Genomic DNA, 57,172 nt, shown 5'->3' with positions numbered 1-57,172 from the left:
GTGGCCGAGCATGAGCTGAAAATCTCCGCGAGTATCGGTATCGCCATGTTCCCGGGCAACGGTAATAACCCCCAGGAGCTGTTGATGAACGCCGACGCGGCGATGTATCACGCCAAGGGCATGGGCAAGAACGGCTACAGCTTCTTCGATGCGTCAATGAACACCAATGCGCGCAAGCAACTGCAATTGTTGCAGGACCTGCGCAATGCCCTTGAACTCGGCGAGTTTCGCTTGTATTACCAACCCAAGTTCGATGCGGTGAGCGGTATTGCCGTGGGGGCCGAGGCGTTGTTGCGCTGGGAGCATCCGCAACAGGGCTTGTTGCTGCCGGCAGCTTTTATCGCGCTGGCGGAGAAAACCGGGCTGATCATTGCCATCGGTGAATGGGTACTCGACGAAGCCTGCCGCCAGATGAGCCTGTGGTACGCACAGGGTTATCAGAGCTGGCGCATCGCCGTGAATCTTTCGGCGCTGCAGTTCTGTCATGCCGGGTTGGTCAACAGTGTTGCGGCTGCTCTGGAGCGCCACCAATTACCCGCCAACAGCCTCACGCTGGAGATCACCGAGACCACTGCCATGAGCGATGCCGATGCGAGCATGACGGTATTGCAGCAGCTCTCGGACATGGGCGTGGACCTGTCCATCGATGACTTTGGCACCGGTTACTCCAGCCTGATGTACCTCAAGCGCCTGCCGGCCAACGAGTTGAAGATCGACCGCGGCTTTGTACGCGACCTGGAGCACGACAGCGACGACGCCGCCATCGTCTCGGCCATTGTCGCCCTCGGCCAGGCCCTGGACTTGCGGATCGTTGCCGAAGGCGTGGAAACAGATGCGCAGCAAAATTTCCTTACCCGCCTGGGGTGTGATTCCTTGCAAGGCTATTTGTTGGGGCATCCATTGCCGGCCGACAATTTCATGGCAAACATCCTCGCCGGCGAAGATGCGCCAGCGCCTGACAAAAGCCATCAGTGACGGGTATTCTTGGATCCAACCCTAACCATCAGGTTGAATCAGGAGACCGTAGCCATGGACAAAGTCGTCATCATCACCGGAGGCAGCCGCGGGATTGGCGCCGAGACGGCCTTGCTGGCTGCTCGCGAAGGTTATCGCATCTGCATTAACTATCAGTCGGACGAGAAGGCTGCCCATGCCGTGCTTGAACAAGTGCGCGGCCTCGGCGCCCAGGCCATTGCGGTGCGCGCTGATGTCAGCATCGAAGATGAAGTGATAGCGCTGTTCAATCGCGTGGATGCCGAATTGGGGCGTGTCACGGCGCTGGTCAACAACGCCGGTACTGTGGGGCAAAAGTCGCGGGTCGACGAGATGTCCGAGTTTCGTATCCTGAAGATCATGAAGACCAACGTGCTGGGCCCGATCCTGTGCGCCAAGCACGCGGTGCTGCGTATGTCGCCTCGGCATGGCGGGCAGGGTGGCAGTATCGTCAACGTGTCCTCGGTGGCGGCGCGGCTGGGGTCGCCAGGTGAGTATGTGGACTACGCTGCGTCCAAGGGCGCTCTGGATACCTTCACCCTCGGTCTGTCCAAAGAAGTCGCAGGTGAAGGCATTCGAGTCAACGCGGTACGCCCTGGTTATATCTTTACCGATTTCCACGCCCTGAGCGGCGACCCGGACCGCGTCAGCAAGTTGGAGTCCGGTATCCCCATGGCGCGTGGCGGGCGTCCGGATGAAGTGGCTGAGGCGATTATCTGGTTGCTGTCGGACAAGGCCTCATACGCCACCGGCACCTTTTTAGACCTAGGGGGCGGACGCTGAAAAGCAGCTTACTGCCCGAGGTTTTGCAGCACGTCGTAGCCGTTTTCCGCGAATGCTACAAGTAGACGGGCTTCTGAGTTCTTTCGGGTGGAATAGCCGGCGTTGTGAAAGCCATTGATCTTGCCGTCGTGTCGTTCGCTGTTACCGACGCGGCGATCATTCACATTGTCGAGGACGTTAATCACTCTCGCCAGGTTATAGGCCGCGTGGGCCCTGGCCTTGGCATCAGGGTTGGCGAATGTCCAGTCCCCCAGTCGGCGCTTGAGCAAGTCTGTCACCGGGTAGCTATCGCGGCGCTTGAACAGGTGCTTGAGCGCAGGATTGGCGTTGATGATCTGCCGGGTGTTACGACGGTCACCGACGGGAGGTTCTTCGGGCGCAGTCGGCGCAATAAGCCAGTTATTTTCAGGGCGACCTTCGCCAAGCCGATAGGCGGTCGATGCCGCAAGAGGGTTGATGCGCATGACGATCTCGACATGAGGATAGGCATAGCTAGGTGGTTCCTGATGGCACACGGTTCCACGGGCTGTGTTTCTCGCCGTTAAAAAGACCGCACTATCCGCCCCAGCGTCTCCATGGCCTTTTCCGAGGCTTCGTTCCATGGGCTGCCATAGTTCAAGCGTATGCAGTTTCTGAAGCGCTGGGTCGCTGAAAAAATCGGCCCCGGTGCGATGCTGATGCCTTGGGCCAGGGCCATCTGGAACAATTTCAGCGAGTCGGTTTGCTCCGGCAATTCCAACCACAGAAAATAACCGCCCGCTGGCTGGCTGACCCGTGTCTGGGCCGGGAAGTAGCGGGCGATGGCCGCCAGCATGGCGCTTTGCTGTTCTTCCAGGGCATAGCGCAATTTGCGCAGATGCCGGTCATAACCGCCGTGTTGCAGGTAGTCGGCAATCGCCGCCTGGGCCGGCATCGACGGGCACAGCGAGGTCATCAGTTTCAGGCGCTCGACCTTCTGCGCAAAGCGCCCGGCCGCGACCCAGCCGACGCGGTAGCCCGGTGCCAGGCTCTTGGCAAAGGAACCGCAGTGCATCACCAGCCCTTCGGTATCAAACGCCTTGGCCGGTTTTGGCGCGTGTTGCCCGTAGTACAACTCGGCATAGACATCATCTTCGATCAACGGCACCTGATGGCTGCGCAACAGCTCTACCAGCGCCTGTTTTTTTGCTTCGGGCAGGGTGGCGCCCATGGGGTTCTGGAAGCTGGTCATGGTCCAGCAGGCCTTGATTGGGTAGCGCTCAAGACTTTGTGCCAAGGCGTTCAGGTCAATACCATCGCGCGGGTGCACCGGGATTTCCACGGCCTTGAGTTTCAGGCGTTCCAGCACTTGCAGGCAGGCGTAGAACGCCGGTGCCTCGATCGCAACCAGGTCGCCCGGTTCAGTCACGGCTTGCAGGCACAGGTTCAGCGCTTCGAGGGCACCGTTGGTAATCAGCAGCTCCTCCATGGGCAGCATCAGGCCGCCGACCATGTAGCGCAGGGCAATCTGTCGGCGCAGTTGCGGGTTGCCCGGCGACATGTCAGTGACCACCAGGCGCGGGTCCATTTCGCGGCTGGCGCTGGCCAGGGAGCGGGCCAGGCGCGGCAACGGGAACAGCATCGGGCTGGGGAAGGCCGAGCCGAAGGGCACTGTATTAGGGTCTTTGATGGAGTCGAGTACCGAAAACACCAATTCACTGACGTCCACATGGGTGGACTCATGCACCTGCTCGCTCACCACTGGCTCGGAAAACGGGCTCGGCGCATGGGTGTTGACGAAGTAGCCCGAACGCGGCCGCGCGCGAATCAGGCCACGGCGTTCCAGCAAGTAATACGCTTGGAACACGGTAGACGGGCTGACGCCGTAGGTCTGGCTGGCATAGCGCACCGACGGTACGCGCTGACCTGGGCCAAGGACGCCGGAGCGGATCAGTTCTGCGATGTCATCGGCGAATTTTTCGTAGCGTTTCATGGCAGCCTTAAACAGTTTTCAGTCTGTACGCCGGGTAAGTGTGTGTGGGAGCTTGCCCACGATTAGCATAGGTATCTACACATTTTTGGTACGGCGCTGTACCTGTGGCGAGGGAGCTTGCTCCCGTGACGACCAGTCAGCCAGCGCATATCTATCTGATGCTCCGAGATCCAAATGTGGGAGCGGGCTTGCTCGCGAAGGCGGCCAGGCAGCCGACACAGTTATACCGAGTACATATCCATTGCTGCGGTAACGGCCACTTATGGTTCCGCTCTTACAGCGGGTCACTTTCGAAAAGCCGGAATGCCGGCCCAGAATCCCTGTCGAATTCCGGCCAGCGTGGTTTGACGGGGCGCTTAAGATCAAAAACAGATCAAGATCAAGAGCGGCTCGCTTCGCATCGTAGTTACCGTCGGCTTCTACAACCTAAAAAATTGTGTAGATACCTATGTCCCGATGAGGGGGTGTCAGTAACCAAAACTGTTCTGACCCACCGCTATCGGGAGCAAGCCCCCTCCCACATTGGCGGATTGTCAGCGGTTCAACGGCGCGACGAAGCGACTGTCTGCGGCGCTGTAGATCCAGGGCTCATCCACATCTGTCACCTTGAAGCGCAGGCTCTGCGAGCTGCTCGCCGGCTTCTCGGCCAGCAGTGCCACTGACACCGGCATATCGACGATTTCTCCGGGCGCCAGGCTGATCCGTGTCTTGCCTTGCAACTGGAACCCGTCGGCATCCACCAGTTCCACCCGGTAGTCCTGGCGTTGCTGGGTCTTGTTGATGACCTTGAGGCTGTAGATGTTCTCGATCAAACCCTGGCTGTTTTCGCGAAACATGCCGCGGTCCTTGGTGACATCCAGCGACACCATCGGCCGTTCAATCAAGGCCACCACCAACGCGGCAATCATTACCAGCAGTACGGCACTGTAGCCGATCAGGCGTGGCCTGAGCAGATGAGTCTTGCCACCCTGCAGTTGGTGTTCACTGGTGTAGCTCACCAAACCCCGGGCATAGCCCATTTTGTCCATGATCGAGTCGCAGGCATCAATGCAGGCCGCACAGCCGATACATTCCATTTGCAGGCCGTCGCGGATATCGATGCCGGTAGGGCAAACCTGCACGCACAGCTGGCAATCAATGCAATCACCGAGCCCTGCATCGGCTGGCTGCACTTCGCGTTTGCGCGGGCCACGGCGTTCGCCGCGGGCGGTATCGTAGGAAATGGTCAGGGTGTCTTTATCAAACATTACGCTTTGGAATCGCGCATACGGGCACATATGCATGCACACCGCTTCGCGTAACCAGCCGGCATTGATGTAGGTAGCGCCCGTGAAAAACAGCACCCAGAACAGGCTCACCCCGCCGATTTGCCAGGTCAGCAGTTCGACGGCGAGAGGGCGGATGGGCGTGAAGTAGCCGACAAAGGTCAGCCCGGTCAGCACGCTGATGCCCAGCCACAGCGTATGTTTGGCTGAGCGTCGCGCGAGTTTGTTCAGGCTCCACGGGGCCGCCTGCAGCTTGATACGCTGGTTGCGCTCGCCCTCGGTGATCTTTTCACACCACATGAACAGCCACGTGAACGAGCTTTGCGGGCAGGTATAACCGCACCAGACGCGGCCGGCAAACACCGTGATCGCAAACAGGCCGAAGGCACAGATGATCAGCAGCGCCGAGAGCAGGATAAAGTCCTGCGGCCAGAAGGTGGCGCCGAAAATGTGGAACTTGCTGTGCGCCAGGTCCCACAGCACGGCCTGGCGCCCACCCCAGTTCAGCCATACGGTGCCGAAAAAGGCCAGGAACAGCAAAGCCGCTCCACTGACACGCAAGGTGCGGAACAGGCCGGTGAAGCTGCGGGTATGGATCAGGTTATCGCTGGATTTGGCCTTCACCTTCTTTGGGTGTATGGGCTCAAAGGTTTCCACGGTTGGGATTCGTTCGCTCATGGTCGTTCGCTCATCAGCCTCCATCAGGCCAATGCACTATGGGCGACAGGCTGTTTGCATAACAGACTCAGGTATGGCCATATAAAGCGGATCAGATGGGCTGGATGTACCCATCTGCGTCAATGTGCTGCACCCCAGCGTCAATAAGGTGCAGCGATCGATCGAAGGGGCTGACGCAGATCAATTAAATCACCGAACCCGGTTCGTCGGCCTTCACGTGCTGACGGCCATCGGTGGCGCCTTCAACCGTCAGGGCGTCCGCCTCGGCTTCGGTGATGTAGATGCGAGAACCCGCCAATTCCAGATAAGACATGGCTTTGTCGTGATCGGTAAGGATGGTCACCCGGGTGGCGGGCAGGCTTTGTTCCTGGCCGTTTTCGTCGAGCGTGAAGTAGCACAGATGATTTTCGATGCGTACGGTCATGACGATCTCCGTTTTGTGAACTGTGCAGCGTTAGGCGACTGCCATGCGCACGGGTTCCGGGCAACTGACTGGCGGTCTGTGCGGTCTATTCTTTACTCATAATAAAAGGAGCGCATCCATGGACGTCTGGTGGCAACAAGTGTGGCAAACCCTGCAAGCCGAGTTCGCCGACATCACCGATGCCCGGCAACTCACTCAAGTGACTGTGCGCCTGCTGATCGCTGCGATCCTGGGTGGCATCCTGGGTTTTGAGCGTGAACACAAGGGCAAGGCGGCGGGCGTGCGCACTCATATGCTGGTGGCGCTTGGCGCGGCGCTGTTCGTGCTGGTGCCGCAGATGTCCGGCAACCAGGCAGACGCCATGAGCCGGGTGGTTCAAGGGGTGATTGCGGGCATCGGCTTCCTTGGCGCCGGCACTATCCTCAAGGGCAAGGAAGATGAAGAGGGCCAGCATGTGAAGGGCCTGACCACGGCTGCCGGGTTGTGGATGACCGCCGCCATCGGGGTGGCGGCGGGCATGGGGCGTGAATCGACGGCGGTACTCAGTACGTTGCTGGCCCTGGCGGTGTTCAGCATCATGCCGAGAATCGTCAAGTTAGTGGAAAAGTGATACCCAGCCATCAGGTCACGATGTTGCTTTGGCGCACCTCACCAAACACCTTCAGTACAAAGGGTGGCTTGCCTGGAGCATCAGCAATGACTACCACGCTGACATTGTTATTGGGCGAATATTGAATCTGTATCTCCCCGGTCGACTCTGGGGTGCGCTCAACCCATCGCAGCGGGGTGTTCAACTGTTTCTGAATGCCGGTCAGGTTCAGTTTGTCTTGGGATTTGAAATTCCGGATCTCTTGAGGAGATTCGAGTGTGGATTCACTGGCAGAGCGGAAGCTGTAGGTTGCAGAGCTGTCGTGGCCAGTGTCGGAGGCCGATGGCGGTGGCGTGGCATCTGCTTGTGACGCGTCGAGCTTTTCCTTGGCCAGCGAATCGCAGGTATTGCTTAAGGTTTTATAGGTCGAGTCCATCCTGGAATAGTGTTGTTTGATTTTGGCTAACTCTGCGAGTGAGTTATCGAGACGGCCAAAAGAGCTCGAGGCGTCGCCGTCAAATGCCCCGAGCAGGGCCTCGATATTTTTAAAGGCGAATTTATTCATTACCTCTTCTGTTGTTTTGTGCTTGGCTGAGTTCAGGTTCCTGGCACCGGCATTGAGCACGACGCTCATCTCTTCAAATTTTTTGCGGTTCGCTTTGGCGTCGGGCCCACGTAACGCTGCGCGCCTGTTTTCTGGCTGAAAAATCCATTCGAGTTCGGACTTGATCGCACGAGATTGGGCAGAGTCCGGATTGCCCTGTAGCGCGTTGATTGTTTCCGGGGTCAATAGTGTATGAGTATCGCTCACGCGTTTCGTCGCGTCTGCGTGTTGCTCAGGAGAGGTCTGATTGGAACGCGTGTCAGGCGATTGCTGTGCACGGTCCGGTGCCTTGGGCGTAACGGACCAGTTCGGGCCAGCGTTGAGCAACGCATCCACCTGCTGCTGTGTTGGCCGGCCCTGAGCGTGGGCGCCGCTGGAGTGTCCAGGTGGCGATGGCTGCGTGCGGGAAAAGTGCTGAGGGTTGATAGTCGACATGGTGTCCTCGCGATAGGATCAGAACTTCCCATCGGAAGATGGGTTGAGTGCGAGGTAAATATATAAACCTGCAGTCACGCGAGCATTCAGGCTTGTTCCCAGTGTCTGTAGGAGAGTTCGATTTTTTGCGGCTCGCTCGAGTTGAAGAACAGCCTGGCCCCTCCCGAGCGAACCTCCATCATTGTGACTCAGACGATGACCGGCGGCGTGGTCGTGGGCGGTTCTTGCGCTGCGGGTGGCTCATCTTCAGGGGGTTCCTGCTTTGGCGCCGGCGTCGGCTCCGAAGGCGGCAAGGGCGGGGCATCGATATTCGGATCTTCGGGCTCAGGGGGTATTGGGATATTCATCAGTGTGGCCTCCTTTGTGCTTGGCTCTATGGGTGGACCATTGCCTTGGGGAATTGATTCCCCGCCCGGCGGCCACATATCCACCTGAACTTTTGCCGCGCGCCCAGGCTCGGACTTTAAACGGCTCTGCTCAGGGAGAGCGTCGCCGTACTTGAATTCGGATCAAGCAAAGAGCGTCCACGGGGCGTAAGGGGAAGATGCTCGATGACTGCTGAAACACTGGCTCCAGAGGGCTGCGCACTGCCGTTGTCGCAAGCGCTGTTGTTACCCAGGATCGCTATCGAAAGCACCATGCCGGTGATCGACAGGGGGGAATTTGCCGTCAAGGCCGTGGTCGGCCAGCGCGTCAATGTCACCAGTAAAGTGTTCGCCGATGGCCACGACAAACTGGCGGTGCTGATCCGCTGGCACGCGCTGGAGGATGAAAGCTGGCACAGCGTGGTCATGACCGATGTCGGTAACAATGGCTGGGAGGGCGCGTTCACCGTCGCCCACCTCGGCCCGCATGAATACTGCATCGAGGCATGGATCGATACCTTCGCCAGCTTCTGCTATGAACTGCGCAAGAAACACGAGGCCGGGGTGCCGGTCAGCCTTGAATTGCAGGAGGGCCGTAGCCTGGTGTTGCAGGCCGCCGAGCGCAGTGACAACGAATTGCGCGATCGCTTGATGTTGCTGCACCACGAATTGTCGGGCCTGCTGGAAACCGAGCAGGTGGCGTTGTTCCTGCACGAAGACAGTGCACACTTGATGACCCAGGCCGATCATCGCGCTTATCTGAGCATCAGCCCCGCCTACCCGATTGACGTAGAGCGTGAGGCGGCGCAGTTCGCCAGTTGGTATGAGCTGTTTCCCCGCTCGATCACCGACGATCCGGCCCGCCACGGCACATTCAATGACGTGCACTCGCGCTTGTCGATGATCCACGACATGGGCTTTGACGTGCTGTATTTCCCGCCGATCCATCCCATCGGCCGCAGCCATCGCAAGGGTAAGAACAACTCACTCACCGCCGGCCCCGATGATCCGGGCAGCCCCTATGCCATCGGCAGCGAGGAGGGCGGGCACGAGGCGATTCACCCGCAACTGGGCAGTCGTGAGGATTTCCGTCGCCTGGTCAAAGCCGCTGCCGACCACGGCCTGGAAATTGCGCTGGACTTTGCCATCCAATGCTCCCAGGACCATCCGTGGCTTGAACAGCACCCTGGCTGGTTCAACTGGCGCCCCGATGGCACGATTAAATACGCAGAGAACCCGCCGAAAAAGTACCAGGACATCGTTAACGTCGATTTTTATGCGGCGGATGCGATTCCGGGCTTATGGACAGAGCTGCGCGATATTGTGGTGGGTTGGGTGGAAGAGGGCGTGAAGACCTTTCGCGTCGATAATCCCCACACCAAGCCGCTGCCATTCTGGCAATGGCTGATCAGTGATGTCAGGTCCAGATACCCTGAGGTGATCTTCCTCGCCGAGGCCTTTACGACTCCGGCGATGATGGCGCGCCTGGGCAAGGTCGGCTACTCCCAGAGCTACACCTACTTCACCTGGCGCAATACCAAGGCCGAGTTGAGCGAGTACCTGACGCAATTGAACCAGTCGCCGTGGCGCGAATGCTACCGGCCGAACTTCTTCGTCAATACACCTGATATCAACCCAGGCTTTTTGCACCAGTCCGGGCGCGCCGGCTTCTTGATTCGTGCCGCGCTGGCGGCCATGGGCTCGGGCCTGTGGGGCATGTATTCAGGCTTTGAACTGTGCGAAGCCGCGCCAGTGCCGGGCAAGGAGGAATACCTGGATTCGGAGAAGTACGAAATCCGCCCGCGGGACTTCACCGCCCCCGGCAACATCATTGCCGAGATCGCCCAACTCAACCGTATCCGTCGGCAGAACCCGGCCCTGCACACACACCTGGGGCTCAAGCTCTACAACGCCTGGAACGACAACATCCTGTATTTCGGCAAGCGCAGCGAAGATGGCAGCAACTTCATTCTGGTGGCAGTCAACCTCGACCCCTTTAACGCTCAGGAAGCCCATTTTGAACTACCGCTGTGGGAGCTGGGCCTGCCGGATGACGCCCAGACCCAGGGTGAAGACTTGATGAACGGCCACCGTTGGACCTGGTACGGCAAGACCCAATGGACACGGCTTGAACCGCAGATGCCCTTTGGAATCTGGCGCATCACCCATTCCCCAGGCTGATGGAGTTCCCCTGTGGGAGCTGGCTTGCCTGCGATAGCGATTTGTCAGCCACCATTTCAGGTACTGACAGACCGTTATCGCAGGCAAGCCAGCTCCCACACTGGATCGCATTCCGTCTGCAGAACTTTAGTGTTTTCAGGAGTTCCCGATGGCGAAGAAACCCAAGACAGCCACCTTCATCAAAGACCCGCTCTGGTACAAGGATGCGGTGATTTACCAGGTTCACGTCAAATCCTACTTTGACTCCAACAATGATGGCATCGGTGACTTCCCCGGGCTGATTGCCAAGCTCGACTATATTGCCGACCTTGGCGTGAACACCATCTGGCTATTGCCGTTCTACCCCTCGCCACGTCGCGATGACGGCTACGATATTGCCGAATACCGTGGCGTGCACAGCGACTACGGGACCATGGCCGATGCCAAACGCTTCATCGCCGAGGCGCATAAACGCGGGCTGCGGGTAATTACCGAGCTGGTGATCAACCACACCTCCGACCAGCACCCCTGGTTCCAGCGTGCGCGCAAGGCCAAGCCGGGTTCGGCCGCGCGGGACTTCTACGTGTGGTCGGACGATGACCAGAAGTACGACGGCACGCGCATCATTTTTCTCGATACCGAAAAATCCAACTGGACCTGGGACCCGGTCGCCGGCCAGTACTTCTGGCACCGCTTCTACTCCCACCAGCCCGACCTCAACTTCGATAACCCGCAAGTCATGAAGGCCGTACTGTCGGTGATGCGCTATTGGCTGGACCTGGGCATTGACGGCCTGCGTCTGGACGCCATCCCCTACCTGATCGAACGCGACGGCACCAACAACGAAAACCTGGCTGAAACCCACGACGTCCTCAAGCAGATTCGCGCCGAAATAGATGCCCATTATCCCGACCGAATGCTGCTGGCTGAAGCTAACCAATGGCCCGAAGACACGCAGCTGTATTTCGGTGAGCGCAAAGGCGATGACGGCGATGAATGCCATATGGCCTTCCACTTCCCGCTGATGCCGCGCATGTATATGGCGCTGGCCCAGGAAGACCGCTTTCCCATCACCGATATTCTGCGCCAGACCCCGGAGATTCCCGCCAATTGCCAATGGGCGATCTTCCTGCGCAACCATGATGAGCTGACCCTGGAGATGGTCACCGACAAAGAACGAGACTACCTGTGGAACTACTACGCCGCAGACCGCCGCGCCCGAATCAACCTGGGTATTCGTCGACGCCTGGCGCCGCTGATGGAGCGTGATCGTCGCCGTGTCGAGTTGCTCAACAGCCTGTTGTTGTCGATGCCGGGCACACCGACTTTGTATTACGGCGATGAGATCGGCATGGGTGACAACATCTACTTGGGCGACCGCGACGGTGTGCGTACGCCGATGCAGTGGTCTATCGACCGCAATGGCGGCTTCTCCCGTGCCAACCCGGCCAGCCTTGTATTGCCGCCGATCATGGACCCGCAATACGGTTATCAATCGGTCAACGTCGAGACCCAGGCCCAGGACCCGCATTCGTTGCTGAACTGGACCCGGCGCATGCTCGCGGTGCGCAAGCAGTCCAAGGCCTTTGGCCGTGGCAGCCTGAAAATGCTCTCGCCGACCAATCGGCGCATCCTGGCTTACACCCGTGAATACACGGGGGAAGACGGCCACACCGAAATCATCCTGTGCGTGGCCAATGTGTCGCGCAGCGCCCAGGCGGCGGAGCTGGACTTGTCTGCCTTCGCCGGCATGGTGCCGGTGGAGATGCTCGGCGGTAATGCCTTTCCACCGATTGGCCAGCTGAATTTCCTGCTGACCCTGGCGCCCTATGGCTTTTACTGGTTTGTGCTGGCGACGGAAAACCAGATGCCAAGCTGGCATGTGGAACCGGCGCAGAGCATGCCCGACTTCACCACTCTGGTACTGAAAAAACGCATGGAAGAATTACTCGAAGAGCCTTGCCGCACCAGCCTGGAACAAACCTCATTGCCAGCCTGGTTGCCCAAACGTCGCTGGTTTGCCGGCAAAGACACGGCGATCGACAGCGTGCGCATCGCTTACGGCGTACGTTTTGGCGACCCACAGCACCCGGTATTGCTCAGTGAAGTCGAGGTCAGCAGCGGCGGTCAGGTCAGCCGTTATCAACTGCCGTTGGGCTTTCTCGGCGAAGATCAGGTGAGCAGCGCCTTGCCCCAGCAATTGGCCCTGGCCCGGGTGCGACGTACCCGCCAGGTAGGGTTGGTGACCGATGCCTTCAGCCTTGAGCCTTTCATCCGTGAAGTCATCCAGGCCATGCAGGCAGGGACCGTGCTCAACTCCAGTGAGGGCGATCTGCGGTTTGAGGCGACCGGACACCTGGCCGGGCTGCAACTGACTCACGAATCGCCGGTGCGTTACTTGTCTGCCGAGCAGTCCAACAGTTCGGTGGTGGTGGGCGAAAGCCTGGTGCTCAAGCTGATTCGCAAAGTCAGCGCCGGGGTACACCCGGAGCTGGAAATGAGCGCCTACCTGACCGCCGCCGGCTACCCGAATATCTCGCCTTTGCTGGGCTTTATGAGCCGCCGCGACGCGCAGGGGCAGGACAACCTGCTGATGATTGCCCAGGGCTACCTGAGCAACCAGGGCGATGCCTGGAGCTGGACCCAGAACAACCTGGAACGGGCGATCCGCGACGAGTTGGCCGAGGCCATTTCTGAACAGGAGCAGCACTACAACGCCCTTGGCGAACTGGCGGATTTCGCCGCGGCGCTCGGCCAGCGCCTGGGGGAAATGCATGGGGTGCTGGGTGCGCCAACGGATGACAAGGACTTCCAACCGCAAGTCACCACCGCCAAGGATACTCAGGCCTGGGCCAAGGATGTCGGCGCGCAGATCGAGCGTGCGCTGCAATTGCTCAAGCTTCATCAAAGCCAGTTGAACCCCGCTGACCAGGCGTTGGTCAGTGAGTTACTGGTACACAAAAAAGCCATCGCCGGGCATGTCCAGGCGTTGGCGAAGGCCACGGTCGGCGGGCTGCGGATTCGTGTCCACGGTGACTTGCACCTGGGCCAGGTGCTGGTGGTCAAGGGCGACGCGTACCTGATCGACTTTGAAGGGGAACCTGCGCGGCCGTTGCATGAGCGGCGCGGCAAGCACAGCCCCTATAAAGATGTGAGCGGAGTGCTGCGCTCCTTTGACTACGCGGCGGCCATGGCCCTGAATGTGCAAGCAGTGGATCAGACACCGCAAGCCAACACTGCGCGCAAGCGCGTCACCGATCGCTATCTGAGTGAAGCCCGCGAGGCATTTACTCAGGCTTATCAGACGGCGACGTCTACACTGGCGCATGATTGGCAGGATGCCAACGGCCAGGACGCAGCGCTGACGTTGTTCAGCCTGGAAAAGGCCGCGTACGAAGTGGCCTACGAAGCGGAAAATCGCCCGACCTGGTTGCCGGTGCCCTTGCAAGGGCTGCATGGCTTGCTGAGCGGGCTTACACCTAAATCGAAACCTGTACGCGGTGGGGAGACGTCATGAGTTTTACACATAAAGAACCGCTGCAGCCCAAGTTGACTGCATTGCCGGCGTCCAAGGACGTCGAAGCGCTGGTACGCGCCGAACACCCGGATCCGTTCTCGATCCTGGGCCCGCATGACGACGAGCAGGGCGGGCAGTTTATTCGCGCCTTTCTGCCAGAGGCGCTCAGCGTTCAGGTACTCAGCCGGGATGGCGGTGAAGTGCTGGGCAGCCTCGAGGCAACCCAGGTGCCAGGCTTGTTTGTCGGGCAGTTCAGCACGCGCCAGCCGTACCTGTTGAAAATCCAGTGGGCGGGCGGTGAACAGATTACCGAAGACCCCTACAGCTTCAGTCAATTGCTGTTGGGGGAAATGGACCTTTACCTGTTTGCCGAAGGCAATCACCGCGACCTGGGCAGTTGCCTGGGGGCCCAGGTGACCAGTGTCGATGGCGTGCAAGGTGTGCGCTTTGCGGTGTGGGCACCGAATGCGCGGCGGGTTTCGGTAGTGGGCGATTTCAATATCTGGGACGGTCGCCGCCATCCGATGCGCCTGCGTCATCCCTCCGGCGTGTGGGAGATTTTTATCCCGCGTTTGCAGCCGGGCGCTGCCTACAAATACGAAATCCTCGGGGCCCATGGGATCCTGCCGCTCAAGGCCGACCCGGTGGCGCTGGCCACCCAACTGCCGCCCGACACGGCCTCCAAGGTCGCCGCACCGTTGCAGGTGGACTGGCAAGACCATGAGTGGATGCAAGCCCGGGGTGACAAGCAGAAATCCACGGCGCCGTTGTCGATCTACGAGCTGCACGTGGGCTCCTGGCAGTGCGAGCTGGACGAGACCGGCGAGGTCGCCCGTCAATACGGCTGGCGTGAACTGGCGGAGCGCTTGATCCCCTACGTGCAGCAACTGGGCTTCACCCATATCGAGCTGATGCCGATCATGGAGCACCCCTTTGGTGGCTCGTGGGGCTATCAGGCTTTGTCGCAATTCGCCCCGAGTGCACGCTTTGGATCGCCCGAGGATTTCGCCTGGTTCGTCAATGCCTGTCACCAGGCGGATATCGGCGTGATTCTCGATTGGGTGCCGGCGCATTTCCCCACCGATACCCACGGCCTGGCGCAGTTCGACGGCACAGCGTTGTACGAGTATGCCAACCCGCTGGAGGGCTTTCACCAGGACTGGGACACGCTGATCTACAACCTGGGCCGTACGGAAGTGCACGGCTTCATGCTGGCCTCGGCCCTGCACTGGCTCAAGCATTTTCATGTGGATGGGCTACGGGTGGATGCGGTGGCTTCGATGTTGTACCGCGATTATTCGCGCAAGGCCGGCGAGTGGGTGCCCAACCGCCATGGCGGGCGCGAGAACCTGGAAGCCATCGATTTTCTGCGGCATTTGAACGACGTGGTCGCCCTTGAAGCGCCCGGCGCGCTGGTGATCGCCGAGGAATCGACGGCATGGCCGGGGGTCAGCCAGCCTACCCAGCAAGGTGGCCTGGGGTTCAATTACAAGTGGAACATGGGCTGGATGCATGACTCGCTGCACTACATCCAGCAAGACCCGGTCTACCGTGCCCATCATCACAACGAGCTGAGCTTCGGCCTGGTATATGCCTGGTCCGAGCGGTTTATCTTGCCGATCTCACACGACGAAGTGGTGCACGGCAAGCACTCGCTGATCGACAAGATGCCGGGAGATCGCTGGCAGAAGTTTGCCAATCTGCGCGCCTATCTGAGTTTCATGTGGATGCACCCGGGCAAGAAGCTGTTGTTTATGGGCTGCGAATTTGGCCAGTGGCGCGAATGGAACCACGACCAGCAACTGGACTGGTATCTGCTGCAATACCCTGAGCACCGTGGTGTGCAGAAGCTGGTGGGCGATTTGAACCGCCTGTACCGCGAGGAGCCGGCGCTGCATGAACAGGATGATGCTCCCCAAGGCTTCCAGTGGCTGATTGGCGATGATGCGATCAACAGTGTTTACGCCTGGCTGCGCTGGAGCAAGGACGGCCGGCCGATGCTTGTGGTTGCTAACTTCACTCCGGTGCCGCGTGAAGGCTATGCGGTTGGTGTGCCGTTCGGCGGGCGTTGGAGTGAGGTAATCAACAGTGATGCGGACACTTACGCCGGTTCCAACTTTGGCAATGGGGGAGAGGTGTTCACCCAGGATGAGCCGCGTCATGGGCAACCGGTGTCACTGTCGTTGAACCTGCCGCCGCTGGGTGTGTTGATTCTGCGTCCGCAGGAGCTGTAAGGGCACTGGATTGGCGGATGCAGTTGTTCCCGATACTGGCAGGGTGCCACAATGGCGCCTTTGCCGTCGCAATCGACACAGGCGCATTGCATGAACAGCCTTGGGCATGGGCAAGATCAGGATCCCATCATCGAGCAGCAAGTGCGAACCGACCGGTTGCACCAACTGTTTCGCCAGTCGTTCTCGGCCGTCTTCGGTAGTTATCTGGGGGCCGCCATGCTCTGCTGGCTGTGCTGGGATCGCTTCGATCATCGAATCATTCTGGTATGGCTGGTGCTGCTGGGTTGCTCGTCACTGCTGCGCCTGCACATGTTCGTGCAGTGGTTTCGCTGCCCTGACAGCGAGCGCACCCCAAAGCGTTGGGAGCGGCGTTACTGGATCACGCTGATGTTGTCGGCTGGCATCTGGGGAGGTGGAGCGCTGGCGGTGATGCCGGTCGATGACCGAGTGTCCCAGGTACTGGTGATGCTCTTTACCGTAGGAATGTCAGTCAGTGCGGTGTCCTGCTACTCGGCCTTTCGCTACATGACCTTGAGTTCGATGGCGTTGGTGCTGTTGCCCTGTACGCTGTGGCTGTTGTTCCAGCCGGCGCCGATGCAAGTGGGTGTGGCCCTGGCGGTGCTGGTGTTTTCATCTTTTGTGGTGACGGCCACCTGCAAACTGTCCGATGCGCTGGAAAAAGCCTTCCGCCTGACTCGGCAAATGGAGCGTACACACCGTCTTTCAACCCGCGCGGCCCAAACCGATGAGCGCGACGGGTTTGAAGACCTGCACCGCTAAGGCTCAAGGTCTTGATCAGGTGGCCGTAGCGGTCTGATCCTTGGACATCGCCCTCACCAACGCCCTGGCGACCTGTTCGGCGGAGTAGGGTTTGGCGAGGAACTCAAACCCCTCATAACCGCTGTCCGCCAGCTCTTCGCTGTAGCCTGAGACAAGTACCACCGGCAGGTCCAGACGCCGCTCACGCAGCAGTCTGGCCATCGCAACGCCGGTCATCCCCGGCATGACCACATCCGAAAAAATCGCGTCGAAGGCTCGGGCGTTGTTGCCAGCGAGGGCCAGTGCCTGCTCGGCATTGGTCGCCCAAGTGGTCTTGTAGCCCAGGTCCTTGAGGATCTGGCTGGCGAAACGTCCCACTTCCAGGTTGTCTTCTACGATCAGAACATGCCGTTGGGCAGCCTCCTGCGGCGGTACAAGTTGCTCCTGTTCGTCCTGCTGCGGGGCGGGTTCGCCTTCCACTTGGGGCAAATACAAGGTGAACACAGTGCCCTGGCCGAGGGTACTTGCCACATCGATGTTGCCGCCCGACTGTTTGGCAAAGCCGAAGACTTGCGACAGGCCCAGCCCGGTGCCTTTGCCAACGGCCTTGGTGGTGAAGAACGGCTCGAAGATACGGTCGATGGTGTCGCTGGCAATACCGGTGCCGGTGTCGGTCAGAGAGATGCTGATGTACGGCAGGCGCGACTCGGCGTCACCGCGGATGCGCGGCAGCGCTTGCTGTGTGGCGACCTTGAGGGTCAGGGTGCCCTGGCCGTCCATTGCGTCGCGAGCATTGAGTGCGATGTTGAGCAGCGCGGTTTCGAGTTGGCTGGGGTCAATGCGTGCGTAGCACGGCTGATCGGGCAACTGCACCTGTACATGAATGCGGGCGCCGGTGACACTTTCAAGCATCTCGCCGATGTTGCGTACCCGCTGGCTGACATCCAATACCTGCGGGTTCAACGGCTGGCGACGGGCGAAGGCAAGCAATTGGCTGGTGAGTTTACTGGCCCGCTCCACGGTGTCGGAGACGACGCTCATGTAGCGCTGGCGACGCTCTTGCGACAAGTTCGGTTGGCGCAGGAAGTCCACTGACGAGCGAATGATGGTCAGCAGGTTGTTGAAGTCATGGGCGACGCCGCCGGTCAGTTGGCCGATGGCTTCAAGCTTCTGTGACTGGCGCAGCGCGGCCTCGGCCTGGGCCAGCGCGAGGGTGCGTTCTTCCACGCGCTGCTCCAGTGTGGCGTTGAGTTCGGTGTAGGCCGCCAAACCCTCGCGTACGGCGGCATCGGCGCGCACGCGCTCGATGTGCGCCCAGGACCGTTCGGTCACTTCACCCAACAACGCCAGATCATAGGGCGACCAGTAGCGGGGCTGTTTGTCATGCACGGCCATCAGCGCCGTGAGACGTCCATCCTTGATCAGCGGCACGCAGATGGTAGCCGTGACGCCCAGCGCCTGGAAGGTTGCCGACTCATCGGCGGGCAGTTCGATCAGGTTATCGCGGATCACCAGGGGCTGACCGGCACGCAGAGCCCTCACCGCGCGTTCGCCGAACGCCGCCAGGCTGTAGTGGCCGATGATGCTGGGTGAGCCCTGCGCCGCCCAGTCGCCACGGATAGTGAAGCCATCTTCATCCTCATCCATATCGGCATAGGCGCAAATCGACACTTGCAGGTGTTGCGCCAGCAGTTGGGTGGTCGATGTCATGATGGCTTCGGCGTCGGTGGCGCTGGCCACGGCGTTGCCGATGGCATCCAGCACCGCCAGGCGACGGGCGAGGAATACGGTGGAGGTGGTCTCGGTCACCGTATCGAGCATACCCACCACGTTGCCTCGGGAGTCGCGGATAGGGCTGTAGCAAAAAGTGAAATACGCCTGTTCCGGCGCGCCATTGCGCTTGAGCATCAGCGGGAAGTTTTCAATATAGGTGGCATGACCGTCGAACGCCGCGCTGGCGATGGGGCTTATCTCGCTCCAGGCCTCGTGCCACACCTCGCTGAAAGGGCGGCCCAGTGCCTCCGGCTTGTTGCCCAGAATCGGCCGGAATGCATCGTTGTAGAGCGTAATCAACTCAGGCCCCCAAACAATGGCCTGGGGAAACCTGGAAGCGAAGCACAGCGCGACGGTGGTCTTCAATACATCGGACCACTGCTCCAGCGGGCCGAGGGGCGTACTGGCCCAATCATGCTGGCGGACCCGCTCGGCCATGTCGCTGTTGCCTTGCAGCCAATTCATCATGGGGTCAACACCTTATCTACCGCGGTTCGACTATTGCCTGAAACGTCAGGTTGCCAAGCAACAGACCTGAATGACTGCTCCCAGTTCAGCGCGAATATCCAGGTTATTGAGCGGCGAATACACCTGTCCAATAGATACCCGCATCGCTTTTTGGGTCCATCGCGTAGGCCGCGCCCAATTCGCGAAATTGCGGGTTCATCAGGTTGGCGCAATGGCCGGGGCTGGCGAGCCAACCGTCCACGACCTTGCGAGGGGTATCGAGGCCGGCAGCGATGTTTTCGCCGATGTTCTTTGCGATATACCCGGCCAGTTCGGCGCGGTCACCGGGAGTACGACCGTCGTGGTCCAGGTGGTCGAAGAAGTTGCCGTTGGCCATGTTGCGCGTGTGGCTGTTGGCCGCGCTGGCCAGGGTGTCGTTCCACGACAGCGGCGTGGTCGCGCTGAACGCCTGGGTGCCGCATTGATGTGGTTCGGCGCGCGCAGCGTTGACCAGGTTCAGCAGTTGCTTGCCTTCGGTCTGCCAGTCGCCCAGGCCACTGGTCAGCAGCGGGCGGGCCAGCACGATGCGCCAATCCTGGCCGCTGTTGCTGACGCCGATGTCGACATATTGCGGGTCCAGTACGACCCGACAGAAGCTTTCGCGCACTGCTTTCATGGCGGCGTCGGCATCCTTGGGCCCGGACAGGCTGATGGCCTGCACGTTGACCATAGGGTACGCAGCCCGCGCCAGCGACTGCTGCAAATCGCCGACATTGGAGGCCGGCAGCACCAGCCGTGTGTCGCTGGTCAGCGGTGGCAGTTCCTGGGAACCCTGGTCACCGCAGCGTTGCACCTGGCTGCGGTATTGGTTGATCTGTTGGACTAACTGACTTTCTTCATTCGCCATCGCGCTGGCGCAGAACACCGTAGTGGCGGCCAGCGTCGTAAGACCCATCATCAATGACAGAACGCGCATGGACGTTACCCTTGAGCTTGAAAGTGCCCATGATGCGCGATCCAGGTGCATCCATGCACCCGTTGGTCCGAACTTTTTTCTTCAGTTCTTGAATGTCGAGTGTTTTGCACCCTGATCGCAGAGGGCGAACACCACCACCAGCAGGGCGGAAATCGCGAGGATAACCACCACGCCATCGGTGGAATGAGTGGCCGAGGCCGCCACCATCGACAGCGCGCCCAGCGGTGCCAGGCCACCGGCAATCGCGGTGCCGATTTCGCGCCCGGTGCCGAAGCCCGATGAGCGCGTCTGGGTCGGGAATTGCCGGCTCAGGAACGAGCCCTGGGGCGCAAACATCATCGGCGCAAGGATACCGGTGCCCACACCGATGGCCAGATAGATCATCAGGCTTTCACCACTGTTGAGCAGGGCCAGGAACGGGTAGGCGAACAGCAGCGAGCACAGACCGCCGAGCATCAACACAATCTTGCTGCTCCACTTGTCGCACAGCCAGCCAAAGCAAGGCACGGCCACGATGGCCACCAGGCTGGCGATGGTCACCGACAGGGAGGTGACGTGTACATCCACACCTTTGAATTGGGTCAGGTACGCCAGGGAGAAGGTCTTGAAGATATAGCTCAGGGCGTTGTAGCCAATCGCGACAAAGAACACCACGGCGAGGCCCTTGAGGTCGTTCTTGAACAACGCTTTAAGGGGCGACGGCTTGGCCTTGGCTTTTTCCTTGCTCAGTTCCTCGAACTGCGGGGTTTCCGGAATGCTGTTACGCACCCACAGACCCACGCCCACCAGCACGATGCTGCAGATAAACGGGATGCGCCAACCGCCGGCCAGCAAGAACTCGTTACCGTTGATGGTCAGCAGGTAAATGGTCAGTGAGGACAGCAACAGGCCCAGGTTCAGCCCCAGTGCCGGCCAGGCACCTTGGCTGCCGCGCTTGCCATGGGAGGCGTGTTCGTAGGAAGTTACCGCGGCGCCCGACAGTTCAGCACCCGCGCCCAGCCCCTGGATGATGCGGATGAACACCAGCAGGATCGGCGCCCAGATACCAATGGAGGCATAGCTGGGGATCAGGCCGATCAGCGTGGTGCACACGCCCATCAGGCAGAAGGTCAGCACCAGCACCTGCTTGCGTCCGAACTTGTCACCCAGGTAGCCGAACAGAATGCCGCCGAAAGGGCGGGCGATAAAGCCGATGGCAAAGGTGGAAAAGGCCATCAGCGTGGCCGTTTTCGGGTCGCTGTTATCGAAGAAGATCTTCGAAAACACAATGGCCGCCATGGTGGCGTACAGGTAAAAGTCGTACCACTCCAGCATCGAGCCAAAGATGGTGGCGGCGGCCACTTTGCGCAGGCGCTTGCGGGTTTGTTCGGGCGTTTCGGTGCCGGGGATGGAGGCGGATGCCGACATGCTGGATTTCCTTCTGGTCTTTGTAGTTATTTTTGGGTGAACGGGCAGTACGGGTATTACTGAGGCTGGAACAGACGGTCGGCGATCATCGCGCCGATGGGCATGGCCGAGGTGGCGGCCGGTGAAGGTGCGTTGCACACGTGGAGCATTCGCGGGGTTTGGGCGAATAGGAAATCGTGTACCAGGCTGCCGTCGCGCATGACTGCCTGGGCACGGATACCGGCCTCGTAGGGCAGCAAGTCGTCGAGGGTCAGTGAAGGGCAGTACTTGCGGCACTGCTCCAGGTAGCCGGACTTGAACAAAGAGTTTTTCATCTCGGTGGTGCCGGAGCCGAGGTTCTGCCAGAGGGTTTTCCAGAAACCCGGGAAGCTGGCGTATTGCGCCACATCGCGCCAGTTCACCGAGAACTTGCGGTAGTTCTCGCGGCCCAGGCCCAGCACGGCATTCGGGCCGACGGTGACACTGCCGTCGATCATGCGTGTCAGGTGCACGCCGAGAAACGGCAACTGCGGGTCGGGGATCGGGTAGATCAGGTGGTTGACGATGTTGTTCTTTGCCGCCGGCAAGCGGAAGTACTCGCCGCGAAACGGGATGATCTGATGGTCGATACTGATCCCGGCCAGGCGAGCCAGGCGGTCCGATTGCAAACCGGCGCACACCACCAGGTGCCGCGCCTGCCAGGTTTCGCCCTGGGTATGGACCGTGACTTTATCGGTGTCTTCGTGGATCGCAGTGACCGTGCGTTCCAGGCAGATCTGCCCGTCGTTGCGGCGAATCACCTGGGCCATGGTCTCGCACACCTGGCGGTAATCGACAATGCCGGTGGCATCGAGAAACAAGCCGCCCAGGCCGACGATGTTTGGTTCACGCTCGCGCAGTTGCTCGGCATCCAGGCGCTCGACCTGCATACCGTTGAGCTGGGCGCGGGCGTGCAGGGCTTCCATGCGTTGCATTTCCAGGGGGCTGGAGGCCACCAGCAGCTTGCCGCACACCTCGAACTTGATCCCGTATTCGCGGCAGAACTGCTTGGTGGCTTCGGCACCGCGCTTGCACAGGTCGGCCTTGAGGCTGCCGGGGGCGTAGTAAATACCGGCGTGGATCACGCCGCTGTTGTGGCCGGTCTGGTGCTTGGCCAGCACCGGCTCCTTTTCCAGGATAACCAGTGATGCGCCGGGTTGGCGCTTGAGCAGTTCCATGGCAGTGGCGAGGCCGACGATGCCGCCGCCGATAATGCAAAAGTCGTGAATCATTGCTGGGAGTACCTAAGGTTAGACATTTTGGTCTGCTTATCAGGTTGTCAGACTAATGTTTTTGTTAAAAAAATGGCGTGTCCGGGGACACGCTTTAAAAAGTCGATCAGTTGATGGGAGGCAGTTCCAGTTGCAAGCGCCGTGCGGATGCACGCAGATGGGCCTCTGCACTGGCAGCGGCGCGTTGGGCATCACCGTCGGCGATGGCCTGATAGAGCTGCTGGTGTTCCTGGGTCGCATCGGCCGAGCCGGTGGCGAAGCGCGAGGCAGAGTTTTCCCAGGCGGTCTTGCGTGCGCTCGCCAGCTGGCTTCTGAGGAAGTCATGGAAGGCCACGAAGTAGTCATTCTTGCTGGCGTCGGCAATGGCGCGGTGGAATTCCACATCGGCCAGGGCTGCGGCTTCAAAGTCGTCGCGATGGTCCTGCATGGCCTGCAAGGCGCTTTCCATGCGTTGCAGGTCGGCGGCGTCACGGCGCTGGGCGGCAATCGAGGCGGCTTGGGTTTCGATCCACAGGCGCACTTCGAACATCTGCGCCAGGTCAGGCCGTCGCCCATTTTGCTGCGGGAAACGGAACACCGTGCCGGCCGGGGTCTGCGAAATGAACGACCCCAACCCCCGGCGGGCGGTGAGAACACCGTCGGCCTTGAGCTGGGCAATGGCCTCGCGCACCACAGAGCGGCTGACGTTGAGCTGTTCAGCCAATTGCTGTTCGGTAGGCAGGCGCGACTCCGGAGCCAGTTGGCCGGATTCGATTTCTGCGCGAATGGCGCTGACAACCCGTACGACAAGCGAGTCGGGGCGCTGGAGCTCAAGCATGATGAAACCTTGGTAATCAGGTTGTCAGACAATAGTCGTTACGAATTTAGCTTGTCAATATGTGTGCAACACGATCAGTGCAGCAAGATAGGCGGCAAGGCCCGTTACCTGCGTTCACTGTGCGGGCCATGAGCGGCCTGCAACAGGTACAATCGCCGCTGCCTTGACGCGAAACTCCAGGAATTTGCATGTTCAGCCTTACCCGTTACACCACGCCGTGCCCCGAATCGGTCAATAGCCAGATCCTGCAGATGGTGGTGGACAACCTCACCGACATCAGCAGTGTCGCGCTGGCGCCAAGTAACTTGCTCTACAACATCTACCAGTACGCCATCGGGTTTGAGGTGCACTTGTACCTTGAGGCGTTGAATGGCGAGAAGGGCATCGCCGTCGAGCTGGTCGTGGCGATGCAGGACGAAACCGTTGTCGGTTTTTGCCTGTATCTGCCGGTCAAGAACGACCCTCAAGCCTGCGGCATTGCCTTTATGGCGGTGCAGGCCGGCTTTCGTCGCCAGGGCGTGGCGAAGCTAATGCTAGGCGATGTGCTGGCGCGCTATCCCCACGCCGAACTGGCCTGTGCGGTGGAGAAGGTGCCAGCATTCGAGGCCATGGGGTTTCAGGTGCGCGGCGCACGTGGCACCCAAGTGCTGATGAACACCCGGGACTACGGCACCGATGGCTTGATGGGGGTGTTGGATGTGGCAGCGATCTATCGTTCGCTGGAAGTGCGCCAGATTCATACCTACCTGCTGCAAAAGCACGGCAAGCGCGCCATGGTCGACGCTGAAAAACAGCGTGACCGGCATCTGGATCAGTTGACGCGCAAGGTGCAGCTGTACATCCAGCAGCGGTTTCCTACGATTTGACCCGCTGGACCATCCCCAGGATGGTCGCCAGCAATTCCTGCTGGGCCTCCTCACGGCTGATCTCGCCATTGGCTGCCGCATGAGACAGGGCTTCCGCCGCACCGAGCATAGCGCGCAAGCCGGCCTTGGAAACACCGCCGCCCGAGGCGAACGGTGACAGTGCGTTGGAGCACTTTTCCAGGAAGATCGCCTCATATTCGCGCTTGAGTACCGCCAGCTCCGGCGAGCCGCTCAGCGCGGCAATCACTCCGGGGATTTCCCGGCCCTGCAACAGCACGCAATCGACATACGCCGACGCGATCACCCATGCCCGGTCCTCTAGCGTCGCCTTACTGGTGTCGATGGCCTCGGTAAAGACCTGGTCCTGGCGCGCATCGAAATCGGCATACAACGCCGCCAGCAATCCCGCACGCGTGGTGAAGTGGTCGTAGACCACCGGCTTGGTCACACCTGCCAGCTCCGCCAGGCGGCCCAGGGTCAGGGCGTCGGTGCCTTCCTCGCGCACCAATTGCCACGCCACATCGAGTAATTGGCGCTGGCGATCTTCACGGGACAAGCGCCGACGTGGGGCAGGGGATTCACTGCTTGACATGTTTATATACCAAAAGTAACTTAAGGGGCGTAACTTACTAAACGTAGCTTAATCCTGTCAGGAGTTAAAGTCATGCACGCCTTGATCGTAGTTGCTCATCACGACCGGAAATCGCTCACCCATAGCGTAGCGGCTCAGGTAGGCGCCGGTTTGACCGCCGCCGGCCACACCTTCGAAATCGCCGACCTTGCCGCCGAAGGGTTCGATCCACGCTACACCGCCGCCGACCATCAGGTGCACCGCGCTCATGCAACTCCGCCGGCCGATGTGCTGGCCGAACAGGCGCGTATCGAGCGCGCCGACGCGCTGGTGGTGGCTTTCCCGATCTACTGGTGGTCGATGCCGGCGTTGCTCAAAGGCTGGGTCGACCGCGTGTTCGTCAACGGCTGGGCGATTGATTATGGCCCCGACACACCCGTCGTGAAAAAACTGCGCCACTTGCAGGTGCACCTGCTGGCCCTCGGGGGCGCGGATGACAGCGCTTTCGATCGGCACGGCTATGCCAAGGCCATGCACACCCAGATCGATTACGGCATCTTTGATTACTGCGGGGCGCAGGTGCTGACGTCCAAGCTGCTGCTGGATTCGGAGAGCGGGGGCGCCCAGGCGCATTTGCACACGGCCAAAGCTGTGGGGCAGGGGATGTTCCAGCGCGAGACAGTCGCGGGGTGATTCAGGTGTCGCGAAACAGGTCGTGGGCATCGAGCAAGCGGTAGGCAATCTCGGGGCGTTTTTCCAGGCCGCGGCGGATCGACGCCGGGATCGATTGACGAGTCTTGCGGCACATGCCCGGCAACTCGTCGATAACGATCTGGATCCCGCGCATACTCTTGACCTCGGTATGCCCAGGCGCAATGTGCACGCGGATGCCCAGTTGCTCGTACATCCGCTGCTGCATGTGTTCAAGGTCTTGCAGACTCTTGAGGTTTTCAAGGCGTTCGAGCAGGATTTTTTCCTGCTGTCGCGTCAACTGGAGGATGCGCAGGTCCGCGCCGGGCGCCTCCAGCAGTTGTTCACGCTCGCACACACAGGCGCCGGGAGGGCAGGGTTGGCGAATGGTCATTGACGCTCCCGGCGAAGTTTCACGATCGGCGTGTCAGTAGGTCAATTGAACGCCCAGGCTGCCCAAGGCTTTCCAGTACTCAGGGTAGGTCTTGGCCACGCAGTCCGGGTCCTGGATGCGAATCCCCGAAACTTTCAGCCCGGCCAGGGCAAAGCACATGGCGATGCGGTGGTCGGCGTGGGTGTCGATCAGCGCCGTGCACGCGGTGCCGGCCAGGGCTGGGTCGCTCGCCACCAGCAGGTCGTCGCCCTCAATGCTCGCCAGGCCTGGGCGGATCTCATTGAGGCCGTCGTGCAGTGCCTGTACACGGTCACATTCCTTGACGCGCAGGTTCGCCAGTTCAGTAAAACGCACCGGGGTGTTGTTGAAAGCGGCGAGCACGGCCAGGGTCGGGATTGCGTCCTGCATTTGCGAACCGACCACCGTGGCTTGCATGTTCGGGAACTGGGCGATCACAGCCTGGGCCTGGGCGTCCGGCTGGGTGAAATCCCGGGCTGCGACACCGATGTCGATACGGCCAGCGGTCAGCACTTCGGCGGCCCACAGGTAGGTAGCGGCCGAGGCGTCGGGTTCGATCAGGTAATCCTGGGCGGTGTAGCCGGTCGGGGCGACGCGCCAGGTGGTATCGTCCACGGCTTCAACCTGGGCGCCAAAGGCGCGCATGCAATCCAGGGTCAGGTCTACGTAGCCACGGGCGCCGATGTCTTTGCCGGTCAACGCCACTTCAATCGGCGCCTCACCACAGGCCGCGAGCATCAGCAGGGCCGATACATACTGGCTGGACAAACCGCCATCGATCTCAAAGCGCCTGGCTTGTACCTTGCCTGTGCCATGCACGGTCACGGGCGGGCAGCCAGTGGGGCTGTCGACCTGAATTCCGTTTTGGCCGAGGGCGGTCAGCAGCGGGCCAATCGGGCGCTTTTGCATGTATTCATCGCCGTCCAGCACCACGCTGCCTTGCACGGTGGCCACGGCGGCGGTGAGAAAGCGCATGGCAGTCCCGGCGTTACCGAGGAACAGTGGTTGGGCAGGCAATTGCAGCGAGCCTTGGCTGTTGACGACAAACGTGGTGTCGTCTGGCTCATCGATACTCACACCCATCTGACGCAGGGCGACTGACATATGGCGAGTGTCATCGCTTTTCAACGCACCGCTCAAACGGCTGGTGCCCTTGGCCAATGCCGCCAGCAACAGGGCGCGGTTGGTGATGGATTTGGAGCCGGGGGGCGCGACCTTGCCATTGAGAGGAAAGTTGGGCGGTGTAACGGTCACGGTTTTTTGCGAACTCAAGGTACAAGGCTCCTGGTCAAGGCGAGGTGGCGTGGAGTGGCCGACGTGCGGACCCGAATAATCAGGCAAACACGCCATGCTTGTCGAGTGAGCAAGTGATCTGCGTGAATTTTCTGGAATGTGCTCCGATTCAAATGTGGGACGGGGCCAGCAAGCCCGGCTTAACGCTGGCTCAACCAGTAGTCATGCAGCACCCGCGCAGCCGGTTCGATTTCGCTGACCTGCTGTTGATGGGCGTTTATATCCAGGTCCGCCGGAAGTTCGAAATTGTCCTGCTCGGCGCACGCGGTGATTTTTTCCAGTTGCCCGGCTTGTTCGGCGGGCAATGGCGGCCAGTTGCCGATCGTCACACTCCGCACATAACCAAAACACCATTCTTCAGCCAGCGTCACCGCCTGGTCTTGATGTTCGGTTTCATCGAAACGGGCTTTGAATGCCTGGGAGTCGGTGGCCAATTGAGCGGCCAGGGTATTCATATGGCGTACACACAGTTCGAGAAAATCCTGGGCCTCGTCCATGTTGTCCCATTCAGGGTTTTGCCCACCCCAGATCGCCGGGAACCACTCGGCCACGTCCACCTTGGCCGGGCTGGAAACCAGGGCGGTGAAATAACCGTCGAGTTCGGCCATGTTCAGCACCGAGTGCTCTTCACCGTATTTGAGCAAGGTGGCGTCAATGAAGTCGAAATCGGCGGGAGAGAGGGGTTGGGCGTGCATGGCATATCCTTAAAACGTCGAGCGCCGCTGACAGGGGCGGCTTAAAGCGCAAAGGATGGCGTGTGCACCGGGTTTTATCCAGCGTCTTTTCCCTCACCGTGGCCAGTCCCGCTTTTGGCCGATGCGCCGTGGCGCACCCTTGATATAGTCTGGCCTTTCTCAATCGCCAGTCAGGGATCACTGCCATGTCCGAATACCAAGCCTTCGTCGTCGAACTGAGCGGCAACGTTGCCCATGTGCAGATCAATCGCCCGGAAAAGATCAACGCCATGAATGCGGCGTTCTGGACCGAAATCATCGACATCTTCCAATGGATCGACGACACCGATGCCGTGCGCGCCGTGGTGCTCAGTGGTGCGGGCAAGCATTTCTCTTCGGGTATCGACCTGATGATGCTGGCCTCGATAGCCAATGAGTTCAGCAAGGACGTGGGGCGTAATGCGCGCCTGTTACGGCGCAAGATCCTCGAGCTGCAAGCCTCGTTCAATGCGGTCGACCATTGCCGCAAGCCGGTACTCGCCGCGATCCAGGGCTACTGCATTGGCGGGGCCATTGACCTGATCAGCGCCTGCGACATGCGCTACGCGGCCGAGGGCGCGCAGTTCTCGATCAAGGAAATCGACATCGGCATGGCCGCTGACGTAGGCACTTTGCAACGCCTGCCGCGCATCATCGGCGACGGCATGTTGCGTGAGTTGGCTTACACCGGTCGCCAGTTCGGTGCTGAAGAAGCGCGCAGCATCGGCCTGGTCAATCGCGTGTATGCCGATCAGGACAGCCTGCTGGCCGGCGTTATGGAAATCGCCCATGAAATCGCCGCCAAGTCGCCAATCGCCGTGACCGGCACCAAAGCCATGATCAGCTACATGCGTGACCACACAGTCAATGACGGCCTGGAATACGTTGCCACCTGGAACTCGGCTATGTTGCAATCCAACGACTTGCGCGTGGCCATTGCGGCCCATATGAGCAAGCAGAAACCCGAATTCGTGGATTGACTGATATGACCCCAGGCTGGATTACCACAACGCTGCTGGATAACGACGCCGTCGGCGGCTGGACCGTCGCCCGCAGCCGTGAGGGCTTTTTGCATGACGCCAATGGCCCTCTGTTCCCTCGGGAGTGGCTTAAGCGTCAGGACCTGCCGGTGTTCGCTGAACACGGCATCGGCCACCTCGATGGTGAACCGGTGTACTTGCTGGAACTCGACAGTGCTGCCGATGTGCCAGGGTGCAGTTGGCAGGGGCTGCGCGGTTTCATGCTACAGGGCGATCACACTCTCTACAGAGTGCTGGGCTACGCCGCCCAGATCGGCACCTGGGCGCGGGAGCATCGTTTCTGCGGCAGTTGCGGCCAGGCCATGGTTCAGGTCCCGCGGGAGCGGGCGATGTACTGCGCGCCTTGCGACCTGCGCAGCTACCCACGGATTTCGCCGAGCATGATCGTGCTGGTGACCCGTGGTGACGAGATTCTTCTGGCGCGCTCGCCACGTTTCGTCACAGGGGTCTACAGCACCTTGGCCGGCTTTGCCGAACCCGGCGAATCGGCCGAAGACTGCCTGATCCGCGAAGTGCGCGAGGAAGTGCAGATAGAAGTGAAGAATATCCAGTACATGGGCAGCCAGTGCTGGCCGTTCCCCCATTCGATGATGCTGGGTTTCCACGCCGAGTACGCCGGTGGCGACATCGTGCCCCAGGCCGACGAGATCGAGGATGCGCAGTGGTTCAACATCCACGAACTGCCGCCGTTGCCGGCGTCACGTTCGATTGCACGTTACCTGATCGACCTCTACGTGGCCCGCCGCTTAGGCCACGCTGAACCAGTGCTGCCAGGCTAGGCGTACGGTCAGGCCCAGCACCACGGTGATAAACACCGGGCGAATGAATTTGGCGCCGCCGCTGATTGCGCTGCGTGCGCCAAAGAACGCGCCACACATCACTGACACGCCCATCGCCAGCCCGACGATCCAGTCTACCGAGCCATTGATGATAAACACCGTCAGCGCCGCCGCGTTGCTGACGAAGTTCATGCTGCGCGCGACGCCGCTGGCCTTCACCAGGTCGATGGGGTGCAGCAGCATCGTGCTGACGGTCCAGAATGCACCGGTGCCAGGCCCGGCCACGCCGTCGTAGAAGCCCAGGCCAAAGCCTTGGGTGGCCTGCCATTTCTTCTTGATCGGTGCTTCGGCATCCACCGGCGCCTTTGGCGTACCGCCGAACAACAGGTACACCCCGCAGGCAAAGACGATCACCGGCAGCATCTTGTTCAGGGTTTCGGCGGGCAGGTAGTGGGCGACCACCGCACCGGTCAGCGCGCCGATCAATGTACCGACGATGGCGTGCACCCATTGGCGCGGGTGGAACAGCTTGCGCCGGTAAAAGGTGAAACTGGCGGTGGCCGAGCCGAAGGTGGAGCTGAGTTTGTTGGTGCCCAGTACCAGGTGAGGTGGCATACCGGCGGTGAGCAGGGCCGGTGTGGTCAGCAGCCCGCCGCCGCCGGCGATGGCGTCGATAAAACCGGCGATAAAGGCAACGACGGCCAGGATGGCCAGGGTGGTGAGGTCAACGCTGAGTTCGAAGGGCATGGGCAGGGCTTATTGTTGGAGGTGCGCTATGCGAAGGCCGCCATCTTACCTGCCGAATGCACGCAGAACCAAATGTGGGAGCAAGCCCCTCCCACATTTTTAAATCCGTCTGCTTGGCTATTTGTGGGTTCCCAGCCACTCCAGCGCCGTGCGCCAGATGCAAATGCCCAGGAAATACGCCGACATCAGCGACCACAATCCAAACGTCCACGGGTTGGTGTTGGGATAGTCCACCACCATCAAAAAGCTGCACAGCAACCAGATCGTAGTCACCGCAATATTGATCGGCATGAAGCGCTTGACCCGGAACGGGTGCAAAAACTTCATCGGTGTCACGGTCAGCAGGGCCAGGCCGATCACGGTCAGCAAGGTGACCCAGGCGTCAGGCTGGATGATGTACACGCACAGGGCGACCACGTTCCAGGCGGCGGGGAAGCCGACGAAGTAGTTGTCCTTGCTCTTCATGTTCACATTGCAAAAGCAGAACAGCGAAGACACCAGAATCACCGACACCGTAAACAGGTGGGTAAATTCCGGCAGGTCGATATAGCGGTAGATAAACAGTGCGGGGATGAACACATAGGTGAGGTAATCGATCACCAGGTCCAGAACCGAGCCGTCAAAGCTGGGCAATACCGTGCTGACATTCACCCGTCGCGCCAGCGAGCCATCGACGCCATCCACCACCAGCGCCAGGCCCAGCCACAGCAGGCACGCCTTTGGGGAGTTTTCCAGCAGCGCCAGGGTGGCCAGGAAGGCCAGTACCACACCGGTGGCAGTAAAGCCGTGGGCGCCCCAGGCTTTGAGTCTGGCTACATGCAGGGTCGATATCACGGGCGGTTCTCCAAAAGGTCAAACGGGGCAGCCGACAACGTAGCGCCGTCGAGTCTGGCCGGGGAATGCAGGTATCGACCGGGAAGAGGGGGATAAGGTTCACCGCCCGGTGTCTGCGTAAGCGTAGCAAGCGTAGGACGATTCGGCATCAACCCTGACGGAACACCAGGGCCTTCAGCCCACTTTGCGGATCGACGTCGGGGAATTCCGGCGGGCTGTCCAGGCGCTGCACAAAGCGCAGGCCCGGTGCCTCGCGGGTTACACCGTCGATCAGGAAATCTTCGCCGAAGGCTGGGTCATTCATACACGCCAGCACCGTACCTTGGGCGGTGAGCAAGTCCGGCAGGCGGCGCAGCACGCGCTGGTAGTCCTTGGTCAGCAGGAAACTGCCTTTCTGGAACGACGGCGGGTCGATGATCACCAGATCGTAAGGGCCGCTGCGGGTGACCTTGGCCCAGGACTTGAACAAGTCGTGGCCCAGGAAGGTGACTTTGCCCAGGTCATGGCCGTTCAGGCGATGGTTGTCGCGGCCACGACTGAGGGCGCCACGGGCCATGTCCAGGTTCACCACATGGTCGGCGCCGCCTTCGATGGCGGCCACCGAAAAACCGCAGGTATAGGCAAACAAATTCAGCACGCGCTGGCCTTGGGCCTGTTCGCGCACCCAGTTGCGCCCGTAGCGCATGTCGAGAAATAGCCCGCTGTTCTGCTTTTTACCCAGGTCGATCAGGTACCGCAGGCCGCCCTCGGTGATGGTCAGCTCATCGATGGCCTCACCCACTAACCACTCGGTGGTGCTTTGCGGCAGGTAGCGGTGTTGCAGCGCCACTGTGTGCGCGCCAAAGCTCGCCCAGTCGATGTTCAGCAGCGTCTGCTTGAGGGCCTGCAGGTGCTCGGTTTCCTTGAACAGCGCCACCAGCACCACCCCTTGCAGCCAGTCCACCGTCAGTTGTTCCAGGCCCGGCCAGCAACGGCCACGGCCATGGAACAGGCGCCGGGTTTCCACCGGTGCGTCAGCCAGGGCGGTCAGCAAGTGGGCGTGAAGGGTAGCGAGTGCGTCTGGGTTCATCGTTGTGCGTCAGTCATCGGGCGGGCGGCATTTTAAACACAATTGCCGGGTTTGCGGGTGCATGAGCACAACGTGCTGGAATAAAGCCGATCTACAGTGATTCATGCTCAAAATTCTGTTGGGTGAGCCTGATAACAGGCAAAAAATCCTTCAGCACCGACATAAACTGGAAAAAAAGTCCGGAGGTGCCCATGAACGGTTTCGCCCACGCAGTCAATCACACGGCGCAGGATCAGCAGGAGCTGGATGAGTGGCGTGATGCCCTGGCCTCGCTGGTGGCCAATGCCGGCCCCGCCCGGGCCCGCGAAATTCTAGACCTGCTGGCCCGCGAAGGCGGTGCGCCGGGCATCGACTGGAAACCCCGCCACGGCACACCGTATATCAACAGCATCAGCGTCAAGCAGCAGCCGGCTTTTCCCGGCGACCTGGCCACCGAAGAGCGCCTCGCCTCGCTGGTGCGCTGGAATGCCCTGGCCATGGTGGTGCGCGCCAATCAGGCGTATGGCGAACTGGGCGGGCATATCGCCAGTTACGCCAGCGCCGCGGATTTGTTCGAAGTGGGCTTCAACCACTTTTTCCGCGCCCGCAGCGAGCAATCCGGCGGTGACCTGGTGTTCTACCAGCCCCATTCGGCGCCCGGTATTTATGCCCGTGCCTACCTTGAAGGGCGCCTCACAGAACAGGATCTGGCCCACTACCGCCAAGAAATCGGTGGGCCGAAGGAGGGCGCTCGCGGGCTGTCCAGCTATCCCCATCCATGGTTGATGCCCGACTTCTGGCAGTTCCCCACCGGTTCCATGGGCATTGGCCCCATCAGCTCGATTTTCCAGGCGCGCTTTATGCGTTACCTGCAGCACCGCAGCTTGCAGGACACCTCGGACCGCCATGTGTGGGGCGTGTTCGGCGACGGCGAAATGGACGAACCGGAAAGCATGTCAGCCCTGACCCTGGCCGCCCGCGAGGGCCTGGACAACCTGACCTGGGTCGTCAACTGCAACCTGCAACGCCTCGACGGCCCGGTACGCGGTAATGGACGCATCATCGACGAGTTGGAAGCCTTGTTCAGCGGCGCCGGTTGGAACGTGATCAAACTCGTGTGGGGCTCGGACTGGGATGCGTTGCTCGCCAAGGACGTCGACGGCTCATTGGTCCGAACCCTTTCGCAGACCGTGGATGGCCAGTTCCAAACCTTCGCCGCCAAGGATGGCGCCTATAACCGCGAGCATTTTTTTGGCCAGAGTGAATCCCTGGCCAAGCTGGTCGAGGGCCTGAGCGATGAGCAGATCGACCGCCTCAAGCGTGGCGGCCATGACATGGTCAAGATCCACGCCGCTTACCACGCTGCCCGCCGGACCAAGGGCAAACCCACGGTGATCCTGGCTCAGACCAAAAAGGGCTTTGGCATGGGCGAAGCCGGGCAGGGCAAGATGACCACTCACCAACAGAAGAAGCTTGATCGCCAGGCGCTGATTGCCTTTCGCAATCGTTTCCAATTGCCGCTGTCGGATGAGCAGGTCGAGTCCTTGAGTTTTTTCAAGCCGGCCGATGACAGCCTGGAGTTACGCTACCTGCACCAGCGCCGCAACACCCTGGGCGGTTACGTGCCCAGCCGCAGCCAGCTCGCAGCGCGTGTCAGCGTGCCGTCCATGAGCGGTTATGCGGGTTTCGCCACGGCCGCTGAAGGCAAGGAAATGTCTACCACCATGGCCTTCGTCCGTATGCTCACCCACTTGCTCAAAGACGGACAATTGGGGCCGCGCATCGTGCCCATCGTTGCCGACGAGGCGCGTACGTTTGGCATGGCCAACCTGTTCAAGCAGATTGGCATCTACTCCAGTGTCGGCCAGCACTATGAGCCGGAAGACATCGGCTCGATCCTCAGTTACCGCGAAGCCACCGACGGGCAGATCCTGGAAGAAGGCATCAGCGAAGCCAGCGCCATCAGTTCCTGGGTGGCCGCCGCGACCAGTTACTCGGTGCATGGCCTGCGCATGTTGCCCTTCTATATCTATTACTCGATGTTCGGTTTTCAGCGCGTGGGCGACCTTATCTGGGCAGCTGCCGACCAGCGTGCCCGGGGCTTCCTGCTCGGCGCCACGGCCGGGCGCACCACCCTGGGCGGCGAAGGTTTGCAGCATCAGGACGGCAGCAGCCACCTTGCTGCCGCCGCCGTGCCCAATTGCCGCGCCTATGATCCGGCGTTCGCCGGTGAGTTTGCGGTGATCCTCGACCACGGTATGCGTCGGATGCTGGAGCAGGATGTCGACGAGTTCTACTACGTGACGCTGATGAACGAAAACTACGCGCAACCCAGCCTGCCGGAAGGCGTGGAAGGCGCGATCATCAAGGGCATGTATCGCTTGCAGGGTACGCAGGACGCGCAGGTGCGCCTGCTCGGCTCCGGCACGCTGGTGCGTGAGGCCCTGGCGGCGGCGCAGTTGCTGATGGACGACTGGCAGGTGCAAAGCGCGGTGTACAGCGTCACCAGCTTCAGTGAACTGGCGCGGGAAGCGAGAGAGGTGGAGCGCTGGAATCGCCTGCATCCGCAGGGCATCAAGCGTGTCAGTCATTTGCATGACTGTTTGCCCAAAGGCGCGCCGGTGATTGCCGTGTCCGATTATGTGCGGGCAGTGCCGCAGATGATTGGCTCGTACGTGGATTCGGGCTACACCGTGCTCGGCACCGATGGGTTTGGGCGCAGTGATACACGGGCGGCGTTGCGTGATTTCTTTGAGGTGGATCGGCACCATATTGTGCTGGCAGCGTTGACGGCATTGGTGGAGCAGGGGAGTTTGGCGCCGGCGGTGTGTCAGCGGGCGATTCATCTCTACGGGTTGCAGCCAGAACGGGATGCGCCCTGGACCTGCTGATTGTGGGAGGGGGCAAGTCGAAGCGTCGCACCGCCCCTCCCACATTAGACTGTGGCGATCAGGGCTGGCCCGAAGGCATCCTTGAGGAATCCAGGGGCGATATAGCGCTCGTAATGCGCCTCTGAAAGCAGAAAGAATTCCCGATCTATCGCATCGCGCAAATCCGCCAGGTGGCGCTCGCGAAACTCCGGCAGCAATGCCAATCCATAGGCATCCAGCCTGGAAATCACCCGTGCACCCCGCGCGATCAGCTGGTATGCCCAGCAATACGGCGACTGGTGCGGCATGAAGCGAATCTTGCGGGCCTCCAACTGCTGTCGCAGGCAGTGTGGGTCGAACACTTCCAGCTTGCTGGCCATCACCTGCACCAGTAGCTGTTCCAGACGCAGCCACACCGCCTGTTTTTCCTCGGGGTTATAGCCATTCCACTGGATCACCTCGTGGTGATAGCGCTTGCAGCCCCGACAGACCAGATCACCGTAGACGGTGGAGCACAGGCCGACGCAAGGGGTCTTGATGGAGTGCGGCATTTTCAAGCCTTTGAAGAAAGTGTAAGCGTGTTTAGTCGGTGTTTCTGCGTCGCCAAATGGGCAACGATGGCTTCAATCCATTGCGAGCGACACCCATGAGAACACCGATCAAACCCTGGCTGTATGCCGTGATGTTCACCGCTGTTGCCGGCTGTTCCAACCCACCCACTCAAAGAGACATCGCCATGCCCAAACCTCTGGTATCCCTCGCCGTACTCAAGGCCAAACCTGGCCAAGAACACGCGCTCAAGACTGGCTTGCTGAGCCTGATCGAACCGACGCGGGCCGAACCTGGCAATCTGGATTACGTGTTGTTCGAGCGACGCGATGAACCCGGCACGTTCTATATGCGCGAGGCGTTCAAGAGCCAGGCAGCACTGGATGAGCATTTTGCCACGCCGTACTTCCAGCACTTTGCCGCCACGGCGGATGCTTTGCTCAGCGAGCCGTTGCAGTTGATTTTCCTGGAGCAGGTGTCGAACTGAAGCCGTTGACTGTAGGAGCGAGCTTGCTCGCTCCTACAGCGTTACGTCAGTCCCAGCTCAGCGCACCACCTGTTTGATACTCGATCACGCGGGTTTCGAAGAAGTTTTTCTCTTTCTTCAAGTCCATGATCTCGCTCATCCACGGGAACGGGTTGGTGGTGCCTGGGTACTCTTCCTTCAAGCCAATCTGCGACAAACGACGGTTAGCAATGAACTTGAGGTAGTCCTCCATCATCGCCGCGTTCATGCCCAGCACACCGCGAGGCATGGTGTCGCGAGCGTACTCGATCTCCAACTGAGTCCCTTGCAAAATCATCTGGGTCGCTTCTTCCTTCATCTCGGCATCCCACAAGTGCGGGTTTTCGATTTTGATCTGGTTGATCACATCGATACCGAAGTTCAGGTGCATCGACTCGTCGCGCAGGATGTACTGGAACTGCTCGGCCACGCCGGTCATTTTGTTGCGGCGGCCCATGGACAGAATCTGGGTGAAACCGCAGTAAAAGAAGATGCCTTCCAGGACGCAGTAGTAGGCGACCAGATTACGCAGCAGTTCCTTGTCGGTCTCGACGGTGCCGGTTTCGAATTTGGGATCGGAGATCGAGCGGGTGTACTTGAGGCCCCAGGCGGCTTTTTTAGCGACCGATGGAATCTCGTGGTACATGTTGAAGATCTCGCCTTCATCCATGGCCAGCGATTCGATGCAGTACTGGTAGGCGTGGGTGTGGATCGCCTCTTCGAATGCCTGGCGCAGGATGTACTGGCGGCATTCCGGGTTGGTGATCAGGCGGTACACGGCCAGCACCAGGTTGTTGGCGACCAGGGAGTCGGCGGTGGAGAAGAAGCCGAGGTTGCGCATGACGATGCGGCGTTCGTCGTCGGTCAGGCCTTCGGGGTTTTTCCACAGGGCGATGTCGGCGGTCATGTTGACCTCTTGCGGCATCCAGTGGTTGGCGCAGCCGTCGAGGTACTTCTGCCAGGCCCAGTCGTACTTGAAAGGCACGAGTTGGTTGAGGTCGGCGCGGCAGTTGATCATGCGCTTTTCGTCGACGGCGACGCGGGCGGCGGAGCCTTCCAGCTCAGCGAGGCCTTCGGCGACGTCGAGTTTGTCCAGGGCGGCCTTGGCGCGGATGATCGCGGCGGAGTCGTTGGCGGTCACGTTGCGCGCCTCCAGGGCAGCAGCGGCGCCGGCACCGTCGAGGCGGTCCATGTTGGCTTCGCTTGCATGGCCGGCGTTGGCGCCTTTGATCACCGCTGCACCGGTGTCTTCGTTGTCGACTTCATCCCAACTCAGCATTGAAATACTCCCTTCTGATCCGTTCTGACGGTGTTCAACCCGTCCAAAAATGTGCGATTTGCAGGCTACCAGGCATTGAAATACTGCGCTGAGTGTGGTCGGTGAATACCGATTCTGCACACTATGTAGTGGTCTGTTCTGTTTGTGGGCACACTATATGGTGTGTAACAAGGTTGGTCAACGCACAAGATATGCGGTCATACGTCGCTGTCGAGCGCGCGGCGCCGGGCAGATGGGCGCCGAAGGATATTTCCCTCATATATCATTATGGAATGAATAAATAGTTATTTATTCCTTTTAATGTTTTCTCGTGAGGCGCATTTTGGGGGCCTGCGCATTCGTGCGGATTGACCCAACAGCCAAAAGGAAAGCCGACATGACCATCAAAGCGATCAACGTGCGCAACCAGTTCAAAGGCGTAATCAAGGAAATTCTGCTGGGGGAAGTCGTGTCGGAAATCGACGTGCAGACGGCGTCCGGCATTGTTACTTCGGTGATTACCACGCGCTCGGTACGTGACCTGGAATTGAAGGTGGGCAGCGAAGTGATTGCCTTTGTGAAGTCGACGGAAGTGTCCATCGCCAAGTTGTGAATGGATAACGTGGGTGGGGATTGCTTACCCCTCCCACGAATGTTTCGCTGGGCAAGTCAGCGCTGGCGCAAGGCACGTTCCATGCGCTGTATACCTTCCTCGAGCATCGCCCGTGGGCAACCGAAGTTCAGGCGCACGAACTGTTGGCTGTCATCGCCAAATTCAATCCCGGCACTCAGGCCGACCCTGGCCTGTTCCAGAAAGAACCGTTGCGGGTCTTCCAGGCCCAATGCGCTGCAATCGAGCCACGCCAGGAAGGTACCTTGTGGTGCGTGCATCACTACACCGGGCAGGCGGGTCTTTAGCGCATCGAGCAGGTAATCACGGTTGGCCTGCAGGTACTGCAACAGCGCAGCGAGCCAGTCGCCGCATTGGCTGTAGGCCGCGCGAGTGGCTTCCAGGCCCAGGGGGCTGACGCTGTCGACCATGCCGCAGCGTGCGTTATTGAAGCGCTCGCGCAGCTCGGCGTTTTGCACCACGGCGAAGCAGGTCTTCAAGCCGGCCACGTTATACGCCTTGCTCGCCGACATCAGGGTGATAGTGCGCTGGGCAATCTCGGGGCTGAGGCTGGCAGTGGGGATATGCCGGCGACCATCGAAGCACAGCTCGGCATGAATCTCGTCGCTGATGATCAGCGCGCCGCTGTCAAGGCAGGCGTCGGCCACAGCCTGCAGTTCTTCGCGGGGGAATACTTTGCCGATGGGATTGTGCGGGTTACTCAGCAGCAGCGCACCGGCACCGCTCAATGCCTGGCGCATCGCAGGCATTGGCGTGACGTATGCGCCGTTGATCAACTCGAACGGCATTTCGATGCGCGGCAGGTTCCAGTTGCCGGGTGCCAGGCGAATCGGCCGGTAGTTGGGGGTTTGCAGCACTACCGCTTGGCCGGGTTTGACGAAGGCGTGCAAGGCCATGTTGAAACCAGGCTCGACGCCAGGCAGAAATAGCAGTTCTTCAGGTTGTACGCGCCAGGCGTACTTGGCCCACAGGTCCGCGATGATGGCCTCGCGCACATCCGGGCCGGCTACGCTGTAGCCAAGAATCTGTTGGTCGAGGCGCGTGTGCAGGGCCTGCAATACAGCGGGCGGTGCGGCGATGTCCATATCGGCGATCCACATCGGCAGAACGTCTTGCGGGTAACGGCTCCACTTGGTACTGCCGGTACCGTGGCGTGGGTGGAGCGTGTCGAAATCAAAGCTCATGAAAAAGGCTCGTATCAAAGCGGCGGCGAAAAAGTGGCGCTGATTCTAGCGCCATTGACGGTACAAATGTGGGAGGGAGCTAGCCCCCTCCCACATTCGGTTTATTCGCTGTTTCGTTACGCGTCCGTTCCATGACCGACAAGTTCTGTAATAAAAACGCCATTGCACTGGGGATTAGATTTGGGAGCGGCTATTTTGGCGCATCTCAATAAATAGAGTAGCCATGGATGAAATACCAACCTTTGCACCGCACTTTGATCGCCACCGCGTTGGTGTTGACGGTCAACGGAGTACAAGCCGCTTCCCAGGCCCCGGTGGCCGGTGAAAATGGCATGGTGGTGACGGCCCAGCACCTGGCCACCCATGTCGGCGTGGATGTGCTCAAGGCCGGCGGCAATGCAGTGGATGCAGCCGTTGCCGTGGGCTACGCGCTGGCGGTGGTGTACCCGGCGGCGGGTAACCTCGGTGGCGGCGGTTTCATGACCGTGCAACTGGCGGACGGACGCAAGACCTTCCTCGACTTCCGCGAAAAGGCCCCGTTGGCGGCTACCGCCGACATGTATCTGGACAAGGCCGGCAACGTGGTCGAGGGCCTCAGCGCCAAAGGCCATTTGGCGGTCGGCGTACCGGGTACCGTTTCCGGCATGGAACTGGCCCTGAGCAAATACGGCACTCTCAAGCGCGCCCAAGTGATTGCCCCGGCGATCAAACTGGCGGAAAACGGCTTTGAGCTGGAGCAGGGCGATATCGACCTGTTGCACACCGCCACTGGCGAATTCGAGAAAGATCAGGATTTGCGCGGGATCTTCCTGCACAACGGCCAACCGCTGCAGGTGGGCCAGAAATTGGTGCAAAAAGACCTGGCCAGGACCCTCAAGGAAATCTCCGCCAAGGGCACCGACGGTTTCTATAAAGGTTGGGTGGCCAAGGCCTTGGTGGATTCCAGCCAGGCCGGCAAGGGCATCATCACCCAGGCCGACCTCGACAAGTACAAGACCCGCGAACTGGCGCCCATCGAGTGCGATTACCGTGGTTATCATGTGGTCTCGGCGCCACCACCCAGTTCGGGCGGCGTGGTGATCTGCCAGATCATGAACATCCTCGAAGGCTACCCGATGGCCGACCTCGGTTATCACTCGGCCCAGGGCCTGCACTACCAGATCGAAGCGATGCGCCATGCCTACGTGGACCGCAACAGCTACCTCGGCGATCCGGATTTCGTGAAGAACCCGATCGAGCATCTGCTGGACAAGAACTACGCCACCAAGTTGCGCGCTGCCATCGAGCCGCAAAAGGCCGGTGATTCCCAGGCGATCAAGCCAGGTGTGTCACCCCACGAAGGCAACAACACCACTCACTATTCGATCGTCGACAAATGGGGCAACGCGGTCTCGGTGACCTACACCCTCAACGATTGGTTTGGTGCCGGGGTGATGGCGAGCAAGACCGGGGTGATCCTCAACGATGAAATGGACGACTTCACCGTCAAGGTCGGCGTGCCGAACATGTACGGGCTGGTGCAGGGCGAAGCCAACGCTATCGCACCGGGCAAGGCGCCGCTGTCGTCGATGAGCCCGACCATCGTCACCAAGGACGGCAAGGCGGTCATGGTGGTCGGCACGCCAGGTGGCAGCCGCATCATCACCGCCACCTTGCTGACCATCCTGAATGTGATCGACTACAAGATGAATATCCAGGAAGCGGTCGACGCACCACGCTTCCATCAGCAATGGATGCCCGAGACCACTAACCTTGAGACCTTTGCGGTCAGCCCGGATACCCAGAAGATCCTCGAAAGCTGGGGCCATAAGTTTGCAGGCCCGCAAGATGCCAACCACTTGGCGGCGATCCTGGTAGGCGCGCCTTCCCTGGGTGGCAAGCCAGTGGGTAACAATCGTTTCTATGGGGCGAACGATCCGCGGCGCAACACGGGCTTGTCGTTGGGTTACTAAAGCCTGGTACGGTAAAAAATGTGGGAGCGGGCTTGCCCGCGAAAGCGGTGGGTCAGTCTATGCATGTGCTAGCTGATACATAGCATTCGCGGGCAAGCCCGCTCCCACAGGGGAAGTGTGTCAGCGCTTGAGCAACTGCTCTACTGCGGAAAATGCCGCTTGGCGACGCTGCTCCCAATCCCCACGAATCACCACCACCGGCTGTTGATGCTGTTGCATCCACTTCAGGCTGGCCTGGAAAAACGCCCGGCGGTCGGCCAGTTCCGGCTGGCAGCGCTGGCCATCGGCGCTCCATTCCACGTCCTCGGGGGAGAGCAGCAGGTGCAGGTCGTACTGCCGGGCCAGCAGTTCGTCATCAAGCCAACCGGGGTAATCGCCAAACAGGGTCTGGCTCCATAGCCTGTTGGTCAGCAGGTGGGTGTCGAGGATCAACAGCGCAGGGTGCCGGGCGCGGGCGCTGTCTTCCCAGGCTAATTGGCCATGGGCGATAGCCGGGATATCCGCCAGGGTCGTGTCACGCTGATGGTGATCGATGAAATGCCGCACGTATTCACCCACCATCAACCCGCCGAAGTGCGCGTGCAGTTGCGCCGCCAACCAGCTTTTGCCGCTGGATTCGGGGCCTGCCAGTACCACCACCTTCATGAGTGCAACGCCGGGTCGGCGCGCCATTCGCGCCAGCCTTGTACGGCAATCACGGTAAACAGTGCATAGAGCGCCGCAGTGAGATAGAGGCCTTTGTAGAGAAACAGGCCGACAAAAATCACGTCAACGACAATCCACAGCGCCCAGCACTGCACGCGCTTTTGCGCCATCCACATCTGCGCCACCAGGCTGAAACCGGTGAGGGCGGCGTCGAGCCAGGGCTGGGCGGCGTCGGTCCAGTGGGCCATGGCGGCGCCGAGCAACAGGCTGCCGACGGCGCCTACGGCCAGGCTGACCATGATCGCAGGCGCTCGCAGGCTGGTGACCTGACGGCCCTGTTTGACTTCGCCGGCACGGGTCCATTGCCACCATCCATACACCTGCAACGCGGCGTAGACCACTTGCAGCAGCATGTCGGAGTAGAGCTTGACCTCGAAAAACACCCAGGTGTAGAGCAGCACCATCACCAGGCCGATGGGCCAGCACCAAGGGTTTTGTTTGACCGTCAGCCAGACAGCGATCACCCCCAGGGCGGCGGCGAACAGTTCAAGCCCGGACATGGCGGATCCTTGGGAAGTGGGAGAGGGCGGTGATTGTACCCAGAGCTCACCGATCCTCAAAACACAGCAATACAAATGTGGGAGGGGGCTCGCCACCATGCCCCGTGTAGGAGCGAGCTTGCTCGCGAAAAACGTCAACGGTAACGCGTGTTTCCTGAGTAAACGCGGCGCCTCTGGGTTTTTCGCGAGCAAGCTCGCTCCTACATAAGGCTAAGCAAGCCCCCTCCCACAATTTACCCGGCGCTAGATTCGGAACTGACGCAACAGCCCATCAAGCTGTTCACTCAAGCCCCGCAACTGCGCACTCGCCACGCTGGATTGTTCCGCCGCCAGCGCCGTGCTGTGGGACAGCCCGGCCGCCTGGGTGACGTTCTGGTTGATGTCTTCCACCACATGGGCTTGTTGCAGGGTGGCGCTGGCAATCGAAGCATTCAACCCGTTGAGGTTGTGCAGCGCCTGGCCGATGGCGGTGAGGCTGGCTCCGGCCTGGCCGGCCTGTTCGATGGTCAGTTGCGAGGCGCTGTGGCTGTCACTGATGACCTTGACCGCCGCTTCCGAGTGGCCTTGCAGGCGCTCGATCATCACCTGGATTTCGGCGGTGGATTTTTGCGTGCGCTGGGCCAGCAAGCGCACTTCATCGGCGACCACCGCAAAGCCACGGCCTTGCTCCCCGGCGCGGGCAGCTTCGATGGCGGCGTTGAGGGCGAGCAAGTTGGTCTGATCGGCAATGGAGCGGATCACTTCCAGTACTCCGCCGATCTGCGTGCTTTCGCTGGAGAGCGTGCGGATCACCTCCACAGCCTGGCTGATGGTGCTGGAGAGCTGGTCGATCTGCTGCAAGCTGCCGTCAATATTCACTTGGCCCTGTTGCGCCTGGGCCTGGGCATCGCGCATTTCGCTGGCCGCGTGCTCGGCATTCTTGGCCACGTCCTGCACGCCGTAAGTGACTTCGTTGATGGCGGTGGCCACCAGTTCCATCTGCTGCGACTGCTGCTGGCTGCGGTCGTGGGCCTGGCTGGCGTTGTGGCCCAACTCGGTGGATGACTGGCCCAAAGCGTTCGCGCATACCTGCAATTGGCCGACCACCTGGCGCAACTTGGCGGTGAAGCCATTGAAGTGGCGGGCCAGCTGAGTAAGCTCGTCGCTGCCATGGGTGTCGAGACTGCGGGTCAGGTCGCTTTCACCGCTGGCAATATTGCCCATGGCATTCACCGCCGCCTGCAATGGCTGCACGATACTGCGGGCGATCAGCACCACCAGCACGGCCATCATCAGCGCAATGCCCAGGCCGATTGCCGAGGCTTTCCATACCTGGGTCTTGAACTCGGCCTGCACATCATCGACGTACACGCCGGAGCCGATAATCCAGCCCCAGGGTTCGAACAGCTGGATATAGGAGGTTTTCTCCACCGGTGCGTCGGCGCCCGGTTTCGGCCAGCGATAGTTGACGATCCCGGCGCCCTTGGCCTTGGCCAGAATCACGAACTCATTGAACACGGCGAAACCATCCGGGTCACGAATCGCCGAGAGGTTCTGGCCATCGAGCTTGGGGTTGGCCGCGTGCATGATCATCACGGGGGTGAGGTCGTTGATCCAGAAGTAGTCATCGTGGTCGTAGCGCAGGCCACGCACCGCGCTCAGGGCTTGCTGCTGCGCGGCGTCGCGGGTCAGTACCCCGGTTTTTTCCAGGTTCTGGTAATACCCGAGTACGCCACTGGCGGTCTGCACCACGTGCTGGGTCTGCTGGCGCTTGGCCTGGTAGAGGTCGCCGTGGATCTGGTTCAGCATCAGCAGCCCCAAGGCCAGCAGCATCAACACGGCGACTATCAGGATCAGCCAAAGGCGGCGGCTGATCGACATGCTGCGCAAACTGTTCATCGTCCTGTCACTCCATGCTCTTTATAATTGTGGTGCTGCTTCGAGATTTCCGGCGTGTCTGATAGGCTTTCGGCCCGGAATCGAAAAACCTGAGTACTGCCTGATTTTTCACGGAATTTTTGCAGACCGGCGTTGAGAATCAACCGCGGGCGTTTGAGTGCGCTCGTCGTCAGTGAACTTTAAAAAAGACTAAGAGGCATGCCACGCGCATGACCTTTGGAGAGAGCATGGATTTTTGGACCGCCATACAGGCATTGATTCTCGGCATCGTCGAGGGGCTGACGGAGTTCCTGCCGATCTCCAGCACCGGGCACCAGATCATCGTCGCCGACCTGATCAATTTCGGCGGCGAGCGTTTCGAAGCTTTCAATATCATCATCCAGCTGGGCGCGATCCTGGCGGTGGTCTGGGAGTTTCGCCGCAAGATCCTCGATGTGGTCATCGGCCTGCCGACCCAGCCCAAGGCCCGGCGTTTCACCGTCAACCTGATCATCGCCGTATTGCCGGCGGTGGTATTGGGGGTGATTTTTGCCGACCTGATCAAGCATTACCTGTTCAACCCGATCACCGTCGCCAGTGCCCTGGTGGTCGGTGGGGTGATCATGTTGTGGGCCGAACAGCGCCAACATGCGGTGCGCGCTGAAACGGTGGATGACATTACCTGGAAAGACGCCCTCAAGGTCGGCCTGGCCCAGTGCCTGGCAATGATTCCGGGCACTTCGCGCTCCGGTGCGACGATTATCGGCGGCCTGTTGTTCGGCCTGTCGCGCAAGACGGCCACCGAGTTTTCGTTCTTCCTGGCCATGCCGACCATGGTCGGGGCGGCGGTGTACTCGGGCTACAAGTACCGCGACCTGTTCCAGCCGGCGGACTTCCCGGTATTCGCCATAGGTTTTGTCACCTCGTTCATTTTCGCCATGATCGCGGTCAAGGGCTTGCTCAAGTTCATCGCCAGCCACAGCTACGCGGTCTTTGCCTGGTACCGGATTGCCTTCGGCCTGGTCATCCTGGCGACCTGGCAATTCGGCTGGATCGACTGGACTGCGGTCAAGCCATGAGCATCCAGCATCCACGCCTGAAGGCGCTGATCTTTGTGTTGTTATGCGCCGCGCCACTGTTGGGTTCAGCGGTGCTGTGGTATCGCGGCGAGACGGTGATCCCGCTGGCGGCGTATGGCGTGGTCAGTGTGGTGGCGTTCTTCCTGTACTGGAGCGACAAGCGCAAGGCGCAGACCGAGGGCCGGCGCATCCCGGAAAACATTCTGCACGCTGTCGAGCTGGCAGGCGGTTGGCCGGGTGCGCTGATTGCCCAGCAGGTGTTCAGGCACAAGACGCGCAAGGTGTCTTACCAGGTGCTGTTCTGGGTGATCGTGCTGCTGCATCAGGTGTTTTGGCTGGACCAGCTGTTCCTGGGCGGTACGCTGCTTTCAATCCTCTAGCAACAAACCGACCTGCGTGCGCTTGGGCAGTTTGCTCACCACCAGTTGGTGGGAGCGCTGCAACAAGCCACGCAGCTCATCGGCGCCCAGCGGGTAGGGCGTATTCATGATGATCCACTGCGCCCGCGCCAGATACGGTGCGGGGTGGATACCGGGGCGGTCGACATGGCCCAGGAACAGTTCCTTGTCGACCTTGAACGCCAGCGACTCGCCGCGCAGGTTCTGCAGGGCGAACATCTTGTTGCCGGCAATCGAGAACACCCGCACACCGCCCCACTTATAATCTTCCCGCGCACCGGGCAGGGTCAGGCAGAACGCGGCCACTTGTGCTTCAGTCATGCTCATAACAATCGATCTCCACAGCCTTTGAAGCCTTCTTCCAAATAGTCGATCCACGCGCGGATCGCCGGCAGCACGCCGCGCCGATGCGGGTATACGGCTTGCAACCAGCCGCCCGGCAATGACCATTGCGGCAGCAATTGCACCAGGCGGCCGCTGGCCAGTTCCTCTTCGCAATACATCATCGGCAGCACCGTAAAGCCCAGGCCCATGATGGCGCTGGCCTTGCGCACGATGAAGTCATCGATGCCCAGGCGGGCCTCCATCACCAGATCGTGAAGGTTGCCCTGGGGGTCGATAATCCGCTGGTGCACCATGCGGTCGGCTTCCAGTGCGCCGAGTATGGGCAGTTGCTTGAGGTCTTCAAGGGCGAGGACCTGCCGCTCGCGCATCAATGCCGGGCTGGCGACCAGCACTGTCTGGGCCTGGCGCAGGCGCTTGGTCACCAGCAGCGGGTCTTCATCACCCAGTTCGCGCACACGCAGGGCCACATCAATGCCTTCGGCGACCAGGTCAACACGGCGATTGACCAGGGTCATGTCCAGTTGCACCAACGGGTGCGCGGCCAGAAAGCCTGCCACCAATTCCGGCAGGATCTGCTGGGCCAGACCCACCGGGCACGTGACCCGCAGGCGTCCACGCGGCTCGCTGGACATGCTCGCCACGGCCTCATCGGCCATCTCCGCTTCCAGCAACATCGCCTGGCAATGGCGCAAGTAACGCTCGCCCACGGCAGTCAGGGTCAGTTGTCGGGTAGTGCGTTGCAGCAGGCGCGCTCCCAGGCGCTCTTCAAGCTCGGCAATGCGCCGTGACAGCCTGGACTTGGGAATCCCCAGCAGCCGGCCCGCCGCGGCGAAACCGCCGGCTTCGACGACTTTGGCGAAATAGTAGAGATCGTTGAGGTCTTGCATGGTCGGCCTATTGTCCTGTCAGTAGGACAAACTATCGCATTTCAGATGGCTTATCGACTATTGGTTTCATGCGTAGCATCACCACCATCTGATCGCCACTGTCGATCCCACCTCGGAGATCCACCATGAAACTATTGCATATCGATTCCAGCATCCTCGGCGACAACTCGGCTTCCCGCCAACTCAGTGCCGGTGTGGTCAAGGCATGGCAAGCGGCTGAACCGGGTGTGCAAGTGACTTACCGTGACCTGGCCAGCGAAGGCATCAACCACTTCTCCGGCGCTACCCTGGGTGCACTGGGCACTGCGGCCGAACTGCGCGATGCCGCGCAAAAGCACGAGGCGGAACTGAGTGCATCATCGCTGGCTGAATTCCTCGCCGCCGATGCCATAGTGGTAGGCGCACCGATGTACAACTTCACTATTCCTACCCAGTTGAAAGCCTGGATTGATCGCATCGCGGTTGCCGGCCAGACCTTCCGCTACACCGAAGCCGGCCCTGAAGGCCTGTGCGGTAACAAGAAGGTGATTATCGTGTCCACGGCCGGTGGCTTGCACGCGGATCAGGCATCTGGCGCTGCCCATGAAGGCTACTTGAAACTGCTGTTCGGTTTTCTCGGCATCACCAATATTGAAATCGTCCGCGCTGAAGGGCTGGCCTACGGTGATGAAGCGCGCAGCAAAGCATTGAACGACGCCAACGTGCGGATCAACCAGCAGTTGTTCGCCGCCGCGTAAGGCTTGTGTAAATTAAGCCGTTGCCCGGTTTCATTCTGAAGCCGGGCGCCTAAACTCTGTATTCTGATCGCCTGAACGCGAGCGGAGTACGGAGTTTTTTCGTTTGTGGCCCAGGTTATGCAGAGGTTATGCAGATAGGGATCCGATACCTGGACTTTTATTCGACATGCCGGTTCTTACGCAGCAAAGGTGGACATCCCCATGATGCGTCTTAGTGCTGTTCTGGTTCTTTCGCTGCTTAGCGGCCTGCTTTCAGTGCACGCTGCACCGGCACCGCACCCGCATTGGAGTGTGGGGTTTCATCGCATGAGCGTGCTCGACCCGCTGGATTCGCAGCCGATGAAGGCCATTGCGTTTTACCCTTCCACTGACACCGAACGCACCACGCCGCTGGGCGCCTATCAGGTCGCGGCCAGTGAAGACGCCAAGGTTGCCATCGGCCGTTTTCCCATGCTGATGTTGTCCCACGGCAATACCGGCACGCCCCTGGCCTTGCATGATCTGGCCACGTCACTGGCGCGCAAGGGATTTGTGGTGGTGGCGGTCCTGCACCCCGGCGACAACTATAAGGACCACAGCCGCCTGGGCACTGTGAGTAATCTGTATGGCCGGCCGATCCAGATCTCCCAGGCGATCACCGCGACCCTGGCTGATCCCATGCTGTCGCCCTTTGTGGATGTCGATCAAATTGGTGTCATCGGTTATTCAGCCGGTGGCGAAACCGCGCTGATCCTGGCGGGCGCCAAGCCGGATTTCGAGCGCCTGCGCCGTTACTGCCAACAACGCCCCGAGGACCGTGATGCCTGCACCACCAAGGGCGAGTTGGTGGTCGACCGCGACGACTTGCAGCCCCAGGCCGACCCACGCATCCATGCCTTGATGCTGATGGCGCCACTGAGCCTGATGTTCGGCCGCCACACTCTGGTCGATGTGCACGTGCCGGTGTTGCTCTACAGTGGCGACGGCGACCAGTTGGTGGCGGTGGACAAAAACGCTGCCGCCCTGGCGCGTAAGCTCCCAGAGCCACCGGACTTCAAGCTGTTAGCCGGGGCAGGGCACTTTGTATTCATGGCGCCATGCGACAGCGATCAACTGGCGACAATGCCAGGCATCTGCACCGATGCCGATGGCGTCGACCGCGAAGGTATTCACCGCGATATGGTCTCCGAGGCCGGGCGCTTTTTCAGCCGGACCCTCGGTGAGGCGACGCGTGCCGGCCTGCAGACCGCTGATCAGTAGGCGCGGCGCCTGAGCAGTACGGTCAGGGCGAGTGCGCTGACCGACAGCAACGCGGCACAGAAGAAGATCCAGCCGTAGCCGAGATTCAACGCCACGGCCCCCATCAACGGCCCGGCAATCGCCAGCGCCAGGTCGAAAAACACCGCATAGGCACTCAGCCCCGCACCTCGGCTGCTGTCCGGCACTTGCTTGATGGCTTCAACCCCCAGCGCCGGGTACACCAGCGACAGGCCAAAGCCGGTCAGCCCGGCACCGATCAAGGCGACGCCGGTGGACGGCGCCAGCCACAGCAGCGTCAGGCCCAGGATTTCGATGCTCATGCAGGCGATGGCGGCGGTAAACCCACCAAACCGGCTGATGGCAGAAATGAACATCAGGCGCGAGAGAATAAAACACGCGCCAAATACCGTCAGGCAATACGCCGCGCCGCTCCAGCCACGATTGAGGTAGTACAGGGTAATGAAGGTCGTCAGCGTGCCGTAGCCAATCGACGCCAGGCACAGGCTGGTGCCGAACGGTGCGATTCGCCCGAACACTGCCCAGAACGGCAGCCGCTCACCGCGCACCACCGGCACCGACGGTTTATTGCGGATCAGCACCAGCCCCAGCCCCGCCAACACCGACAGGGCAACTCCCAGGCTGGTATAGCCATATTCCGCCACCATCACCACGCCGACCGGCGCACCAACGGCAATGGCGCCGTAGGAGGCAATGCCATTCCAGGAGATCGAGCGGGCCGTGTGTTCAGTCCCCACCGCGCCCATGCACCAACTGATGGTGCCCACGCCAATCAGGCCCTGGGCCACGCCCAGCAACAGGCGGCCGACGATCAGAATGCCCAGGCTCAAGGCTGGCAGGCTGTCCACCAGGGTGGCGATAAAGGTCAGCACGCCGCTGATCAGGATGCCGGCCAGGCCCAGCACGATCGCACGCTTGGTGCCGACGTTATCCGACATCCGTCCGGCCATCGGGCGGCTGAGCAACGTGGCCAGGTATTGCGAACCGATGGTGACCCCGGCGACAACTGCGCTGAAACCCAGTTGTTCGTGCACATAGCCTGGAATCACCGCAATCGGCAGGCCGATGCAGATAAAGGCTATGAAGGTGTAGAACACGATGGAGACGATCTGCAGGGTGATCGACAGGGAGGAGGGGGCGGCAGGCATGGGTACTCGATCGCTGGCGGGCGGTACGGCCATGATGCCACTGCTCTAACCAATGTGGGAGGGGGCTAGCTCCCTCCCACATTTGGATCTGACTGCCCTGGAAGCTGAGGGCGTTCTTAGAACACCACACCCTGGCTACGCAGGTAGTCGTCATAGGTGCCGCTGAAGTCGATCACGCCGCTTGGGCTCAACTCGATGATGCGGGTCGCCAGGGACGATACGAACTCGCGGTCGTGGCTGACGAAGATCAGCGTGCCCGGGTAGTTTTCCAGTGCCAGGTTCAGCGCCTCGATGGATTCCATGTCCAAGTGGTTGGTCGGTTCGTCCATGATCAGCACGTTCGGCTTTTGCAGGATCAGCTTGCCGAACAACATGCGGCCTTGCTCACCACCGGAGATCACTTTGACCGACTTCTGGATTTCGTCGTTGGAGAACAACATGCGGCCCAGAGTGCCACGGATCATTTGTTCGCCTTGGGTCCACTGGCCCATCCAGTCGAACAGGCTCACGTCGTCTTCGAAGTCGTGGGCGTGGTCCTGGGCGTAGTAGCCCAGTTCGGCGGCGTCGGTCCACTTGATGCTGCCGGCATCCGGGGTCAGTTCGTTGACCAGGGTGCGCAGCAGGGTGGTCTTGCCGATACCGTTCGGGCCGATGATTGCCACGCGCTCGCCAGCTTCAACCTGGAAGCTGAAGTCCTTGAACAGCGGCTTGCCGTCAAAGCCTTTGGCCATCTTTTCGACCATGACCGCCTGGCGGTGCAGCTTTTTGTTCTGCTCGAAACGGATGAACGGGCTCACACGACTCGACGGCTTGACTTCGGCCAGTTGGATCTTGTCGATCGCCTTGGCACGGGACGTGGCCTGCTTGGCTTTGGAGGCGTTGGCCGAGAAGCGGCTGACGAAGGATTGCAGTTCGGAGATCTGCGCTTTCTTCTTGGCGTTGTCCGACAGCAACTGCTCGCGGGACTGGGTCGCCACGGTCATGTACTCGTCGTAGTTGCCCGGGAACAGGCGCAGCTCGCCGTAGTCCAGGTCAGCCATGTGGGTGCACACGCTGTTCAGGAAGTGACGGTCGTGAGAGATGATGATCATCAGGCTGGAGCGCTGGGTGAGGATGTTTTCCAGCCAGCGGATGGTATTGATGTCCAGGTGGTTGGTCGGTTCGTCGAGCAACAGCACTTCAGGGTCCGAGAACAGCGCCTGAGCCAGCAATACACGCAGTTTCCAGCCTGGGGACACTTCGCTCATCGGGCCGAAATGCTGCTCCAGAGGAATCCCCAGGCCCAGCAACAACTCACCGGCGCGGGATTCGGCGGTGTAGCCGTCCATTTCGGCGAACTCGGTTTCCAGCTCGGCCACGGCCATGCCGTCTTCTTCGCTCATTTCCGGCAGCGAGTAGATACGGTCGCGCTCGGCCTTGACCTTCCACAGCTCCTCGTGGCCCATGATCACGGTGTCGAGCACGGTGAATTCTTCGTAGGCGAACTGGTCCTGGCGCAGTTTACCCAGGCGCACATTCGGCTCCAGCATGACCTGGCCGCCGGACGGGTCGAGGTCGCCACCGAGGATTTTCATGAAGGTCGACTTGCCGCAACCGTTGGCCCCGATCAAACCATAGCGGTTGCCGGCGCCGAACTTGACCGAGACGTTCTCGAAGAGCGGCTTGGCGCCGAACTGCATGGTGATGTTAGCTGTGGAGATCAATTACTTTACCTATCAATGGGTTGCGAGCGTGACGGCAGGTGCCTTCAGGCATGCGTCAACAGCGACATCAAGGCGCGAAACCCGGTCGCTGAGCGGAAAATTTGGGATGTGTGTTGGAATTTGGCGCGCATTGTCGCATATGTGAGGCGACAGTTGTATGGCAGTCGACGACGATGTTCCGCGCCTTGCGTGATTCGAAGCGCTGAAACCAAAGCTCGGGCCGGCGGGCAGGTATTCATTTTTTAGGTAACGATTGACAGTCCTTTCCCGTCCATCACCAATCTGTCCCGGCCATGGGCACTGAGGCCACATCAAAAGTCATCTGAAAAGGGGCAATGGGTATGGGGGTTTTCGATTACAAGAGCATGACGGGCCAGAAGGCCAAGGCGCTGCTGAACGACGCTTTGGCCTTGTCCGATTACGCTTATGACGCCAGCGGCCAACCGCTGACCGCTGGCGGCTGGGCGCCTATCGGTGCGCAAGCACTGGGGGTGACGCAGAAAGTCGACGAGTACGGCACCTTTTGGGGCGAGACGGTATTGGCTCCCTCCGCCAACGTCAAGATTGTGGGACAGTACGATGGCGTGGGTAAGCTGATCGCCATGGGGGTTGCCTTTCGTGGGACGTCCTTTGGCTTGTCGTGGGATGGATTGGGCGACGTCGCCAGCGATCTGGCTGCTGCCGCCGTTCCCGGATACGCCGCCAATTATGCTCAGTTCGCGTTCAGTGGCTTATTGGAGAACGTCGCCAGCTACGCCAGGAGCCAGGGCTTGACCGGCAAGGATATCCTGGTCACCGGCCATAGCCTCGGCGCACTCGGAGCCAACAGCTTGGCGACCTTGAGCCATGATCATTGGGGCGGTTTCTTCGAGGATGCCAACTACGTCACCTTTGCCTCACCCACACAATGTTCGGGTGACACTCGGATCTTGAATATCGGCTATGAGAATGACCTGGTGTTCAAGGCCATTGATGGCGAAGGCATCAATACATCGGCACTGCGCTGGGGTAACGATAGCGTTTGGGATTCGGCGGCCAATAACCTGGTCAGCTTTACCGATAACTACGCCTCGGCCTGGGCGCATTTACCCAATGCCCTCAACTGGGGAGTCGGCAAGGCTCACTCCCTGGACGGTTACATCCAAGGCATGAAGCGTATCGCGTCCTCGGATTTCTACGACCTGACCAGCAAAGACTCGACTATCGTACTCTCCAGCCTCAGCGAGGCCACGCGTGAAACCACCTGGGTGCAAGACCTGAACCGCTACGCCGAAAAACACACCGGCAATACCTTCATCTTCGGTACCGAGGGCAACGACCTGCTCAAGGGCGGAGCGGGCAATGACTTCCTGGAAGGTGGCGCAGGTGATGATCGTTTCCGCGATGACGGCGGCTACAACATCCTGCTGGGGGGGCAGGGCAGTAACGTCTTCGAACTGCAAAAGCCACTGGGCGCCTTCAGCTTTGCCAATGACGGCGATGGCACGTTGTATGTCAACGACGCCTATGGCGGTATCAGTATGACCCGGGATATCGGCGCATTGGTCAGCAAAGAAACGGCCTATATACCCTGGACTTCAATCCCTTGGGGCTCCAATGACATCACCTATAAGGTGACCGGCGATGGCCTGCTGGCCGGTAACGACCTGACGCACTACGCGGCCTCCACCAACGGCGATGCGCATGACAATGTCCTCACCGCTCATGCCGCGGGTGATTGGCTGTTCGGCTTGGGTGGCGACGATCACCTGATCGGAGGCCCGGGTAATGGCGTATTTGTCGGCGGCACCGGCAATGACCTGATGGTTGCAGGCGGTGGCAGTAATACCTTCCTGTTCGACGGCATCTTCGGCAACGACCGGATCCAGGGTTACCATGCCAGCGATAAACTGGTGTTCATGGGTATGGCTGGCCTGGGCCAGGATTACGATTACCGCTCTTATGCCTCGACGTTCGAGGACAACACCGTGCTGGCCTTTGGTGACAACTCGGTGATGTTAATGGGCGTGAACATGACTCAGTTGAATGGCGCAGGCATCTTTATTTCCTGAACGCAGGCCGGGCAGAGCACCTTGGATGACTGGGGTGTTCTGCTTCAGCCCATTACCGGCACCTGCAGGCTGGGTTTTGCCAGGGTTTCCGGCATCGCCAGCCACAACAGCAGCAACGCCACGCCCGCCACGCCCGCCAAGGTCAGAAAGGCTGCGTTATAGCCGGCCTGTTGCACCACGAAGCCGGCCAGGCTGCTGCTTAGCGCCGCGCCGAGGCCGAACACAGTGGAAAGGGCACCCAGACTTACATTGAAACGCCCGGTGCCTTGGGTCAGGTCCTTGACGATCACCGGGAACAACGCGCCGAAAATCCCCGCGCCGATACCGTCAAGCATCTGCACCGCCACCAGCCAATACGGATCGCTGGACAGGGTATACAGCACGCCACGCAGCGGCAGGATCAGAAAGCCGGCCAGCAATAGCGGCTTGCGCCCCCAGATATCAGCCTTGAGCCCGACCAGCCAGGCGATCGGGACCATGACCAACTGTGCAGCGACAATGCAGGCTGAGGTCAGGGGCGTGGCCATCTGCAGGTTGATCTGCGCCAGCTTCTGGCTGACCAGTGGCAGCATCGCGGCATTGGCCAGGTGAAACAGCGCGCAGCAGACGGCGAACAGCAGCAACGGGCGGTTAGCCAGCAAGACGGTCAGGCCCGAAGGCTGCTCATGGTCGCTGTGATGGGCGGGATCGAAGCCACGGGCCACCTCATGATCAATCGCCTTGCCAGAAACACAGCTGACCGCAATGACACTGGCGACTGCCATAAACGCCATCAGGTAAAACACCACCACAGGCCCATACAGATACGCCAGGCCCCCGGCCAGCAGTGCGGCCACGGCGTTGCCGGCGTGGTTGAAGGTTTCGTTGCGCCCGGTACGCCGAGTGAAAGCACGGGGGCCGGTAATACCAAGGGAGATGGCAGAAATGGCCGGGGCGAATACCGATGCGGCAACGGCGCTGGCGGCTTGGGTCAGCGCCACCCAGCCAAATGAACTGACGAAGGGCAGTATCAGGCAACTGCCGGTGACCAGCAGCGCGGCAATCGCGATGACTGCACGCTTGCTGCGGGTTCGGTCGATCAGCGCACCCGCCGGGCCCTGGGTGATCAAGGCGGCGATACCGGCCAGGGTCATGACTACGCCGATACTGGCCGGGTCCCATTTATGGACCGCCAGCAGGTAGATCGCCAGGTACGGCCCGAGACCGTCGCGAACATCCGCGAGGAAGAAGTTCAGGCTGTCCAGGGAAAGGGCGGTACGCAGATCTGAATGATGGGCCACAGTGCGACCTTCAAGAGCGGCGTTCAAGGGCTGAACACGCGATGGCTTAATGACCGGTAGGCTTGGCCATAAGTTTCGCTGGGGCTGCGGGTTTTATCTGGCAGATATTTGGCTTATGTTCCTAAGCCCGCTGTATTGACTTTCTGGAGACGCAATGGACATGCCCTCAGCGCAAGAGGCGATTGCCAGCAATAAAAACGCCTGGGACGAATCGGCCCGGTTGCACAAAGACACGGCGACCTGGACGAAGCTACTGGCCTCGCTGGCCGAACCTGACTTTTCCTGCCTTGACCCCACTATCACCGCGTTGCTGCATGAGGTAGGTGTGGCGGGCAAGGACGTCGTGCAGCTGTGCTGCAACAACGGGCGCGAAAGCCTTTCGTTGTATGGCTTGGGGGCCCGTTCGGTGGTGGGGGTTGATCAATCCCGGGCGTTTCTTGAACAGGCGCGGGAATTGGCCGAGGTCTCGCCACACAGCCCTGATTTCATTGAGACCGATATCCACCATTTGCCGGAGCGTTTGCAGGCACGGTTCGATATTGCCCTGGTGACCATTGGCGTACTGGGTTGGATGCCGGATGTGGCGTTGTTCATGCGCCAGGTTGCCCTTGTGCTGAAGCCCGGTGGTACGTTGGTCATGTACGAAACCCATCCCTTTCTTGAGGTGTTTGACCCCTGTGGGGCCAACCCGATGCTGCCTTCCAGTTCTTACTTCCAGCGTGAACCCTTTGTGCTGCAGGAGGCAATTGTCTATGAAGGGAAGGACGAGCGGCCCGGGCCGACGTCCTATTGGTATGTACATACCCTAGGCAGTGTGGTCAGCGCGGCTATCGCAGCGCAGTTGCAGATCGCTCATTTGCAGGAATACCCGCATTCCAACCGGGAAGAACTCTACGATCGATATGAGCATCAGGCCGCGCAACTGCCCCTGTGCTTTACCATGACAGCGATCAGGCGTGATGGCTGATAAAGGTTTGCGCACGCAAAAAAAAGGCCCGCGAGGAGAGGGCGGGCCAAGTGATTCACTGGAGTAGGTAGGCCTGATCTTATAGGTCGAAAAGTGAAGGCCTTGTGAAAATGCCGTGATCAAATCGGATAATCACGTCTAATGCCGATCAGTGTAGGGGCGAGCAAGCTCGCTCCTATGCATGGACTCTTTCTGGCCGATACTGCCCAGGGTCTTGCCATGCAGGTCACCGCCCAGGCCCACCTGCCATCCGCCTGCGCGCAGCGAGTTGGCTTCGGCCAGCAGATTGCGCGTAAAGGCCATGATCAGCGCCCAGGTCAGTTCCGGCGCCGCATGTTTATAGCTGTCGGTGCCGCACACCTGGATACCCAGGGCCTTGGCGGCGGCAATATCGATGGCAGCATTGCGCATACCGCCGGTGACCAGCAATTTTAGCTTGGGCAGCCCTTGCAGCAAGGCCTCGTCGAAGGTGGACCGTTCGCGCATGACGCAAATCACCTCGAAGCCCTTCAAGCGTTCAACCATTGTCGCCGTATCAGCGGGGTAGTCGTGGAGAAAATGTACCTGACCCACGCCGTCCAGCGCCGACCAATCCACCACGTCACTGGCGACGTTCTGCCAATCATCTATCACTGCGATCTGTATCGACATGCCATGGGCCTCGAAATCAAAGGGCATTCATACCCTGCAACAGCGCTTTATGAAACTGCTCCGGTTCTTCCATCTGTGGCGCATGGCCCAGGCCGGGGAGTTCCACCAGTGTGGCGTGGGGAATCAGCTTGGCCACCTGCTTGCCCAGCACCTGGTAATTGCCAATCCTGGCCTTGACCGCCGGCGGCGCCACATCTTTGCCGATGGCTGTGGTGTCGCTGGTGCCAATTAGCAACAG

General features: G+C 60.3%; 50 protein-coding genes and 2 pseudogenes (1 of these 52 cut by a window edge). 21 read left to right on the top strand and 31 right to left on the bottom strand.

From position 1 onward, the window contains the following. A protein-coding gene (locus TK42_RS12010) for a bifunctional diguanylate cyclase/phosphodiesterase (protein ID WP_032875746.1) crosses the window boundary here: on the top strand, positions 1-975 show its end. Its footprint begins 1,122 nt before the window's first position; the window shows 975 of its 2,097 coding nt (coding positions 1,123-2,097); its start codon lies beyond the left edge, outside the window; it ends in the stop codon at positions 973-975. 54 nt (positions 976-1,029) lie between these two features. After that, entirely contained in the window at positions 1,030-1,776 is a 747-nt protein-coding gene (locus TK42_RS12005) for an SDR family oxidoreductase (RefSeq protein WP_032875743.1), read from the top strand. An 8-nt stretch (positions 1,777-1,784) separates the two neighbouring features. Here the strand turns inward: TK42_RS12005 and TK42_RS12000 are convergent, their stop codons facing one another. From TK42_RS12000 to TK42_RS11985, 4 genes are all read right to left on the bottom strand, one after another. Then, on the bottom strand, positions 1,785-2,240 hold the full coding sequence (locus tag TK42_RS12000) for a hypothetical protein (protein WP_103734283.1): 456 nt from the start codon (positions 2,238-2,240) through the stop codon (positions 1,785-1,787). 77 nt (positions 2,241-2,317) lie between these two features. Beyond that, the gene (mapR, locus tag TK42_RS11995) at positions 2,318-3,727 is read right to left on the bottom strand and encodes a GntR family transcriptional regulator MpaR (protein WP_005788562.1); all 1,410 of its coding nucleotides are present in this window, start codon (positions 3,725-3,727) and stop codon (positions 2,318-2,320) included. Between the two features lie 533 nt (positions 3,728-4,260). Then, positions 4,261-5,670: a cytochrome c oxidase accessory protein CcoG gene (gene ccoG, locus TK42_RS11990; RefSeq protein ID WP_032875737.1), complete on the bottom strand. Its 1,410-nt coding sequence runs from the start codon at positions 5,668-5,670 to the stop codon at positions 4,261-4,263. Between the two features lie 184 nt (positions 5,671-5,854). Further along, complete coding sequence (locus TK42_RS11985; RefSeq protein ID WP_005788559.1) at positions 5,855-6,094, bottom strand: DUF3203 family protein; 240 nt, start codon at positions 6,092-6,094, stop codon at positions 5,855-5,857. Positions 6,095-6,212: 118 nt separating this feature from the next. On the opposite strand from TK42_RS11985, the gene TK42_RS11980 reads away from it, so the two are divergent. After that, positions 6,213-6,704, top strand: coding sequence for an MgtC/SapB family protein (locus tag TK42_RS11980; protein WP_103734282.1), 492 nt, complete (start codon positions 6,213-6,215; stop codon positions 6,702-6,704). Between the two features lie 10 nt (positions 6,705-6,714). On the opposite strand, the gene TK42_RS11975 is transcribed toward TK42_RS11980, so the two are convergent. Together TK42_RS11975 and TK42_RS26965 are read right to left on the bottom strand one after the other, a co-directional pair. Then, positions 6,715-7,722 carry a M10 family metallopeptidase C-terminal domain-containing protein gene (locus tag TK42_RS11975; RefSeq protein ID WP_146097872.1) on the bottom strand — a complete coding sequence of 336 codons (1,008 nt, stop codon included), beginning with the start codon at positions 7,720-7,722 and terminating at the stop codon, positions 6,715-6,717. 188 nt (positions 7,723-7,910) lie between these two features. Next, positions 7,911-8,069: a hypothetical protein gene (locus tag TK42_RS26965; protein WP_164699486.1), complete on the bottom strand. Its 159-nt coding sequence runs from the start codon at positions 8,067-8,069 to the stop codon at positions 7,911-7,913. Between the two features lie 204 nt (positions 8,070-8,273). Here TK42_RS26965 and TK42_RS11970 point away from each other — a divergent pair, with 204 nt between their 5' ends. The 4 genes and pseudogenes from TK42_RS11970 to TK42_RS11955 form a co-directional block, all read left to right on the top strand. After that, positions 8,274-10,268 carry an alpha-1,4-glucan--maltose-1-phosphate maltosyltransferase gene (locus TK42_RS11970; protein ID WP_103734280.1) on the top strand — a complete coding sequence of 665 codons (1,995 nt, stop codon included), beginning with the start codon at positions 8,274-8,276 and terminating at the stop codon, positions 10,266-10,268. 148 nt (positions 10,269-10,416) lie between these two features. After that, a complete protein-coding gene (gene treS, locus TK42_RS11965) occupies positions 10,417-13,764 on the top strand; it encodes a maltose alpha-D-glucosyltransferase (protein WP_103734279.1) in 3,348 nt (1,115 codons plus the stop codon). Beyond that, entirely contained in the window at positions 13,761-15,998 is a 2,238-nt protein-coding gene (gene glgB, locus TK42_RS11960) for a 1,4-alpha-glucan branching protein GlgB (RefSeq protein WP_103734278.1), read from the top strand. Before treS ends, glgB begins: the two co-directional genes overlap by 4 nt. A 51-nt stretch (positions 15,999-16,049) precedes the next feature. Further along, positions 16,050-16,757, top strand: a pseudogene (locus tag TK42_RS11955) (GGDEF domain-containing protein); the annotation flags it as partial. A gap of 36 nt (positions 16,758-16,793) precedes the next feature. On the opposite strand, the gene TK42_RS11950 reads toward TK42_RS11955, so the two are convergent. The 5 genes from TK42_RS11950 to TK42_RS11930 form a co-directional block, all read right to left on the bottom strand. Beyond that, positions 16,794-18,998 carry a GAF domain-containing protein gene (locus TK42_RS11950; RefSeq protein WP_103734277.1) on the bottom strand — a complete coding sequence of 735 codons (2,205 nt, stop codon included), beginning with the start codon at positions 18,996-18,998 and terminating at the stop codon, positions 16,794-16,796. Between the two features lie 103 nt (positions 18,999-19,101). Continuing rightward, a complete protein-coding gene (locus TK42_RS11945; protein WP_005788547.1) occupies positions 19,102-19,953 on the bottom strand; it encodes a CAP domain-containing protein in 852 nt (283 codons plus the stop codon). An 81-nt stretch (positions 19,954-20,034) separates the two neighbouring features. After that, the gene (locus tag TK42_RS11940; RefSeq protein ID WP_032875721.1) at positions 20,035-21,360 is read right to left on the bottom strand and encodes an MFS transporter; all 1,326 of its coding nucleotides are present in this window, start codon (positions 21,358-21,360) and stop codon (positions 20,035-20,037) included. Positions 21,361-21,416: 56 nt separating this feature from the next. Beyond that, positions 21,417-22,610, bottom strand: coding sequence for an L-2-hydroxyglutarate oxidase (lhgO, locus tag TK42_RS11935; RefSeq protein ID WP_103734276.1), 1,194 nt, complete (start codon positions 22,608-22,610; stop codon positions 21,417-21,419). 106 nt (positions 22,611-22,716) lie between these two features. Continuing rightward, positions 22,717-23,427, bottom strand: coding sequence for a FadR/GntR family transcriptional regulator (locus tag TK42_RS11930; RefSeq protein WP_078821451.1), 711 nt, complete (start codon positions 23,425-23,427; stop codon positions 22,717-22,719). Between the two features lie 188 nt (positions 23,428-23,615). Between TK42_RS11930 and TK42_RS11925 the strand changes: the two genes are divergently transcribed. Then, the gene (locus TK42_RS11925; RefSeq protein ID WP_103734275.1) at positions 23,616-24,293 is read left to right on the top strand and encodes a GNAT family N-acetyltransferase; all 678 of its coding nucleotides are present in this window, start codon (positions 23,616-23,618) and stop codon (positions 24,291-24,293) included. On the opposite strand, the gene TK42_RS11920 is transcribed toward TK42_RS11925, so the two are convergent. After that, a complete protein-coding gene (locus tag TK42_RS11920; RefSeq protein ID WP_005788542.1) occupies positions 24,283-24,885 on the bottom strand; it encodes a TetR/AcrR family transcriptional regulator in 603 nt (200 codons plus the stop codon). The two genes, TK42_RS11925 and TK42_RS11920, sit on opposite strands and share 11 nt — an antisense overlap. A 72-nt stretch (positions 24,886-24,957) precedes the next feature. Between TK42_RS11920 and TK42_RS11915 the strand changes: the two genes are divergently transcribed. After that, a complete protein-coding gene (locus TK42_RS11915) occupies positions 24,958-25,557 on the top strand; it encodes an NAD(P)H-dependent oxidoreductase (RefSeq protein WP_005788541.1) in 600 nt (199 codons plus the stop codon). A gap of 1 nt (position 25,558) precedes the next feature. Here TK42_RS11915 and TK42_RS11910 read toward each other — a convergent pair whose 3' ends face one another. The 3 genes from TK42_RS11910 to TK42_RS11900 form a co-directional block, all read right to left on the bottom strand. Next, positions 25,559-25,948: a hypothetical protein gene (locus TK42_RS11910; RefSeq protein ID WP_005788540.1), complete on the bottom strand. Its 390-nt coding sequence runs from the start codon at positions 25,946-25,948 to the stop codon at positions 25,559-25,561. A gap of 33 nt (positions 25,949-25,981) precedes the next feature. Next, positions 25,982-27,238 carry a 3-phosphoshikimate 1-carboxyvinyltransferase gene (aroA, locus tag TK42_RS11905; RefSeq protein ID WP_103734274.1) on the bottom strand — a complete coding sequence of 419 codons (1,257 nt, stop codon included), beginning with the start codon at positions 27,236-27,238 and terminating at the stop codon, positions 25,982-25,984. A gap of 161 nt (positions 27,239-27,399) precedes the next feature. Next, the gene (locus TK42_RS11900) at positions 27,400-27,954 is read right to left on the bottom strand and encodes a UPF0149 family protein (RefSeq protein WP_103734273.1); all 555 of its coding nucleotides are present in this window, start codon (positions 27,952-27,954) and stop codon (positions 27,400-27,402) included. Between the two features lie 185 nt (positions 27,955-28,139). Here TK42_RS11900 and TK42_RS11895 point away from each other — a divergent pair, with 185 nt between their 5' ends. Beyond that, complete coding sequence (locus TK42_RS11895; RefSeq protein ID WP_032875698.1) at positions 28,140-28,952, top strand: crotonase/enoyl-CoA hydratase family protein; 813 nt, start codon at positions 28,140-28,142, stop codon at positions 28,950-28,952. 5 nt (positions 28,953-28,957) lie between these two features. Next, positions 28,958-29,791, top strand: a complete 834-nt coding sequence (nudC, locus tag TK42_RS11890; RefSeq protein ID WP_103734272.1) for an NAD(+) diphosphatase — start codon at positions 28,958-28,960, stop codon at positions 29,789-29,791. Here the strand turns inward: nudC and TK42_RS11885 are convergent. The 3 genes from TK42_RS11885 to TK42_RS11875 form a co-directional block, all read right to left on the bottom strand. After that, positions 29,759-30,538 carry a TSUP family transporter gene (locus TK42_RS11885; RefSeq protein ID WP_005788530.1) on the bottom strand — a complete coding sequence of 260 codons (780 nt, stop codon included), beginning with the start codon at positions 30,536-30,538 and terminating at the stop codon, positions 29,759-29,761. The two genes, nudC and TK42_RS11885, sit on opposite strands and share 33 nt — an antisense overlap. Positions 30,539-30,655: 117 nt before the next feature. Further along, on the bottom strand, positions 30,656-31,372 hold the full coding sequence (pcsA, locus tag TK42_RS11880; protein ID WP_005788529.1) for a phosphatidylcholine synthase: 717 nt from the start codon (positions 31,370-31,372) through the stop codon (positions 30,656-30,658). 148 nt (positions 31,373-31,520) lie between these two features. Further along, positions 31,521-32,441: a class I SAM-dependent methyltransferase gene (locus tag TK42_RS11875; RefSeq protein WP_103734271.1), complete on the bottom strand. Its 921-nt coding sequence runs from the start codon at positions 32,439-32,441 to the stop codon at positions 31,521-31,523. Positions 32,442-32,632: 191 nt separating this feature from the next. On the opposite strand from TK42_RS11875, the gene mdeB reads away from it, so the two are divergent. Next, entirely contained in the window at positions 32,633-35,311 is a 2,679-nt protein-coding gene (mdeB, locus tag TK42_RS11870; protein WP_103734270.1) for an alpha-ketoglutarate dehydrogenase, read from the top strand. Positions 35,312-35,355: 44 nt separating this feature from the next. Here mdeB and TK42_RS11865 read toward each other — a convergent pair whose 3' ends face one another. Further along, a complete protein-coding gene (locus TK42_RS11865) occupies positions 35,356-35,841 on the bottom strand; it encodes a DUF1289 domain-containing protein (protein WP_032875684.1) in 486 nt (161 codons plus the stop codon). 185 nt (positions 35,842-36,026) lie between these two features. Between TK42_RS11865 and TK42_RS11860 the strand changes: the two genes are divergently transcribed. Continuing rightward, positions 36,027-36,326 carry a putative quinol monooxygenase gene (locus TK42_RS11860; RefSeq protein WP_032875681.1) on the top strand — a complete coding sequence of 100 codons (300 nt, stop codon included), beginning with the start codon at positions 36,027-36,029 and terminating at the stop codon, positions 36,324-36,326. A gap of 46 nt (positions 36,327-36,372) precedes the next feature. Here TK42_RS11860 and TK42_RS11855 read toward each other — a convergent pair whose 3' ends face one another. After that, entirely contained in the window at positions 36,373-37,623 is a 1,251-nt protein-coding gene (locus TK42_RS11855; protein WP_005788524.1) for a ribonucleotide-diphosphate reductase subunit beta, read from the bottom strand. A 376-nt stretch (positions 37,624-37,999) separates the two neighbouring features. Here TK42_RS11855 and TK42_RS11850 point away from each other — a divergent pair, with 376 nt between their 5' ends. Further along, a complete protein-coding gene (locus TK42_RS11850; RefSeq protein ID WP_003173733.1) occupies positions 38,000-38,215 on the top strand; it encodes a molybdopterin-binding protein in 216 nt (71 codons plus the stop codon). A 56-nt stretch (positions 38,216-38,271) separates the two neighbouring features. Here TK42_RS11850 and TK42_RS11845 read toward each other — a convergent pair whose 3' ends face one another. Then, the gene (locus TK42_RS11845) at positions 38,272-39,417 is read right to left on the bottom strand and encodes a MalY/PatB family protein (protein ID WP_103734269.1); all 1,146 of its coding nucleotides are present in this window, start codon (positions 39,415-39,417) and stop codon (positions 38,272-38,274) included. Positions 39,418-39,644: 227 nt separating this feature from the next. On the opposite strand from TK42_RS11845, the gene ggt reads away from it, so the two are divergent. Then, on the top strand, positions 39,645-41,369 hold the full coding sequence (gene ggt / locus TK42_RS11840; protein ID WP_103734268.1) for a gamma-glutamyltransferase: 1,725 nt from the start codon (positions 39,645-39,647) through the stop codon (positions 41,367-41,369). Positions 41,370-41,489: 120 nt separating this feature from the next. On the opposite strand, the gene TK42_RS11835 is transcribed toward ggt, so the two are convergent. From TK42_RS11835 to TK42_RS11820, 3 genes are all read right to left on the bottom strand, one after another. After that, positions 41,490-42,014, bottom strand: a complete 525-nt coding sequence (locus TK42_RS11835; protein WP_103734267.1) for an AAA family ATPase — start codon at positions 42,012-42,014, stop codon at positions 41,490-41,492. Beyond that, a complete protein-coding gene (gene pnuC, locus TK42_RS11830; protein WP_005788520.1) occupies positions 42,011-42,574 on the bottom strand; it encodes a nicotinamide riboside transporter PnuC in 564 nt (187 codons plus the stop codon). Before pnuC ends, TK42_RS11835 begins: the two co-directional genes overlap by 4 nt. Before the next feature lie 243 nt (positions 42,575-42,817). Further along, a complete protein-coding gene (locus TK42_RS11820; RefSeq protein WP_032875667.1) occupies positions 42,818-44,452 on the bottom strand; it encodes a methyl-accepting chemotaxis protein in 1,635 nt (544 codons plus the stop codon). A gap of 227 nt (positions 44,453-44,679) precedes the next feature. Here TK42_RS11820 and TK42_RS11815 point away from each other — a divergent pair, with 227 nt between their 5' ends. Both TK42_RS11815 and TK42_RS11810 read left to right on the top strand, forming a co-directional pair. After that, on the top strand, positions 44,680-45,510 hold the full coding sequence (locus tag TK42_RS11815; RefSeq protein WP_005788518.1) for an undecaprenyl-diphosphate phosphatase: 831 nt from the start codon (positions 44,680-44,682) through the stop codon (positions 45,508-45,510). Continuing rightward, positions 45,507-45,890, top strand: a complete 384-nt coding sequence (locus TK42_RS11810; RefSeq protein ID WP_103734265.1) for a DUF1294 domain-containing protein — start codon at positions 45,507-45,509, stop codon at positions 45,888-45,890. The genes TK42_RS11815 and TK42_RS11810 overlap by 4 nt, the downstream gene beginning before the upstream one ends. Here the strand turns inward: TK42_RS11810 and TK42_RS11805 are convergent. Together TK42_RS11805 and TK42_RS11800 are read right to left on the bottom strand one after the other, a co-directional pair. Then, positions 45,879-46,235 carry an MmcQ/YjbR family DNA-binding protein gene (locus TK42_RS11805; protein ID WP_103734264.1) on the bottom strand — a complete coding sequence of 119 codons (357 nt, stop codon included), beginning with the start codon at positions 46,233-46,235 and terminating at the stop codon, positions 45,879-45,881. The genes TK42_RS11810 and TK42_RS11805 overlap by 12 nt on opposite strands. Next, positions 46,232-47,140: a LysR substrate-binding domain-containing protein gene (locus TK42_RS11800; RefSeq protein WP_032875659.1), complete on the bottom strand. Its 909-nt coding sequence runs from the start codon at positions 47,138-47,140 to the stop codon at positions 46,232-46,234. The genes TK42_RS11805 and TK42_RS11800 overlap by 4 nt, the downstream gene beginning before the upstream one ends. Before the next feature lie 125 nt (positions 47,141-47,265). On the opposite strand from TK42_RS11800, the gene TK42_RS11795 reads away from it, so the two are divergent. Then, on the top strand, positions 47,266-47,877 hold the full coding sequence (locus TK42_RS11795; protein WP_005788514.1) for an FMN-dependent NADH-azoreductase: 612 nt from the start codon (positions 47,266-47,268) through the stop codon (positions 47,875-47,877). 201 nt (positions 47,878-48,078) lie between these two features. Further along, complete coding sequence (locus TK42_RS11790; protein ID WP_103734263.1) at positions 48,079-49,116, top strand: dienelactone hydrolase; 1,038 nt, start codon at positions 48,079-48,081, stop codon at positions 49,114-49,116. Here the strand turns inward: TK42_RS11790 and TK42_RS11785 are convergent. Together TK42_RS11785 and TK42_RS11780 are read right to left on the bottom strand one after the other, a co-directional pair. Next, positions 49,110-50,282, bottom strand: coding sequence for an MFS transporter (locus TK42_RS11785; protein ID WP_032875653.1), 1,173 nt, complete (start codon positions 50,280-50,282; stop codon positions 49,110-49,112). The genes TK42_RS11790 and TK42_RS11785 overlap by 7 nt on opposite strands. Positions 50,283-50,398: 116 nt before the next feature. Then, positions 50,399-51,985 (bottom strand): ABC-F family ATPase, encoded by a 1,587-nt coding sequence (locus tag TK42_RS11780; RefSeq protein ID WP_003191057.1) that lies wholly within the window; start codon positions 51,983-51,985, stop codon positions 50,399-50,401. Between the two features lie 341 nt (positions 51,986-52,326). Between TK42_RS11780 and TK42_RS11775 the strand changes: the two genes are divergently transcribed. Continuing rightward, a complete protein-coding gene (locus TK42_RS11775) occupies positions 52,327-54,036 on the top strand; it encodes a polyurethanase (RefSeq protein WP_103734262.1) in 1,710 nt (569 codons plus the stop codon). A gap of 44 nt (positions 54,037-54,080) precedes the next feature. Here TK42_RS11775 and TK42_RS11770 read toward each other — a convergent pair whose 3' ends face one another. Then, entirely contained in the window at positions 54,081-55,316 is a 1,236-nt protein-coding gene (locus tag TK42_RS11770; RefSeq protein ID WP_005788510.1) for an MFS transporter, read from the bottom strand. A gap of 154 nt (positions 55,317-55,470) precedes the next feature. Here TK42_RS11770 and TK42_RS11765 point away from each other — a divergent pair, with 154 nt between their 5' ends. Continuing rightward, on the top strand, positions 55,471-56,283 hold the full coding sequence (locus tag TK42_RS11765) for a bifunctional 2-polyprenyl-6-hydroxyphenol methylase/3-demethylubiquinol 3-O-methyltransferase UbiG (RefSeq protein ID WP_103734261.1): 813 nt from the start codon (positions 55,471-55,473) through the stop codon (positions 56,281-56,283). A gap of 189 nt (positions 56,284-56,472) precedes the next feature. Here the strand turns inward: TK42_RS11765 and TK42_RS11760 are convergent. Next, positions 56,473-56,934, bottom strand: a pseudogene (locus tag TK42_RS11760) (D-2-hydroxyacid dehydrogenase family protein); the annotation flags it as partial. A gap of 16 nt (positions 56,935-56,950) precedes the next feature. Then, positions 56,951-57,172 (bottom strand): alpha/beta fold hydrolase (locus TK42_RS11755; protein WP_218276553.1); only part of this gene is annotated, 222 nt, incomplete at its 5' end.

Origin of the sequence: Pseudomonas sp. GZJR-8 (assembly GCF_002916705.1) — a bacterium.
In the GTDB taxonomy this organism is placed as follows: domain Bacteria; phylum Pseudomonadota; class Gammaproteobacteria; order Pseudomonadales; family Pseudomonadaceae; genus Aquipseudomonas; species Aquipseudomonas synxantha_A.
The sequence above is the reverse complement of the archived record's forward strand: the minus strand, read 5'-3'. Positions and strand labels throughout refer to the sequence as shown.

Coding starts and splice junctions, on each gene's coding strand:
- TK42_RS12005 (WP_032875743.1), top strand. CDS start 1,030: ATGGACAAAGTCGTCATCATCACCGGAGGCAGCCGCGGGATTGGCGCC.
- TK42_RS12000 (WP_103734283.1), bottom strand. CDS start 2,240: ATGCGCATCAACCCTCTTGCGGCATCGACCGCCTATCGGCTTGGCGAA.
- mapR (WP_005788562.1), bottom strand. CDS start 3,727: ATGAAACGCTACGAAAAATTCGCCGATGACATCGCAGAACTGATCCGC.
- ccoG (WP_032875737.1), bottom strand. CDS start 5,670: ATGAGCGAACGAATCCCAACCGTGGAAACCTTTGAGCCCATACACCCA.
- TK42_RS11985 (WP_005788559.1), bottom strand. CDS start 6,094: ATGACCGTACGCATCGAAAATCATCTGTGCTACTTCACGCTCGACGAA.
- TK42_RS11980 (WP_103734282.1), top strand. CDS start 6,213: ATGGACGTCTGGTGGCAACAAGTGTGGCAAACCCTGCAAGCCGAGTTC.
- TK42_RS11975 (WP_146097872.1), bottom strand. CDS start 7,722: ATGTCGACTATCAACCCTCAGCACTTTTCCCGCACGCAGCCATCGCCA.
- TK42_RS26965 (WP_164699486.1), bottom strand. CDS start 8,069: ATGAATATCCCAATACCCCCTGAGCCCGAAGATCCGAATATCGATGCC.
- TK42_RS11970 (WP_103734280.1), top strand. CDS start 8,274: ATGACTGCTGAAACACTGGCTCCAGAGGGCTGCGCACTGCCGTTGTCG.
- treS (WP_103734279.1), top strand. CDS start 10,417: ATGGCGAAGAAACCCAAGACAGCCACCTTCATCAAAGACCCGCTCTGG.
- glgB (WP_103734278.1), top strand. CDS start 13,761: ATGAGTTTTACACATAAAGAACCGCTGCAGCCCAAGTTGACTGCATTG.
- TK42_RS11950 (WP_103734277.1), bottom strand. CDS start 18,998: ATGATGAATTGGCTGCAAGGCAACAGCGACATGGCCGAGCGGGTCCGC.
- TK42_RS11945 (WP_005788547.1), bottom strand. CDS start 19,953: ATGCGCGTTCTGTCATTGATGATGGGTCTTACGACGCTGGCCGCCACT.
- TK42_RS11940 (WP_032875721.1), bottom strand. CDS start 21,360: ATGTCGGCATCCGCCTCCATCCCCGGCACCGAAACGCCCGAACAAACC.
- lhgO (WP_103734276.1), bottom strand. CDS start 22,610: ATGATTCACGACTTTTGCATTATCGGCGGCGGCATCGTCGGCCTCGCC.
- TK42_RS11930 (WP_078821451.1), bottom strand. CDS start 23,427: ATGCTTGAGCTCCAGCGCCCCGACTCGCTTGTCGTACGGGTTGTCAGC.
- TK42_RS11925 (WP_103734275.1), top strand. CDS start 23,616: ATGTTCAGCCTTACCCGTTACACCACGCCGTGCCCCGAATCGGTCAAT.
- TK42_RS11920 (WP_005788542.1), bottom strand. CDS start 24,885: ATGTCAAGCAGTGAATCCCCTGCCCCACGTCGGCGCTTGTCCCGTGAA.
- TK42_RS11915 (WP_005788541.1), top strand. CDS start 24,958: ATGCACGCCTTGATCGTAGTTGCTCATCACGACCGGAAATCGCTCACC.
- TK42_RS11910 (WP_005788540.1), bottom strand. CDS start 25,948: ATGACCATTCGCCAACCCTGCCCTCCCGGCGCCTGTGTGTGCGAGCGT.
- TK42_RS11900 (WP_103734273.1), bottom strand. CDS start 27,954: ATGCACGCCCAACCCCTCTCTCCCGCCGATTTCGACTTCATTGACGCC.
- TK42_RS11895 (WP_032875698.1), top strand. CDS start 28,140: ATGTCCGAATACCAAGCCTTCGTCGTCGAACTGAGCGGCAACGTTGCC.
- nudC (WP_103734272.1), top strand. CDS start 28,958: ATGACCCCAGGCTGGATTACCACAACGCTGCTGGATAACGACGCCGTC.
- TK42_RS11885 (WP_005788530.1), bottom strand. CDS start 30,538: ATGCCCTTCGAACTCAGCGTTGACCTCACCACCCTGGCCATCCTGGCC.
- TK42_RS11875 (WP_103734271.1), bottom strand. CDS start 32,441: ATGAACCCAGACGCACTCGCTACCCTTCACGCCCACTTGCTGACCGCC.
- mdeB (WP_103734270.1), top strand. CDS start 32,633: ATGAACGGTTTCGCCCACGCAGTCAATCACACGGCGCAGGATCAGCAG.
- TK42_RS11865 (WP_032875684.1), bottom strand. CDS start 35,841: ATGCCGCACTCCATCAAGACCCCTTGCGTCGGCCTGTGCTCCACCGTC.
- TK42_RS11860 (WP_032875681.1), top strand. CDS start 36,027: ATGCCCAAACCTCTGGTATCCCTCGCCGTACTCAAGGCCAAACCTGGC.
- TK42_RS11855 (WP_005788524.1), bottom strand. CDS start 37,623: ATGCTGAGTTGGGATGAAGTCGACAACGAAGACACCGGTGCAGCGGTG.
- TK42_RS11850 (WP_003173733.1), top strand. CDS start 38,000: ATGACCATCAAAGCGATCAACGTGCGCAACCAGTTCAAAGGCGTAATC.
- TK42_RS11845 (WP_103734269.1), bottom strand. CDS start 39,417: ATGAGCTTTGATTTCGACACGCTCCACCCACGCCACGGTACCGGCAGT.
- ggt (WP_103734268.1), top strand. CDS start 39,645: ATGAAATACCAACCTTTGCACCGCACTTTGATCGCCACCGCGTTGGTG.
- TK42_RS11835 (WP_103734267.1), bottom strand. CDS start 42,014: ATGAAGGTGGTGGTACTGGCAGGCCCCGAATCCAGCGGCAAAAGCTGG.
- pnuC (WP_005788520.1), bottom strand. CDS start 42,574: ATGTCCGGGCTTGAACTGTTCGCCGCCGCCCTGGGGGTGATCGCTGTC.
- TK42_RS11820 (WP_032875667.1), bottom strand. CDS start 44,452: ATGAACAGTTTGCGCAGCATGTCGATCAGCCGCCGCCTTTGGCTGATC.
- TK42_RS11815 (WP_005788518.1), top strand. CDS start 44,680: ATGGATTTTTGGACCGCCATACAGGCATTGATTCTCGGCATCGTCGAG.
- TK42_RS11810 (WP_103734265.1), top strand. CDS start 45,507: ATGAGCATCCAGCATCCACGCCTGAAGGCGCTGATCTTTGTGTTGTTA.
- TK42_RS11805 (WP_103734264.1), bottom strand. CDS start 46,235: ATGAGCATGACTGAAGCACAAGTGGCCGCGTTCTGCCTGACCCTGCCC.
- TK42_RS11800 (WP_032875659.1), bottom strand. CDS start 47,140: ATGCAAGACCTCAACGATCTCTACTATTTCGCCAAAGTCGTCGAAGCC.
- TK42_RS11795 (WP_005788514.1), top strand. CDS start 47,266: ATGAAACTATTGCATATCGATTCCAGCATCCTCGGCGACAACTCGGCT.
- TK42_RS11790 (WP_103734263.1), top strand. CDS start 48,079: ATGATGCGTCTTAGTGCTGTTCTGGTTCTTTCGCTGCTTAGCGGCCTG.
- TK42_RS11785 (WP_032875653.1), bottom strand. CDS start 50,282: ATGCCTGCCGCCCCCTCCTCCCTGTCGATCACCCTGCAGATCGTCTCC.
- TK42_RS11775 (WP_103734262.1), top strand. CDS start 52,327: ATGGGGGTTTTCGATTACAAGAGCATGACGGGCCAGAAGGCCAAGGCG.
- TK42_RS11765 (WP_103734261.1), top strand. CDS start 55,471: ATGGACATGCCCTCAGCGCAAGAGGCGATTGCCAGCAATAAAAACGCC.